44 protein-coding genes (2 of these 44 running past the window's edge) are annotated in these 57671 nt (G+C 72.0%); 26 read left to right on the forward strand and 18 right to left on the reverse strand.

The window, feature by feature from the left end:
* From DQ384_RS13325 to DQ384_RS41210, 9 genes are all read left to right on the forward strand, one after another.
* Nucleotides 1-502: the 3' portion of a helix-turn-helix domain-containing protein gene (locus DQ384_RS13325; RefSeq protein ID WP_114029063.1), read on the forward strand. It extends 347 nt beyond the left edge of the window; 502 of the gene's 849 nt are visible here — the last part of the coding sequence; its start codon lies off the left edge, out of view; its stop codon occupies nucleotides 500-502.
* A 109-nt stretch (nucleotides 503-611) separates the two neighbouring features.
* Nucleotides 612-851: a DUF397 domain-containing protein gene (locus DQ384_RS13330; RefSeq protein WP_114029064.1), complete on the forward strand. Its 240-nt coding sequence runs from the start codon at nucleotides 612-614 to the stop codon at nucleotides 849-851.
* A 418-nt stretch (nucleotides 852-1269) separates the two neighbouring features.
* A complete protein-coding gene (gene mscL / locus DQ384_RS13340) occupies nucleotides 1270-1698 on the forward strand; it encodes a large conductance mechanosensitive channel protein MscL (protein WP_114029066.1) in 429 nt (142 codons plus the stop codon).
* A 256-nt stretch (nucleotides 1699-1954) separates the two neighbouring features.
* Nucleotides 1955-4390: a PQQ-dependent sugar dehydrogenase gene (locus DQ384_RS13345; RefSeq protein ID WP_114029067.1), complete on the forward strand. Its 2436-nt coding sequence runs from the start codon at nucleotides 1955-1957 to the stop codon at nucleotides 4388-4390.
* Between the two features lie 92 nt (nucleotides 4391-4482).
* Nucleotides 4483-5568: an LLM class flavin-dependent oxidoreductase gene (locus tag DQ384_RS13350; RefSeq protein WP_220182914.1), complete on the forward strand. Its 1086-nt coding sequence runs from the start codon at nucleotides 4483-4485 to the stop codon at nucleotides 5566-5568.
* A 312-nt stretch (nucleotides 5569-5880) separates the two neighbouring features.
* Nucleotides 5881-6888 carry a LacI family DNA-binding transcriptional regulator gene (locus DQ384_RS13355; RefSeq protein WP_114029069.1) on the forward strand — a complete coding sequence of 336 codons (1008 nt, stop codon included), beginning with the start codon at nucleotides 5881-5883 and terminating at the stop codon, nucleotides 6886-6888.
* Nucleotides 6875-8428, forward strand: a complete 1554-nt coding sequence (locus tag DQ384_RS13360) for a serine/threonine-protein kinase (protein ID WP_147268761.1) — start codon at nucleotides 6875-6877, stop codon at nucleotides 8426-8428. The genes DQ384_RS13355 and DQ384_RS13360 overlap by 14 nt, the downstream gene beginning before the upstream one ends.
* A gap of 579 nt (nucleotides 8429-9007) precedes the next feature.
* Entirely contained in the window at nucleotides 9008-10600 is a 1593-nt protein-coding gene (locus tag DQ384_RS13365; protein ID WP_114029071.1) for a cellulase family glycosylhydrolase, read from the forward strand.
* Between the two features lie 527 nt (nucleotides 10601-11127).
* Nucleotides 11128-12501, forward strand: a complete 1374-nt coding sequence (locus DQ384_RS41210; protein ID WP_181871183.1) for an ice-binding family protein — start codon at nucleotides 11128-11130, stop codon at nucleotides 12499-12501.
* Between the two features lie 131 nt (nucleotides 12502-12632).
* Here the strand turns inward: DQ384_RS41210 and DQ384_RS13375 are convergent, their stop codons facing one another.
* Nucleotides 12633-12860: a DUF6158 family protein gene (locus tag DQ384_RS13375; protein WP_147268762.1), complete on the reverse strand. Its 228-nt coding sequence runs from the start codon at nucleotides 12858-12860 to the stop codon at nucleotides 12633-12635.
* Nucleotides 12861-13378: 518 nt separating this feature from the next.
* Between DQ384_RS13375 and DQ384_RS13380 the strand changes: the two genes are divergently transcribed.
* From DQ384_RS13380 to DQ384_RS13390, 3 genes are all read left to right on the forward strand, one after another.
* Nucleotides 13379-16255, forward strand: a complete 2877-nt coding sequence (locus DQ384_RS13380) for a glycoside hydrolase family 48 protein (protein WP_425451446.1) — start codon at nucleotides 13379-13381, stop codon at nucleotides 16253-16255.
* Nucleotides 16256-16406: 151 nt separating this feature from the next.
* The gene (locus DQ384_RS13385; RefSeq protein ID WP_114029075.1) at nucleotides 16407-18767 is read left to right on the forward strand and encodes a glycoside hydrolase family 9 protein; all 2361 of its coding nucleotides are present in this window, start codon (nucleotides 16407-16409) and stop codon (nucleotides 18765-18767) included.
* A gap of 346 nt (nucleotides 18768-19113) precedes the next feature.
* Complete coding sequence (locus tag DQ384_RS13390; protein ID WP_114029076.1) at nucleotides 19114-19680, forward strand: C40 family peptidase; 567 nt, start codon at nucleotides 19114-19116, stop codon at nucleotides 19678-19680.
* 128 nt (nucleotides 19681-19808) lie between these two features.
* Here the strand turns inward: DQ384_RS13390 and DQ384_RS13395 are convergent, their stop codons facing one another.
* Nucleotides 19809-24410, reverse strand: a complete 4602-nt coding sequence (locus DQ384_RS13395) for a cation-translocating P-type ATPase (protein ID WP_245966447.1) — start codon at nucleotides 24408-24410, stop codon at nucleotides 19809-19811.
* A 279-nt stretch (nucleotides 24411-24689) separates the two neighbouring features.
* Here DQ384_RS13395 and DQ384_RS13400 point away from each other — a divergent pair, with 279 nt between their 5' ends.
* Both DQ384_RS13400 and DQ384_RS13405 read left to right on the forward strand, forming a co-directional pair.
* Entirely contained in the window at nucleotides 24690-25052 is a 363-nt protein-coding gene (locus tag DQ384_RS13400) for a DUF1304 domain-containing protein (RefSeq protein WP_114029077.1), read from the forward strand.
* A gap of 133 nt (nucleotides 25053-25185) precedes the next feature.
* Nucleotides 25186-26865 (forward strand): RecQ family ATP-dependent DNA helicase, encoded by a 1680-nt coding sequence (locus DQ384_RS13405; protein WP_114029078.1) that lies wholly within the window; start codon nucleotides 25186-25188, stop codon nucleotides 26863-26865.
* A gap of 28 nt (nucleotides 26866-26893) precedes the next feature.
* Here DQ384_RS13405 and DQ384_RS13410 read toward each other — a convergent pair whose 3' ends face one another.
* The 6 genes from DQ384_RS13410 to DQ384_RS13435 form a co-directional block, all read right to left on the reverse strand.
* Nucleotides 26894-27562 carry a response regulator gene (locus DQ384_RS13410; RefSeq protein WP_114029079.1) on the reverse strand — a complete coding sequence of 223 codons (669 nt, stop codon included), beginning with the start codon at nucleotides 27560-27562 and terminating at the stop codon, nucleotides 26894-26896.
* Nucleotides 27559-30126, reverse strand: a complete 2568-nt coding sequence (locus DQ384_RS13415; protein WP_245966448.1) for a sensor histidine kinase — start codon at nucleotides 30124-30126, stop codon at nucleotides 27559-27561. Before DQ384_RS13415 ends, DQ384_RS13410 begins: the two co-directional genes overlap by 4 nt.
* Nucleotides 30127-30176: 50 nt before the next feature.
* Nucleotides 30177-30905, reverse strand: a complete 729-nt coding sequence (locus DQ384_RS13420) for a phosphatase PAP2 family protein (protein WP_114029081.1) — start codon at nucleotides 30903-30905, stop codon at nucleotides 30177-30179.
* Nucleotides 30889-31704, reverse strand: a complete 816-nt coding sequence (locus DQ384_RS13425; protein WP_245966449.1) for a phosphatase PAP2 family protein — start codon at nucleotides 31702-31704, stop codon at nucleotides 30889-30891. The genes DQ384_RS13420 and DQ384_RS13425 overlap by 17 nt, the downstream gene beginning before the upstream one ends.
* Nucleotides 31705-31803: 99 nt before the next feature.
* Nucleotides 31804-32838 carry a YihY/virulence factor BrkB family protein gene (locus tag DQ384_RS13430; protein ID WP_114029083.1) on the reverse strand — a complete coding sequence of 345 codons (1035 nt, stop codon included), beginning with the start codon at nucleotides 32836-32838 and terminating at the stop codon, nucleotides 31804-31806.
* Between the two features lie 245 nt (nucleotides 32839-33083).
* Complete coding sequence (locus DQ384_RS13435; protein WP_114029084.1) at nucleotides 33084-33821, reverse strand: PP2C family protein-serine/threonine phosphatase; 738 nt, start codon at nucleotides 33819-33821, stop codon at nucleotides 33084-33086.
* A 142-nt stretch (nucleotides 33822-33963) separates the two neighbouring features.
* On the opposite strand from DQ384_RS13435, the gene DQ384_RS13440 reads away from it, so the two are divergent.
* Together DQ384_RS13440 and DQ384_RS13445 are read left to right on the forward strand one after the other, a co-directional pair.
* Nucleotides 33964-35937, forward strand: a complete 1974-nt coding sequence (locus tag DQ384_RS13440; RefSeq protein WP_245966450.1) for an N-6 DNA methylase — start codon at nucleotides 33964-33966, stop codon at nucleotides 35935-35937.
* A 39-nt stretch (nucleotides 35938-35976) separates the two neighbouring features.
* Entirely contained in the window at nucleotides 35977-36870 is an 894-nt protein-coding gene (locus DQ384_RS13445; RefSeq protein WP_114029086.1) for a serine/threonine-protein kinase, read from the forward strand.
* A gap of 180 nt (nucleotides 36871-37050) precedes the next feature.
* On the opposite strand, the gene DQ384_RS13450 is transcribed toward DQ384_RS13445, so the two are convergent.
* A complete protein-coding gene (locus DQ384_RS13450; RefSeq protein ID WP_114029087.1) occupies nucleotides 37051-37518 on the reverse strand; it encodes a MarR family winged helix-turn-helix transcriptional regulator in 468 nt (155 codons plus the stop codon).
* Nucleotides 37519-37607: 89 nt separating this feature from the next.
* Nucleotides 37608-38177, reverse strand: coding sequence for an NADPH-dependent FMN reductase (locus DQ384_RS13455; protein ID WP_181871184.1), 570 nt, complete (start codon nucleotides 38175-38177; stop codon nucleotides 37608-37610).
* 317 nt (nucleotides 38178-38494) lie between these two features.
* Here DQ384_RS13455 and DQ384_RS13460 point away from each other — a divergent pair, with 317 nt between their 5' ends.
* A complete protein-coding gene (locus DQ384_RS13460; protein ID WP_245966451.1) occupies nucleotides 38495-39586 on the forward strand; it encodes an FUSC family protein in 1092 nt (363 codons plus the stop codon).
* Nucleotides 39587-39666: 80 nt separating this feature from the next.
* On the opposite strand, the gene DQ384_RS13465 is transcribed toward DQ384_RS13460, so the two are convergent.
* Together DQ384_RS13465 and DQ384_RS13470 are read right to left on the reverse strand one after the other, a co-directional pair.
* On the reverse strand, nucleotides 39667-41310 hold the full coding sequence (locus tag DQ384_RS13465) for an N-acyl-D-amino-acid deacylase family protein (protein ID WP_114029089.1): 1644 nt from the start codon (nucleotides 41308-41310) through the stop codon (nucleotides 39667-39669).
* A 16-nt stretch (nucleotides 41311-41326) separates the two neighbouring features.
* Nucleotides 41327-42661 carry an alanine racemase gene (locus DQ384_RS13470; protein WP_114029090.1) on the reverse strand — a complete coding sequence of 445 codons (1335 nt, stop codon included), beginning with the start codon at nucleotides 42659-42661 and terminating at the stop codon, nucleotides 41327-41329.
* A gap of 107 nt (nucleotides 42662-42768) precedes the next feature.
* On the opposite strand from DQ384_RS13470, the gene DQ384_RS13475 reads away from it, so the two are divergent.
* The 5 genes from DQ384_RS13475 (at nucleotide 42769) to DQ384_RS13495 (ending at nucleotide 47769) form a co-directional block, all read left to right on the forward strand.
* Nucleotides 42769-43170: a RidA family protein gene (locus DQ384_RS13475; RefSeq protein WP_114029091.1), complete on the forward strand. Its 402-nt coding sequence runs from the start codon at nucleotides 42769-42771 to the stop codon at nucleotides 43168-43170.
* Between the two features lie 105 nt (nucleotides 43171-43275).
* Nucleotides 43276-44229 carry an LLM class F420-dependent oxidoreductase gene (locus DQ384_RS13480; RefSeq protein WP_114029092.1) on the forward strand — a complete coding sequence of 318 codons (954 nt, stop codon included), beginning with the start codon at nucleotides 43276-43278 and terminating at the stop codon, nucleotides 44227-44229.
* Nucleotides 44230-44398: 169 nt separating this feature from the next.
* Nucleotides 44399-45760 carry an extracellular solute-binding protein gene (locus DQ384_RS13485; RefSeq protein WP_220182915.1) on the forward strand — a complete coding sequence of 454 codons (1362 nt, stop codon included), beginning with the start codon at nucleotides 44399-44401 and terminating at the stop codon, nucleotides 45758-45760.
* 186 nt (nucleotides 45761-45946) lie between these two features.
* Entirely contained in the window at nucleotides 45947-46867 is a 921-nt protein-coding gene (locus DQ384_RS13490; protein WP_220182916.1) for a carbohydrate ABC transporter permease, read from the forward strand.
* Nucleotides 46864-47769, forward strand: coding sequence for a carbohydrate ABC transporter permease (locus DQ384_RS13495; RefSeq protein WP_114029095.1), 906 nt, complete (start codon nucleotides 46864-46866; stop codon nucleotides 47767-47769). Before DQ384_RS13490 ends, DQ384_RS13495 begins: the two co-directional genes overlap by 4 nt.
* Nucleotides 47770-47789: 20 nt before the next feature.
* Here the strand turns inward: DQ384_RS13495 and DQ384_RS13500 are convergent, their stop codons facing one another.
* From DQ384_RS13500 to DQ384_RS13510, 3 genes are all read right to left on the reverse strand, one after another.
* Nucleotides 47790-48305 (reverse strand): GNAT family N-acetyltransferase, encoded by a 516-nt coding sequence (locus DQ384_RS13500; RefSeq protein ID WP_181871186.1) that lies wholly within the window; start codon nucleotides 48303-48305, stop codon nucleotides 47790-47792.
* Complete coding sequence (locus DQ384_RS41215; protein WP_181871187.1) at nucleotides 48302-48463, reverse strand: hypothetical protein; 162 nt, start codon at nucleotides 48461-48463, stop codon at nucleotides 48302-48304. Before DQ384_RS41215 ends, DQ384_RS13500 begins: the two co-directional genes overlap by 4 nt.
* A 138-nt stretch (nucleotides 48464-48601) precedes the next feature.
* Nucleotides 48602-49735, reverse strand: coding sequence for a hypothetical protein (locus tag DQ384_RS13510; RefSeq protein ID WP_114029098.1), 1134 nt, complete (start codon nucleotides 49733-49735; stop codon nucleotides 48602-48604).
* 315 nt (nucleotides 49736-50050) lie between these two features.
* On the opposite strand from DQ384_RS13510, the gene DQ384_RS13515 reads away from it, so the two are divergent.
* Nucleotides 50051-51616: an AAA family ATPase gene (locus DQ384_RS13515; protein ID WP_114029099.1), complete on the forward strand. Its 1566-nt coding sequence runs from the start codon at nucleotides 50051-50053 to the stop codon at nucleotides 51614-51616.
* Nucleotides 51617-51756: 140 nt separating this feature from the next.
* Here the strand turns inward: DQ384_RS13515 and DQ384_RS13520 are convergent, their stop codons facing one another.
* Nucleotides 51757-52539 carry an alpha/beta fold hydrolase gene (locus DQ384_RS13520; protein WP_245966452.1) on the reverse strand — a complete coding sequence of 261 codons (783 nt, stop codon included), beginning with the start codon at nucleotides 52537-52539 and terminating at the stop codon, nucleotides 51757-51759.
* A gap of 328 nt (nucleotides 52540-52867) precedes the next feature.
* Between DQ384_RS13520 and DQ384_RS13525 the strand changes: the two genes are divergently transcribed.
* From DQ384_RS13525 to DQ384_RS13535, 3 genes are all read left to right on the forward strand, one after another.
* Nucleotides 52868-54109 carry a glycosyltransferase family 87 protein gene (locus DQ384_RS13525; RefSeq protein ID WP_147268763.1) on the forward strand — a complete coding sequence of 414 codons (1242 nt, stop codon included), beginning with the start codon at nucleotides 52868-52870 and terminating at the stop codon, nucleotides 54107-54109.
* Nucleotides 54110-54269: 160 nt separating this feature from the next.
* Nucleotides 54270-55148, forward strand: coding sequence for a decaprenyl-phosphate phosphoribosyltransferase (locus tag DQ384_RS13530; protein ID WP_220182917.1), 879 nt, complete (start codon nucleotides 54270-54272; stop codon nucleotides 55146-55148).
* Nucleotides 55141-56736 carry a DUF2079 domain-containing protein gene (locus tag DQ384_RS13535; protein WP_245966453.1) on the forward strand — a complete coding sequence of 532 codons (1596 nt, stop codon included), beginning with the start codon at nucleotides 55141-55143 and terminating at the stop codon, nucleotides 56734-56736. The genes DQ384_RS13530 and DQ384_RS13535 overlap by 8 nt, the downstream gene beginning before the upstream one ends.
* A gap of 7 nt (nucleotides 56737-56743) precedes the next feature.
* On the opposite strand, the gene DQ384_RS13540 is transcribed toward DQ384_RS13535, so the two are convergent.
* Both DQ384_RS13540 and DQ384_RS13545 read right to left on the reverse strand, forming a co-directional pair.
* On the reverse strand, nucleotides 56744-57613 hold the full coding sequence (locus tag DQ384_RS13540; protein WP_114029103.1) for a class I SAM-dependent methyltransferase: 870 nt from the start codon (nucleotides 57611-57613) through the stop codon (nucleotides 56744-56746).
* 28 nt (nucleotides 57614-57641) lie between these two features.
* On the reverse strand, nucleotides 57642-57671 hold the end of the coding sequence (locus DQ384_RS13545) for a polysaccharide deacetylase family protein (RefSeq protein ID WP_114029104.1). It continues 2340 nt past the right edge of the window; the window shows 30 of its 2370 coding nt (coding positions 2341-2370); the start codon falls outside the window, past its right edge; its stop codon occupies nucleotides 57642-57644.

Genomic DNA, 57671 nt, shown 5'->3' on the forward strand with positions numbered 1-57671 from the left:
GCCGGGAATACTGCAGACCTCCGACTACGCGCGGGCGATAATCCGGGCCGTTCTTCCCGAGATCGAGGAAAGCGTTCTGCTGCATCGCGTCGAGACGCGCATGAAGCGGCAGCAACTGCTACGGCAGCCGGCTCCCCCTCATCACCTGGTGATTCTCGACGAATCGGTCCTGCACCGCCCCGTCGGAGGTCCGGGCGTCATGCACGACCAGTTGACGCACGTCATCAAATGGTCCGAGCTCGCGCACGTGACCATTCGCGTCGTCCCTTTCAGCGTCGGAGCGCACATGGGATTCAACAGCGCATTCACACTGCTGGAAATGGACGATCCCAGCGTGTCGGACGTCGCCTACGTCGAGTCCATCACCAGGGCCGACTACCTGGAGAAGCCGACGGAGTTGGCGGTCTGCCGGGAGGCCATCCGGCAACTGAAGAGCCTGGCATTGGATCCCGAGGCGTCGGCGGCGCGTATCGCCGAAGTAAACCAGAACTACGCTACTTGATCAAGCGGCACGGCGGCGTCCCCGTCGAGGATCTTGGGGTGAGATACTGCGAGGGATGGACCACCGGCCAACGGTGGCCATGTCACGCCCGACACCGCCAGAGGAATCAATGAGGTTTCCGACAGCCGCGTATTTTCCTGCGGTCGAGTGGCGCACAGCCGCTCGTTGCACCACCAAGAATTGCGTCGAGGTCGCGATCACGGACGGGATGATAGCCGTGCGTGACTCGAAGGACCCCGCCAACCCGGCCCTGCTCTACACAGAGAGCGAATGGCAGGTTTTCATCGACGGCGCCAAGAACGGCGAGTTCGATGTCCGGAGTCTCAAAAAGGCGCCCAGCGGGAAGTGAACGACGCCGGGGTGGGTCAGAGCGGCCCACCCTGGCCTCTGCGGAAGCCCTTCCCCACCACGGCCCTCATTCCATAGATCACCCCGCCGGCGCAGAACGCCAAGGTGGGGCCACGCATACGGCGGCGAGAAAAGCCGGCTCCACGCCCGTGTGCCGTCGACTTCTCCGCGTCGTCCCATAGATAGTTCATCATCATCGCGAACAAATGCCGCCTCGTGGCCGTCAGGCCCGCGTGCTCAGGGATTTGTTCTCTCACCGAACGGAGTGGCTTTCGGCCCCGTCCGCCCAGCGGCCACCGGCAGAACCGGGTGGCGCCGCCTCGCGGGCCCGCTCGGGCTCGGAACGGTTTGCGGGTGGGCAGGCGGGTAGCCGGATGCCTTTCACACCCCCTACAAAGCTCTCCCCGGAGGAATCAAGGATGGGCGGATTCAGGAAGTTCCTGATGCGCGGCAATCTCGTCGAGCTGGCCGTGGCCGTGGTGGTCGGAGCCACGTTCAGCGGGCTGGTGCAGGCGCTGGTGGCGGATCTGATCACCCCGCTGATCGCCGCCGTCACGGGCGGCCGCCAGCCGGACTTCTCGCAGTACAAGTTCGTGGTGAACGGCGCCGAGTTCAAGTACGGCGATTTCGTGAACCACCTGCTGACGTTCATGATCATCGCTGCCGTCATCTACTGGCTCGTCGTGATGCCGATGACGCGGTTGATCTCTTTCTTCGACCGCGACAAGAAGGCCGCCGAGCAGCAGTGCCCGGAATGTCGCAGCGACATCCCGATCGACGCCCGCCGCTGCGCGTTCTGCACGGTCGAGCTGCAGACCGTGCCGGCCGACGACCGCCCGCCCGCCTGACGGCAGGAGCCCGGCCCGGAGGCCGGGGGCGTGAGGAAGGTGCCGCCGAGGCGGGCCGGGGTCGATCTCCAGTCCGTTCCCGGCGGCACCTTTCGCTCGCCACCGACCCGATGTATTTTTCGGAAAGGACCTTTACCAACCCGGCGGCCAGCGAGCCCCACCCGGCACCGCGTGACGACGCACCGCGACGAACGCGGATTTGACCCATGTCCCTGACTGGAGAAAAGCTCGAACAGTACAGATCCAGGAGGATCGAATGCGCGGAAGAAGACCCCGGTTACGCGGCCTGAGCTGCGTGGCGGCACTGCTCGGCGGCCTGCTCGTGGCCGCCGCCCCCGAGGCGAGCGCCGCCACCCGGTACGAGGCGGAGACAGCCACGATCTCGCAAGGATTGGTCGAGTCGAACCACGCCGGGTACTCCGGCACCGGGTTCGTCAACGGTGACAACGTCGCCGGCAGTTACACCGAGTGGACGGTCACGGCGGCGAACGCGGGCACCGCCACTCTCGCGATCCGCTACGCCAACGGCACCGCCGCGGACCGCCCCTCCGATGTCAGCGTCAACGGCACGGTGGTCGCCGCCGCCCGCTCCTTCCCCGCCACCGCCACCTGGGACACGTGGGCGACCGTCACGCTCACGGCGCCGGTCACCGCGGGGACCAACAAGATCCGCCTGACCGCCGCGGGCGCCGGCGGCAACCCGAACCTCGACTGGCTCGAAGCGGACGTCGCCACGGCCTCCACCGACTACCAGGCCGAGAGCGCGCAGCTCTCGCAGGCCAACGTCGCCACCAACCACACCGGCTACACCGGCACGGGCTTCGTCGACTACGTCAACACCGTCGGCGGCTACGTGCAGTTCTCCGTCACCGCCGCGGCGGCCGGGCCCGCGAGCCTGACCTTCCGCTACGCCAACGGCACCGCCGCGGACCGCCCGCTGGACGTCACCGTCAACGGCACGCTGGTGGCCTCCGGCCTGTCGTTCCCCGCGACCGCCAACTGGGACACCTGGCAGACCAAGGCGGTCAACGCGACGCTGAACGCGGGCGCCAACACCGTCCGCGCGACCGCGACCACCGCCGACGGCGGCCCCAACCTCGACAAGCTGACCGTCGCGGCGGCGTCCGACACCCAGCTCCCGACCACCCCCGGGCAGCCGTCCTGCTCGAACATCACCGCGACCGGCCTGACGCTGAGCTGGGGAGCTTCCACCGACAACGTCGGCGTCGCCGCGTACGACATCTACCACGACGGCAACAAGCTGGCGGAGGCCCCGGGCAACGTCACCTCGCGGGCGCTGACCGGCCTGTCGCCCGCCACCGAGTACCGGCTGTCGGTGTTCGCCCGCGACGCGGCCGGTAACGTGTCGCCGAGCAGCGCGCAGGCCGTCTGCACCACGCTGTCCAGCTCCGACACCGTGCCCCCGACCGCGCCCTCCGGCCTCGCGTTCTCCTCGGTGACCTCCACCGGGGCGCGGCTGACGTGGACCGCCTCCACCGACAACGTCGGCGTCACCGCCTACGAGGTCAGGAGCGGCTCCAACGTGTACGCGACCGTCACCGGAAACCCGCCCGCGACCGCGGTGACCGTCGGCGGCCTCGCCTGCGACAGCCCGTACACGCTGACCGTGGTGGCCAGGGACGCGGCGCTGAACACCTCCGCCCCGAGCAACGCCGTGTCGTTCCGTACGTCGGCGTGCGCGAGCGACGGCGGCACGCCGTCGAGCATCACGACGATCTCCACCGGCTGGTCCATCCCGTGGGGCACCGCCTGGATGCCGGACGGGCAGACGGCGCTGGTGACCGAGCGCGACACGTTCCGCGTCTACAAGGTCACCCCCGCCGGGGCGCGCACGCAGGTCGGCACCGTGCCCAACACGATGACCACCGACGGCGAGGGCGGCCTGATGGGCGTGGCCGTCGACCCGGCCTGGGCGACCAACCACTACGTCTACTTCATGCACACCGCCTCCGAGGGCAATCGCGTCGCGCGGATGACCTACGACGGCACCGCCCTGTCCGGCTACACGGTGCTGGTGCAGGGCATCAGGAAGAACCGCTACCACAACGGCGGGCGCCTCGCCTTCGGCCCCGACGGCTACCTGTACGCCTCGACCGGTGACGCGCAGACCTCCAGCCTCGCCCAGGACAGGAACTCGCTGAACGGCAAGATCCTGCGGATGACGACCACCGGCGCCCCGGCCCCGGGCAACCCGTTCGGCACGCTCGTCTACTCCATGGGTCACCGTAACCCGCAGGGGCTGGCGTTCGACCGCAACGGCCGGCTGTGGGAGGCGGAGTTCGGCAACAGCTCGCAGGACGAGCTCAACCTGATCAAGCCGGGCGCCAACTACGGCTGGCCGACCTGTGAGGGCACGTGCAGCGTGGCCGGCATGACGAACCCGAAGGCGTCCTGGCCGGTCGCGCAGGCCTCGCCGAGCGGCATCGCGATCGTCAGGAACGTGGTGTACATGGCCGCGCTGCGCGGCGAGCGGCTCTGGCGGATCCCGATCAACGGGGACACCGAGTCGGTCGGCACCCCCACGGCCTACTACGTCGGCGCCTACGGCCGCCTGCGGACGGTCACCAAGGTGCCGAACGCCGACCAGCTCTGGATGTCGACCACCAACGCCGACAACAACGGCGGCGGTGGTGCCGGCTCGGACCAGATCTTCCGGATCACCATCTCCTAGCCCGCGCACCCGCCCGCGCCGGGTACGGCCGCCCGCCGTACCCGGCGCCTTCCCGCCGGAATAGCCCTCGTCCGGCCTGGGTTGTCCGAGGTGTGAGCGATCAGATCCGTGGTGTGGCCCGTGGCGAGTCGAGCGTCCCGCTCTCGATCCTGGACCTGGCCACCGTGGGCGCGGGCGACACGCCCGCCGACGCCCTCCGTACGACGACCGAGCTGGCCCGGCGGGCCGAGGGCTGGGGCTACCACCGGTTCTGGGTGGCCGAGCACCACGGGATGCCGAGCGTCGCCAGCTCGTCCCCGGCCGTGATCCTCGCTCACCTCGGCGCGAACACGCGCACCATCCGGCTCGGCTCGGGCGGCGTGATGCTGCCGAACCACGCGCCGATCATCGTGGCCGAGCAGTTCGGCACCCTCCACGCCCTGCACCCGGGGCGCATCGACCTCGGCCTCGGCCGTGCCCCGGGCACCGACCAGGCGACCGCACGCGCGCTGCGCCGCAGGGCCACCCCGGACGCCGACGACTTCCCCGAGCAGCTCGCCGAGCTGATCGCCTTCCTCGACGACACCTACGGCGCCGGGGACCCGCACATGCGCATCCGGGCGATTCCCGGCGAGGCGAGCGCGCCCGGCTCGGGACGCCCGCCGATCTGGCTGCTCGGCTCCAGCGGGTTCAGCGCGGGGCTCGCGGCGCTGCTCGGCCTGCCGTTCGCGTTCGCCCACCACTTCAGCTCCGCCAACACGATCCCGGCGCTGGAGCTCTACCGCTCGCGGTTCGAGCCGTCCGAGGCGCTGGACAAGCCGTACGCGCTGATCGGCGTGAGCGCGGTGGCGGCGGACACCGGGAAGGAGGCGCTGCGGCGGGCGCGCACCGGCGCGCTCGGCATGCTGCGCCTGCGCCGTGGCATGCCCGCCCCGCTGCCCACGCCCGAGGAGGCGGAGGCGTACCCCTACAGCCCGATCGAGGAGCAGTTCGTCCGGGACTGGCTGGGCAACATGGTGTACGGCGACCCGGCGACGGTCCGCGCGGGCCTGGACGCGCTGCGCGAGCGCACGGGCGCGGACGAGCTGATGATCACCACCGGCGTCCACGGCGGCGAGGCCCGGCTGCGGTCCTTCGAACTGATCGCCGAGGCGTACGGCATGACCGAGGGCGGCGCGGCCGAGGGCGCCGGCGCATAACAGCCTGGTAACGACGCGGGCCCCGCGCGGGCCGTCGCGACATGGGGCGGAGCGCCCGAGGCGGGGGCTGAGCTGCCCGACCGGCCGTCAGGCGATGATCACCGCGGGGGAGGCGCGGCGGGTCCCCTAGGTCCCCCAACCTCCACGATCTCTGACAGGGACCTTTCTTCGCCTGGAATATGTCCGTAACATCGCCTCCAGATCCGCGCGGAACATTTACCCGAAACATCTGTTGACACGGAAGAAACACTGTTATTGTAGTGGGAGCGCTCCCACACCTTCGCGATAAACCCCCTAAGCGGAGGAAGCCGGATGGCTGACCAGCCCACCCTCGCCCAGGTAGCTGCCGAAGCAGGGGTCTCCCCCGCCACGGCATCACGGGTTCTCACCGGCTCGGTCCGGGTGAGCACCTCAACGCGCCGCCAGGTCCACGACGCCATGTCGCGACTCGGTTACGTACGGCATCGAGCGCCTCGGGGCACGTCCGCGCGACGCTCCGACCAGCTCGTCGCCGCGGTGATCTGCGAGCACACCCCCCGTATCTTCTCCGAGCCCTTCTACGCGCGGTTCCTGTCCGCCGCGGACGAGGTGTTCAACGCGTACGGTGTGCCGTTCGTCGTGATGACCGCCACCCCCGCCACCTCGACGATCGCCGCGCCTCCACTCGTGACCGGGTCCTTCGACGGCATCCTGCTCGCCGGAGCCAGGGAACGACATCCTTTGGCGATCACCCTCGCCGCCTCGGGCGTCCCGGTGCGCAGCGCCGGGCGGCCCCCGGACGGCGTCGACCTGCCCTACGCCGACATGGACAACCGCGACGGCGCCCGCCAGGCGGCGGAGCACCTGCTGCTCACCGACCGGCGGAACATCACGGTGATCGCGGGCCCGCCCACACTGCCGGGCGCCCGCGACCGCCTCGACGGCTTCCTGCGGACGCTGCACGCCGCCGGGATGACCGACGTCCCGGTGGCGTACGGCGACTTCAGCCACGCCTCCGGCGCGCACGCCATGCAGTGGCTGCTTCAACGCTCACCCCATCTCGACGCCGTCTTCGCCGCCTCCGACCCGATGGCGGCCGGAGCCCTCCAGGCGCTGCGGCGCGCCGGGCGGCGGGTGCCCGACGACGTGGCGGTCATCGGGTTCGACGACGCCCCGCTCGCCCGGCACACCTCCCCCACCCTGACCACGGTCCGCCAGCCGGTCGAGGAGCTCGCCGTCCTCACCGCCAGGATGCTGCTCATGGCCATCGCCTCCGAGGACGATGTCCCGCGCGGCAACCCGATCCTGCCCACGGAGCTGGTGATCCGTGAATCCACATGACTCGGGGACCATGCGGGAGGGCGACGTGCTCACGCGCCGCTACCGCCTCCTGGAACAGATCGCCTCGGGAGGGATGTCCGCGATCTGGCGGGCGTTCGACCAGTCGCTGCACCGAACGGTCGCGATCAAGGTGCTCGACGGGAGCCTCGGCGGCGACCAGGGCGGGCGCGAGCTGATCCGCAGGGAGGCGCGGGCGACGGCCCGCCTGATCCACCCCGACGCCATCGAGGTGTACGACTACGGCGAGACGGTCACCGCGCGCGGCCGTCTGGCGGCGTACGTCGTGATGCGCCTGCTGGACGGGCGTCCATTGTCCGAGCGGATCTTGGAAGGGCCGCTGCCCTGGCGTGAGGCCGCGACGATCGGCGCGCGGGTGGCCACGGTGCTCGCGGCCGCCCACCAGCGCGGGATCGTCCACCGCGACGTCACCGCCGAGAACGTCCTGCTCACGCCGGAGGGCGCCAAGCTGCTGGACTTCGGGATCGCGGCGTTCGTCGGCGAGCCGGTCGACCAGGCGCTCGCCGACTTCGGCACGCCACCGTACGTCGCGCCCGAGCGGCTGACCGGCGCGAGCGTGCACCCCGCCGTCGACGTGTACGCCCTCGGCGTGCTCCTCCACGAGATGCTCACGGGGCTCCCGCCCTACCCCGAGACCACCTGGGAGGCCGTCGAGGCGGCGGACCGCCGCGGACCCCCACCGGCGCCCACCGGCGTCCCCGACCTGCCCTCCGAGATCGCGGCGCTGTGCGCGGGCTGCCTCGCCGAGGACCCCGCCGACCGGCCCGGCGCGCAACACGTGGCCGACATCCTCACCGCGGCGCTGAACGCCCCGGCGATCCCGGGGCGCGAGACCGCCGTCTGGATCCGGCGGGTGCGCAGGGCCTCGGTCGCGGCGGCGGCCCTGTCGGCGTGGACAGCCGCCCTTCTCTGGATAAATCCGGATCTGTCGCCGCCGGCCGCCGCCGTCGACGCCCGTTCCACCGGCGCCGCCACGCCCGGCGGCCCGTCCGCGCAGGCCCCGCACACCGCGCGGACCTCGCCGCCCGTCCCCACACAGACCACCCATTCCGACCCCTCTGCCGACACCGCCGCCGTCCCGCGAACCACACCGACCCCCACCACACCAGCACAGACCACACCAACACAGACCACCCTTACGGAGGCCGTCCCGACCTCGCGCGCCGTCCTGATCCCGCCGAGCGCCCCCACGACGCCGGGCACGCGCGGCGACGAGACGGGCGCCGAGTGGGCCGGCGAGCCCACGACCGACAAGGTCCCGACCCTGACGCAGGCAGTGGGCCGGTTCAAGGCGGCGGTGTCGGCCGGCGAGGCCGCCGGGGACATCCGCACCGACGTGGCTCTCGACCTGCGCCAGGTCGTGGGCAACCTGCTCAGCGGCCCGGCCGGGGCCGAGGGGCTGATGGGCGTACGCAGAAAGCTGGAGGACCGCAGCCGCGAGGGGGCGCTCTCGCCCGATCGGCGGCGGAAACTGGAGCACGACCTGGACATCATCGACACCGCCCTCAGGCACGCCTCCTAGAGGCCCGTCCGGACGGCCGTTTTACCGACCTGATATTTCATGGCATACGCGGTCAGACCGCGAAAAGCTCTTGACTCCTGCAGTTGACGCAACGCCCGGAAATCACCAATGCGGCGGAAGGGAGCGCTGCGGGTACTGGGAGCTTTTCCAGCATCAAGGAATTCGTTCGCGGCGACAAGGGCGCGCCCGGCCCGGCGTGGACGGGTCACGAGCGCGGTGCCCCTGACCACGCGAAACCCCCCGGGCCGGGCAGGTTTTCGGCATGCCCGCCATGAAACTTTCGCGCCGTCCGGCACTCCGCCGTGCCCGCACGTCCCGCCCCGGCGTCCCTCCGGCCGGGGCATCCTGGCCGCCGGACGTGCCGGACGTGAAAGTTACACCCGTCCCCGCAGGTCAGCACGGCGGCGGCCCGGCCCGCGTTGACGTGCGCGAAACGCGCGCCGAACCATGACCTGCGCGGCCCGCCGTACGCCCCGGCCATGGCCTCCGGCCCCGCCTCGGCACGCGCACGGCCGTGAACGGCCGGCCGCGCCCGGCGCCTCCCCGCGCCGCGCCCCGTCCCCTCATGAAGGGCACCCGATGAGATCTCCCCGGATCGGCGGGAGGTGGCAGGCCGCGATCACCGCGGTCGCGGTCACCGCCGCCACCACCGCGCTCGCGGTCACGCTCGGCTCCCCGCCCGCCCAGGCGGCCGGCGGCACGGGTACCGGCTACCTCCACACCAACGGCAACAAGATCGTCGACAGTACCGGCGCGACGGTCCGGCTGACCGGTATCAACTGGTTCGGGATGGAGACCGACAACAAGACCTTCCACGGGCTCTGGTCGAGCAACCCCTGGCGAAGCCAGCTCGACCTGATGGCGAGCCTCGGCTACAACACCCTCCGCGTGCCCTTCTCCGACGACGCGATCAAGCCCGGCGCGGTGGCGACCAGCGTCAACACCTACACCAACCCCGATCTGGTCGGCCTGTCCCCGACGCAGATCCTGGACAAGGTGGTCGACTACGCCGGGAGCAAGGGGATGCGGATAATCCTCGACCGGCACCGGCCCACCTCGGCCGGCCAGACCGCGCTCTGGTACACGGCGGCCGTGCCGGAGAGCACCTGGATCAACGACTGGAAGGCGCTGGCCCAGCACTACGCGGGCAACACCACCGTCATCGGCGCGGACCTGCACAACGAGCCGCACGCCGACGGCACCGAGCCGAACAGCACGGGCTCGTGCTGGGGCTGCGGCGACACCGCCCGCGACTGGCGCCTCGCCGCCGAGCGCGCGGGCAACGCGATCCTGTCGGTGCAGCCGAACTGGCTCATCTTCGTCGAGGGCGTGAGCTGCCCGAGCGGCGGCAACCCCAACAGCTGGGACGACATCCCCGACGAGCCGTGCGGCTGGTGGGGCGGCAACCTGTCCCGGGCGAAGGACTTCCCGGTGCGGCTCAACGTGGCGAACCGGCTCGTCTACTCGCCGCACGAGTACGCGACCTCGGTCTTCCACCAGACGTGGTTCGACGACCCGACCTACCCGGCGAACATGCCGGCCATCTGGGACAGGTTCTGGGGATACCTCTACAAGCAGAACATCGCGCCCATCATGATCGGCGAGTTCGGCACGACGCTGGCGAGCAACACCGACAAGATCTGGCTCCAGGAGCTCATGAAGTACACCGGGACCGGCGTGAACGGCATGTCCTTCACCTACTGGTCCTGGAACCCCAACTCGGGGGACACCGGCGGCATCCTCAAGGACGACTGGACCACGGTCGACCAGGCCAAGCAGAGCATCCTGCAGCCGTACCTCATCCCGCCGGCCGGAGGAGGCGGAGGCACGCCCGGCCCGACGCCCACCCCCACGCCGACGCCCACCCCGCCCACCACCCGCTGCACCACGACGTACGCGATCACCAACTCCTGGTCCGGCGGGTTCCAGGCCGGGCTGACCGTCAGGAACGACGGCACGGCCACCTGGAACAACTGGACGGTGACCTGGACGATGCCGTCCGGCGTCACGCTGTCGAACGGCTGGAACGCGACGCTCACCCAGAGCGGGACGACCTTCACCGCCAAGGCGCCGACGTACGCCGCCACCCTGGCCCCCGGCCAGTCGGTGACCGTCGGCTTCACGGCCAACGGCCCCTCGACCCCGGGCGCCTCGAACATCACCTGCACGTGATTCCGCCCGGCGCGTGAGCCGCGCCGGAAATGCCGTGGACCGAGGGCGCGTCACCCCCGTGGTGGCGCGCCCTTTTCCTGTGCGCGGAGGTCGCGGCCTCGTGCGCCGGACGCCGCGGAACACCGTTCCCCGGCCTTCTCTACGCGCTCCTCGACGGCGCGCGGTGACCGCTTTGCCATGATGCCACCCGCCGGCACCGCGCCACGGGACGATCCTCGCGAATCATTCCGGCGCCCCTCTGACCTGGCCGTTCCGGCGCGATAAAAGCCGGGACCAATACCGGCGAAAAGCGGTTTTATTGTCCGACAGAACACTACCGGACGGACATTTCTAGCTTGCCCATGTTTGGCGTTTGATTCAAACTTTCCGCATGTCGCATGACGATCGCGGCGGCAACGCTAAGTACCGTGGGATCTCGGGACGCATTATCGGCAATGCGTTTTCACATAGCTATACCAACAGCAAAGGACCGCTTCATGAATCATGCCAGTCGGCCTCGTGTCGGGGCGCGACAAATCGTTCGTTCCTTGCTGGCGGCGGCTCTCACGGCGACCGTCGCGGTGTGGGTCGTCGCCGCGGCCCCCGGAGCCGGCGCGGCGGCACAGCCGGTCCCGGTGCCTCTCGGCGCGGCCGCCAACTTCGCGGTTCTGGGCGGGGTCTCCGTGACCAACACCGGCACCACGCACATCACCGGCGATGTCGGCGTCAGCCCGGGGACGACGGTGACGGGCTTCACGCCGCCGAGCATCGTGAACGGCGTCATCCACCACAACGACGCCACCGCCGTGCTCGCGCTGAGCAACCTGGCCACGGCGTTCGCCAACATCGCCGCGCGGCCGCTCACGAACCCGATCGCCGCGGCGCTCGGCGGCCAGACGCTCACGCCGGGCGTGTACACCACCGCCGCGGGGGCGTTCACGCTCTCGGGCACCCTGACCCTGAACGCCCAGGGGGACCCGAACGCCGTCTTCATCATCCGCGGCAGCGGTCTGTCCGTCGCTGCGGGCGCCACGGTCGCGCTGACCGGCGGCGCGCGGGCGTGCAACGTGTTCTTCGCGTTCACCGGCCCGGTGACGCTCGGCTCGGGGGCGACCCTGCGCGGCAACCTGCTGGTCGTCCCGACGACGGCGGGCACCGTCACGGTCGGCCGGAACGCCACCGTCGAAGGCCGGGTGCTGGTCGGCCCCCTCGGCACGGTGGCCGTCGACTCCTCGACGATCACGCGGCCCACGGGCTGCCTGGCGCCCAGGCCGACCACCACGACGGTGGTCTCGTCCTGCACGAAGTCCGGCAAACAGGGCCCGCTGACGCTGACCGCGACGGTGCGCACGGCCAACGGACCGGTGACCGCCGGTCAGGTCACGTTCACCAGCGACGGGACCGCGGTGGGCACGGCCGACCTCGACGCCTCCGGGCGCGCGACGCTCGCGAACCCGGCCCTGGCCGAGGGCGAGCGCCGGATCGTCGCCAGATTCCCCGGGGCCGCCGAGCTCGACCCGAGCGCCTCTGAGCCGCTGACGATGAAGGTCGGCCCCAACGGGACCTGCCCGGAGGAGTGCGACGAGGAGGACAAGGAAGACAAGGAGTTCGCGGAGCACGTCAAGCAGGATCGGCGGGACAAGAGGCGGTTCACGCGGCACCACGTGCGCCACGACCGCCACCACCACGACGACCATGGCAAGCTCGTGACCTGGCAGACCCTGAACACGCTCACCGAGGGTTTCCACGACGGCGGCCACCACCGGCACCACAGCCACCACGGCGGCTATGGGCGCCACCACCACGGCTACCCGCATCACCACGAGAAGCCGTACAAGAAGCACCACTACAAGAAGCACTTCAAGCCGCACTACCACAAGCACTACCAGGCGCCGCGTCCGCGCGTCGCCGTCACCGGGTGACATGACGCCGGAAACGCACGGGCCCGTCCGATCTCCTCGGACGGGCCCTTCGGCGTACTGGTGTCTTCTTCGCTACAGCTGACTTCCTTCCGGCACGCGCGGCCCCGCGGCCGCGCGGTCCGCCGCGCGGGCTAGGTTCCGGGCGCGTCCCCGGGCGCCGGGGCGTCAGCCGGGGCGGGCGGGGCGTCGTCCCCGCGGCGGCGGTCGAACTCCTCCTCCAGTTCACGGGTGCGGGACGCGAAATCGTCCAGGGCGTCCTCGGAACCGCGCAGCAGCGTCTCCATCCATGACTCCTCGAGCTCACGGAGCTCGTCGCGCAGATCTCGCACGCTCAGGTTTCTCGGATCGACTCTGTTCATGACTCCACCCTGTACCCGGCCTCCCGAATCCGTCACCCCCTCACAAAGCGGGATATCTCACACTGCCCTCGCCGCGCGGTGACGTCCCGGACCGGACTGAACGGCAGGTCGGAGACGGCCCGCACCGGACAGGACGGCAGGTCGCGGACGGTCCGGCGGGCCCGAGCCGGTCGTGGGTGCGCGTCCGCACCGCCGTCGCACGTGGGTGAAAGTTTCAGCTCACCGGTCGGCCCCGGCGGGCGGCGGGATCGCGAACGGGCAGGCAGGGGCGGAGGGACGCGTCAACAACGTGGAATCAGCCGGACATGTCATTGACATATTCGGCATGCTCACCAGAATCCGAAGTGGGAGCGCTCCCATCGTACAGACTCTTCCGCTTGACCCGGTGCGACCCAGGACGTGCCGAACCCCCGTACCTTCCATCGCATTCATCACCTTGGAGTACGTCCAGCATGTCAACATCATCGTTCGGAGCGGGAGCGCTCCCACGGTCACGGACGAAACGGCGCGGCGTGTGGGTGGCGCTCGTCGGCCTCGCGGCCGGTCTCCTCACGGTCGTAGCCCCCTCCCCGGCCTCGGCGGCCGTCGCCTGCTCGGTGGACTACACGACCACCGACTGGAACAACGGCTTCACCGGCGCCGTGAAGATCACGAACAACGGTGACCCCTGGACCAACTGGACGCTGCGCTTCACCTTCCCCGGTGGTCAGCAGGTCACCCAGGGATGGAGCGCCAACTGGTCGCAGTCCGGCGCCAACGTGACCGCCACCAATCTGAGCTGGAACGGCAACCTGGGTACCGGCCAGTCGACGAACATCGGCTTCAACGGGTCCCACACCGGCACCAACCCCAAGCCGACCTCGTTCACGATCAACGGCGTGGTCTGCAACGGCGGCACCCCGACCAACCAGCCGCCCACCGTCGCGCTGACGTCGCCGACCGCGGGCCAGACCTTCACCGCGCCCGCCACGGTCAACCTGGCAGCGAACGCCGCCGACTCCGACGGCACGGTCTCCAAGGTGGACTTCTACAGCGGCACCACGCTGCTCGGCACCGACACCACCGCGCCGTACACCTACAGCTGGACCGGCGTCGCGGCGGGCGACTACTCGCTGACCGCGAAGGCGACCGACAACGCCGGGGCCACGACCACCTCCAGCCCGGTGGGCATCACGGTGTCCGGCACGACCGCCCAGGCCATCGTGGTCAGCCCGACCACGCTGGTCGTCCCCGAGGGCGGCACCGCGACGTACGGCGTCAAGCTGTCCAAGGCCCCCACGGCCAACGTGACGGTGACGACGGCCAAGGCGACGGGCGGCGACGCCGACCTCACCGTGCAGTCCGGCGGCTCGCTGACCTTCACGCCCGCCAACTGGAACACGGCGCAGACGGTGACCATCGCCGCGGCCGAGGACGCCGACACGGCGGCCGGCACGGCGACGTTCACCTCCACCGCGACCGGCTGGACCTCCGCCTCGCTGGTGGCCACCGAGGCCGACAACGACGGCTCCGGCGGCAACAACGAGTACATCCAGCGCTTCACCACGATGTACAACAAGCTGCACGACCCCGCCAACGGCTACTTCTCGCCGCAGGGCGTGCCGTACCACTCGGTCGAGACGCTGATGGTCGAGGCCCCCGACCACGGGCACGAGACGACCTCGGAGGCGTTCAGCTACTACCTGTGGCTGGAGGCGGTGTACGGCCAGGTCACCGGCACGTGGACGCGGTTCAACGACGCGTGGGGGATCATGGAGAGGTACATCATCCCCTCCACGGCCGACCAGCCGACCAACTCCTTCTACAACCCGTCCAAGCCCGCCACCTACGCCGGCGAGTGGGACAACATCAGCCAGTACCCGTCGCGGCTCGACAGCGGCGTCTCGGTCGGCACCGACCCGCTGGCCAACGAGCTGAAGTCCGCCTACGGCACCAGCGACGTCTACGGCATGCACTGGCTGCTGGACGTCGACAACACCTACGGCTTCGGCCGCTGCGGCGACGGCACCACCAAGCCCGCCTACATCAACACCTACCAGCGCGGCCCCGAGGAGTCGGTCTTCGAGACCGTTCCCCAGCCGTCCTGCGACACCTTCAAGCACGGCGGCCCGAACGGCTACCTGGACCTGTTCACCGGTGACAGCTCCTACGCCAAGCAGTGGAAGTACACCAACGCCCCCGACGCCGACGCGCGCGCCGTCCAAGCCGCGTACTGGGCGTACACCTGGGCGAAGGCGCAGGGCAAGGAGTCGCAGATCTCGGCCACGGTCGCCAAGGCCGCGAAGATGGGCGACTACCTGCGCTACTCGATGTACGACAAGTACTTCAAGAAGCAGGGCTGCACCAGCACGTCCTGCCCGGCCGGGACCGGCAAGGACAGCTCGGCGTACCTGCTGTCCTGGTACTACGCCTGGGGCGGCGCCAACGACACTTCGGCCGGATGGGCCTGGCGCATCGGCTCCAGCCACAACCACTCCGGGTACCAGAACCCGCTCGCGGCGTGGGCGCTGTCCAACGTCGACGTGCTCAAGCCCAAGAGCCCGACGGCCGTCACCGACTGGAGCACCAGCCTGACGCGGCAGCTCGAGTTCTACCAGTGGCTGCAGTCGGCCGAAGGCGCCATCGCGGGCGGCGCGACCAACAGCTGGCAGGGGCACTACGCGGCCCCGCCGGCCGGCACGCCGACCTTCTACGGCATGGCCTATGACTGGCAGCCCGTCTACCACGACCCGCCGTCCAACCAGTGGTTCGGCTTCCAGGCGTGGTCGATGGAGCGCGTGGCCGAGTTCTACTACGCCACGGGCAACGCCACCGCCAAGTCCATCCTGGACAAGTGGGTGGCCTGGGCCATGGCCGGCACCACGATCAACGCCAACGGCACCTTCCAGATCCCGTCGACGCTGAGGTGGACCGGGCAGCCGAACACCTGGACCAACCCCCCGACGCCGAACACGGGCCTGCACGTCACGATCGCCGACTACACCAACGACGTCGGCGTCGCCGGCTCGTACGCCAAGGTGCTGATGTACTACGCCGCCAAGGCGAACAACACGGCGGCGAAGAACATGGCCAAGGCCCTGCTCGACGGCATCTGGGCCAACAACCAGGACGCCAAGGGCGTGTCGGTGCCGGAGACCAAGGCCGACTACAACCGCCTCGACGACCCGATCTACATCCCGGCCGGCTGGACCGGCAAGATGCCGAACGGCGACACGATCAACTCCAGCTCGACCTTCATCTCGATCCGGTCGTGGTACCGCAACGACCCGGACTGGCCGAAGGTCCAGGCCTACCTGAACGGCACGGGCCCGGCCCCGACGTTCAACTACCACCGCTTCTGGGCGCAGGTCGACGTCGCGGTCGCCCTCGCCGAGTACGGCCGGCTGTTCCCCTGATCCACCCGGTGCGCGGCGGCGCCTTGTGCGCGCCGCCGCGTCCGGGCCGGGTGCGGGGTGTGGTGGGCCCGACCCCCACCGCACCCCGCACCTTCCACCCCGCCCCCCTCCACTCCCCACCGTTCAGCTCTCCCGGTTCGAGAGGCGATCGATGTCCCTCCTGCGCACCCTCACCGGCCTCGCGGTCCTGCTCGCGTCGGCCGTGGCCGCGCCCGTGCTCACCTCGTCCGCCGCCGCCGCGCCCGCGTTCGCCTACGGCGAGGCGCTGCAGAAATCGCTGTTCTTCTACGAGGCCCAGCGCTCGGGTCGCCTCCCCGCCGGCAACCGCGTCACCTGGCGCGCCGACTCCGGCCTCGACGACGGCAAGGACGCCGGCCTGGACCTGACCGGCGGCTGGTACGACGCCGGCGACCACGTGAAGTTCGGCCTTCCGATGGCGGCGAGCGCGACCATGCTCGCCTGGGGAGGCGTGGAGTACCGCGACGCCTACCAGAGCTCGGGCCAGCTTCCGTACCTGCTGGACAACCTCAAGTGGGTCAACGACTACTTCATCAGGGCGCACCCCTCGCCGAACGTGCTGTACGGGCAGGTGGGCAACGGCGGCACCGACCACGCGTGGTGGGGGCCCGCCGAGGTCATGCCGATGAGCCGCCCGGCGTACAAGATCGACGCCTCGTGCGGCGGGTCGGACCTGGCGGGCGAGACGGCGGCGGCGATGGCGGCCTCCTCGATGGTCTTCCGCCCGACCAACCCGTCCTACGCCGACACGCTCGTCTCGCACGCCCGGCAGCTCTACACCTTCGCCGACACGGTGAGGAAGAAGTACAGCGAGTGCATCACCGACGCGGCCGGGTACTACCAGTCGTGGAGCGGCTACAACGACGAGCTGGTCTGGGGCGCGATCTGGCTGTACCGCGCGACCGGGGACGCCGCCTACCTGACCAAGGCCGAGACGTACTACGACAACCTGAGCACCGAGCCGCAGAGCACGACCCGCTCGTACAAGTGGACCATCGCGTGGGACGACAAGTCGTACGGCGCCTACGTGCTGCTGGCCCGGCTCACCGGCAAGCAGAGGTACGTCGACGACGCCGACCGCTGGCTGGACTACTGGACGGTCGGGGTGAACGGCGCGCGGGTGAACTACTCCCCCGGCGGCGAGGCAGTCCTGGACACGTGGGGCTCGCTGCGGTACGCGGCGAACACCGCCTTCGTCGCGCTCGTCTACAGCGACTGGCGCACGGACGCCACCCGTAAGACGAGATATCACGACTTCGCGGTCAGGCAGATCAACTACGCGCTCGGCGACAACCCGCGCAGGTCCTCGTACATGATCGGGTTCGGCGCCAACCCTCCCCGCAACCCCCACCACCGCACGGCGCACGGCTCCTGGACGAACAACCTGCAGGACCCGCCGAACAGCCGGCACATCCTGTACGGAGCCCTCGTCGGCGGCCCGAAGTCCAACGACGACGCCTACACCGACAGCCGCGCCGACTACGTGATGAACGAGGTCGCGACCGACTACAACGCGGGCTTCACCGGCGCGCTGGCCCGGCTGTACAAGGAGTACGGCGGCGCCCCGCTGGCCGACTTCCCCACGGCCGAGACGCCCGACGGGCCGGAGATCTACGTGCAGGCCTCGGTCAACTCCGCCGGGACCACGTACACCGAGATCAAGGCGATCGTCCAGAACCATTCGGCGTGGCCGGCCCGCGCGCTGACCGACGGCGCGTTCCGCTACTACTTCACCCTGGACGGCGCCACGACGCCGGCCCAGATCACGCTGGCCTCCGCCTACACCCAGTGCAAGCCGCCGACCGGACCGACCCAGTTCTCGGGGAAGGTCTACTACGTCACCATCGACTGCTCGGGCACGTCGATCGCCCCCGCCGGGCAGTCGGAGTCGCGGCGCGAGGCGCAGTTCCGCATCGCCAGCACGTCCGGGTCCTGGGATCCGTCCAACGACTGGTCCTACACCGGGGTGGCGACCACGCCGGGCGCGACGCCGGTGACCGTCAGGAACATACCGCTCTACTCCGGCACGCGGAAGATCTGGGGCGACACGCCGGGCACCGACCCCACGCCGACCCCCACCCCCACGCCGACGCCGACCCCGACCGTGACGCCGACCGTGACGCCGACGCCCACGCCCACCCCCACGCCGACCCCGACCCCGACGCCGACGCCGACGCCGACGGCAGGCAAGGCGTGCGCGGCGGTGTACAAGATCACCAATAGCTGGAGCGGCAACTTCCAGGCCGACGTGACGGTGACCAACAGCGGGAGCGCGGCGATCACCGGCTGGACGGTCGCCTGGACGTTCGCGGGCGGCCAGACCATCACGCAGCTCTGGAACGGCGCCCACACGCAGACGGGCGCCAACGTCTCGGTGAAGAACCTGTCCTGGAACGGCGGCCTCGCGGCCGGCGGGTCGGCGGCGTTCGGCTTCACCGCGAGCGTCAGCGGCGCGAACGCGGTCCCGTCCACGGTGACCTGCACGCCCGCCTGAGCTTCCAGACGTGGTCTCGAAATCGCCCTGGGAGCGCGAGACCACAGCCCGGCCGGGCCTTTCAAGCGGGCCCGGCCGGGCCCCCCAATCCTCAGAAGTCCCCGCCCGAGGACCGCAGGGGTACGGCTCCGCCAGCCGTACCCCTGCCCGGCCGCGAGGCCCCACCGGGACGGTGAGCACCGTCTGCGACAGCAGGATCACGGTGGCCGCCACCAACGGTGATCGCCGCAGCTCACCAGCCTCGCCATACCGCACTATGCGTGACATTTCATTAAATCCGCGCACGTAGCGGTCACCCGATGAGAATTGTGAGGGCGGACATCGACCAGGGAACGGGGGGTTCCACGTGCGGCGATCCGTCAGGCTGGCGGTCGCGGCGGCCGTCCTCACCCTCGCGGCGGGATCGGCGCCCCTGGTCGTCGCCGAGAAGCCGAACCGGGTGGTGGCCATCGCCCGGGCCATCCTCGACGGGCAGAAGCAGAGCCGGTGGGACGGCGGGGCGATCCCGTACGTTTGGGGCGGCGGGCACGGCAGCCTCCCCGGCCCGTCGCTCGGCACCTGCCAGGGCTACCACGGGTCCATCCGGCCCTGCCCGGCCGACACCACGCTCGGCCTTGACTGCTCGGGGCTGACCCGGTGGGTGTACCAGCTCGCCTTCAAGCGGGACGTGCTCGGCGGCGGGAACACCGACGACCACCTCCGCCGCCTGCGCAGGGTCCCGGCCAAGGCGGCCCGTCCGGGCGACCTGGTCTTCTACGGCAAGGTGCGCAAGCGGACCGTCCGGACGCACCACGTCGGCATCTACATCGGCGGCGGGAAGATGATCAACGCGCTGCGCACGGGCACCACGATCCGCACCGACCGCGTCACCGTCCTGCCCGACCTCGCCGGGTACTACCGGTACGAGGATTGACCATCCCGGCTCGGACGCGCCACGCTATAGGGCCCTGTATGGGGCCGGTATGGGGCCGACCACCCGGCTCAGACCTCCAGGCGGAACACCGTTCCCGCTCAGACGTCCGGGCGGACCACCGCCCCCGCTCAGGTCTGCTGGTACGAGGGCGTCCGCCCCGGCTCGGCCTCGTGAGTGGCGGGGACCGGCTCCGGCCGCGCGTCCCCGGGCCGCTCCGGAGCCGCCGGAGCCTGCGCGGCCCGCCGCTGCACGAGCGCGCCGAGGCCGGTCGCGGCGGCGGCACAGCCCAGGCCGATCGCCCAGCCCACCGGCCCGAGCGGACGGCTGCCGAAGAACCGGCTGACCCCCGGCACGGACACTGCCAGCCACAGCATCGCCAGGGACCCCAGCGAGGCGAGCACGACCAGCCGGTCCCGCCCGCCCCCCGCCACGGTCTGGAAGAGCTGCGCCGCGACGAGCGCGACCAGCCCGATCGTGTCCGCCCGCCCCTTGGTGCCGGTCAGCCGCCCGGCGAGCCAGGCCGCGATCGCGGCGCTCGCCGTGACGACCGAGCGCAGGTAGATGTCACGGGTCAGCGACGCGCCGAGCGACGCCTCCGGCCCCTCGGCCAGCAACTTTTCCGGATCGACCGACGCGGGCGGCCGCACGGCGACCGCCAGGGCCGGGGCCATGTCGGTGAGCAGGTTCACCAGCAGGAGCTGGCGGGCGTTGAGCGCGCTGCCGCCCGCGAGCAGCCCGGTCCCGACCGTGAAGATGACCTCGCCGACGTTGCCGCCGAGCAGGATGCTCAGCGAGTCGCGCACAGAGGTCCACATCGCCCGGCCCTCGACGATCGCGTCCACGATCGTCTCGATACGGTCGTCGGTCACCACCAGGTCGGCGGCGGCGCGCGCGGCGGGCGTGGCGCGCGAGCCCAGCGCGATGCCGACGTCCGCCATGCGGATCGCGGGCGCGTCGTTGGCGCCGTCCCCCGTGACCGCCACGACCTCCCCGGCCCGGCGCAGGCAGGTGACGATGCGCGCCTTGTGCGCCGGGGTCGCGCGGGCGAAGACGGCGACGTCGGGCAGCACCTTGGTCAGCGTCTCGTCGTCGAGCTCCTCCAGCTCGGGGCCGGTCATCACGCGGCGGCCGTTCAGCGCGTCCAGCTCGGCGGCGATGGCCTCGGCGGTGCTCGGATGGTCGCCGGTCACCATCACGATGCGCACCCCGGCGCGGACCAGGCGGCGGACGCTCTCGGCGGCGGTCGGGCGCACCGGGTCGGCCAGGCCGAGGAAGCCGAGGAAGCACAGCTCCTCGATGCGGGACTCGTCCAGGTCGCTCCGGTCCGAGGCGGGGCGCTCGGCGACCGCCAGCACCCGGAACCCCTGGTGCGCCAGCCGGTCGACCTCCCGCTCCAGCGCGCGCCGCGCGACGTCGTCCAAGGGGACGGGGGTCCCGTCGGCGAGCACCTTGTCGCAGTGCGTCAGCACGATCTCGGGGGCGCCCTTGACGCTCAGCAACTGCCCGCGCTCGGTCGCGCCGAGGACGGCGTGGTACCCCCGGCCCGGCTCGAACGGCATCTCGTCGACGCGTTCCCAGCTCTCCAAGCCCTCCTGCGGGGTGACGCCGATACGCTCGGCGCCGTCCAGCACCGCGCGGTCGGTGGGGTGGGCGATCACCCGCCCGCCGCCGGACAGCGGGCTCGCCCGGACGGCCGCCGCGAGGATCCGCCTCAGCCGCTCGGTGGCCTCCTCGACGGGCGCGCCCACCTGCCCGTCCGAGACGTAGCGCAGGCTGATGTGCCCCACGGTCAGCGTCCCGGTCTTGTCGAAGCACAGCACGTTGACGCGGCCGAGCGCCTCGATCGTGGAGGGGTTGCGCACCAGCGCCGCCCGCTTCGACAGCCGCCGCGCCGCCGCCAGCTCGGCCAGGGTCGCCACGAACGGCAGCCCTTCGGGGACCGCGGCCACCGTCAGGCTGACGGCCGGGGTGAGCGCCGCGGCGAGGGGACGGCCACGCCACAAGTCCGTGAGCAGCAGCACGACCCCCGCGCCGATCGAGATCGGCAGGATGCGGCGGCTCAGCTCGCGCAGCCGCAGCTCGACCCCGGTCGGCGGGCTCGGTTCCCCGGCCAGCCTGGCGCTGCGGCCCGCCTCGGTCATGTCGCCCGTCGCGACGATCACCGCGCGCCCGCTGCCCGCCGCGACCGTCGTGCCCTGGTAGACCATGGAGCTGCGGTCCGCGACCGCCGCGGCCACCGTCGGCGCGGCCGTCTTCGTGACGAGCTGCGACTCCCCCGTGAGCGTCGACTCGTCGACCTCCAGGCCGACCGCCTTGATGACCCGCGCGTCGGCGGGCACGGCGTCCCCCGCGCGCAACTCCACCACGTCGCCGGGGGCGAGGTCCTCCTTGGTGGCGGCCACGGTGCCGTCCGGGCGGCGCAGCCGCACGCGGACCTCGGTCGCCTCGGTGAGCCGGTGCAGCGCCCGGTCGGCGCGGAACCGCTGCACGCCGCCGAGCAGCGCGTTCGTCACCATCACCACGCTGATCATGATCGCGTCCAGCACCGATCCGACCAGGGCCGACAGGACCGCTCCGGCCGCGAGCGCGGGCGTCAGCGGGTTCGCCAGCTCCTCGCCCATCGTGCGCGCGAGCGACCGCGGCCGCTCGGCCTCCTCCGGCCCGCCCTCGCGCCGGCGGCCCTCGGCTTCCTCACCCGAGATGCCGTGGGACGACGAGCCGAGCCGCGCCAGGACCTCCTTGACCGACATGGCGTGCCATGGGGTCGCGTCGGCGCGCAGCGGGGCGGGCCGGCGGCCGGCTGCGCGTCCCGACCACTCGCCGAGCAGGACGGCGGCCACCGAGGCGGCGGCGTCCAGGAAGTACGCCCGGCGAAGCGCGGTCGCCTCCGGCCCGGCGATCGCGAGCAGGCTGCCGACGACCGCGGCGGCGGCGCCGAGCCGCACCCCGTTCGTGCTCGTGCTCACCGCCCGGGGCAGGCAGCTCAGGAACAGGTGGACGCCGGACTGGTCGGCGACGACGTCGGCGTCCCACGGGACGATCCCCTCCGCGTCCGGCACGCCGACGCCGATGTCCGCCTGGGCCAGCGCCGCGCCGGCGCCCCGCGTCACCACGACCACGCCGTGGCCCCGCGCCTGCAGGCCACAGACGTGGCAGGCCGCGTCGGCGTCCGCCGCCAGCACCTCCTTGATCGAGAAGCGCTGGGCCAGGTCCTGGCCGCCCGCCAGCACCACGGTCCCGGCGGCCTTCGCGGCGGCGACGATGGCCTCGGCCAGCGGGTCCACCTCGCGCGCGAGGCCGGCGACCGCGATCGGCTTCCCGCCGCTGCGCACCTCGAAGGCCCGCAGGCCGCGCTCCCGCCACACGGGGCCCCAGGTGGAGGGCAGGACGTCCAGGTCTTCGATCGGCGTGATCGACCAGTCCTGCCCGGCGTCCCCGCCCTCACCCTCACCGGACCGGCCGTCGGCCGAATCCCCGTTCCCGGACGCCTTCCCGTTCACCGCCCCGGACGCCTTACCGGGCGCCTTCCCGTTCGCTTCCCCGGGCGTCTTACCGGACGTCGTTCCGGAGAATTCCCCGGACGCCGCGTCGCCGGACCGGGTCCCACCCCCCGGATCCGAGAAGTCGATCAAGGAGTACAGCCGCGCGTACAACTCGCCGGTCGTCATGCCCTCCGTGAGCGGCTCGACCCGGTCGATCGTCCACGCCCCGGTGGTCAGCACGTCCGCGTGCAGGATCACCGTGTCCACCCGGTCCATCGCGCGCAGCACGTGCGCGTTCAGGACCACCGACTCCCTGGCCGCCAGCGCGCGGCCGATCGCCCCGGCGAACGCCTCGCGGGTCACATCGGCGATCTTCGGGGTGCCGGCGACCAAGACCGACAACGCGCGCGGGCCGTGCGCGGTGATCAGCCGGGTCGCCGCATAGGCGGCGGCCGACGCGGGGGCGGCGATCTCCGCGTACCGCTCGATGGGGCCGTGCGGCAGATGATCCGGACACGGACCGGCGACCGCCCTGATGTGGCGGTAGCTCCCCGGGATCCCGGCCAGCCGTTCCTCCAGCCGCTTCCAGGCCCCGAACTCCGCCCTGGCCTCCACGTACCGGCAGACCGAGCCCGCCGTCTGCGTGACCAGCCCGAGCGGACGCGAGGCCAGCGTCTGCGTGACCATGAGGACCGTCGTGAACAGCGTGTCGGCCGGGCCACGGCCCACACGGGCGTCGAGCGCCTCGCGCGCGGCCGGACTGGAGTTCAGCAGGTTCGCGATGGCGGGCACGATCGGGTTCAGCGCCCGTACGCGGACGATCTGGCCGGTGATCGCCAGCCCCGCCGAGACCACGCTCGCCGTCAGGCGGATCGCCGCGCGCCTGTACTCGTCCGCCGGGTCGACCGGGGTCTCCCCCGCCGCGTCCCCATTGACGTCGAACTCCTCGACGACCGCCAGCAGCGTGTCCTCGTCGGGACGGGACTCGGCCCGCGTCAAACCTATGAACACGCAGCCGAGACGGCCGTTGACCTCGGCCCGCTCGACGCCGGGCACCGCGCGGAGCCGATCCTCCAGCGCGCGGGCCGCGTCCTCGGTGCCCGCGCCGCCGATCGCCCGCAGCTCGACGCGGACTCCCCCGGCGCAGCGCACGAGCCTGCGCGGGGACCGGACGGCGCCCCGTAGCGGGGCGGGCAACACCGCTCGCACCAGCGACACCGACGACGTCAGCACACGCGTCAGCACCATGCGGCTCTCCAGCGGGCGCACCTCATCATCCCTCCACGCGGGAGTCCGGGGGGCGTCCAGCGGAGCCGTACGAATGACCAGGTCAAGCGTCGCCTCCGACGACCGGGCGGCCGTCCCCGACACTGTTCCTCCCCCCAGGACCCCATAAACCCCGCCCAGGCACAACAGCCGAACCCACCCGTCCTGGATGGCCCAGGATCACCGCCCGCGACGCCACCCCCCTAGGCTGGCCCGGTCGGCCGTCTGGCGGCCGCGTCCCCCCGATCCCGAGGAGCCCCGATGAGAGTGCCGGCCGACGTGGTGGTGGCGGCGATCGCGCTGCTGCACGTCTACATCCTGGTGCTGGAGATGTTCCTCTGGACGACGCCCCGGGCGATGAAGGCCTTCGGCACCGACCCGGACCTCGCGCGGAAGACGAAGACCCTCGCCGCGAACCAGGGCCTCTACAACGGCTTCCTCGCCGCCGGCCTCGTCTGGTCCCTGCTCGCCCCCGACCCCACGGCCTTCCACGCGAAGCTCTTCTTCCTGACCTGCGTGGCCATCGCCGGCCTCTACGGCGCCGCCACCGCCAACCGGAGAATCCTCTTCATCCAGACCGTCCCAGCGGTCATCGCCCTCGTCCTCGTCCTGCTCGCCCACTGACGCCCTGGCATCGCTCACGCCGATTTGTCAGGCGTAATCGGAGGGTTCGGGGGCACGGGGACCTGGCCCCCGAGGCGGTGACCGCGTCCCGCGGCCGCCGTGGACCGGGGAGCCGAGGGGGAGAGCGGGTGTCATGGGACTTCGGGACTGGGCCGGGAGGATCCGCGCGGATCGGCGGCTGAGCGCGGTCGCCCGCAAGGCGTTCGGGTGGCGGGAGCTGCGGCCCGGGCAGCGGGAGGCCATGCAGTACCTGCTCGGCGGGCACGACGTGCTGGTGGTGATGCCGACCGGTAGCGGGAAGTCGGCCGTGTACCAGGTGCCGGCGCTGCTGCTGGACGGCCCGACGGTGGTGGTCTCGCCGCTGATCGCCCTGCAACGCGACCAGGTGGCGGGGCTGGCCGAGACGGGCGCGCCGGGCGCGGTCGCGGTGAACTCCGCGCAGCAGGGCAACGAGGCGTCGCTGGAGCGGGTGCGGGCGGGCGACGCCGAGTTCGTCTTCCTCTCCCCCGAGCAGCTCGCGAAGCCCGAGGTGATCGACCGGCTGCGCGCCGCCCGCCCGTCCCTGATCGCGATCGACGAGGCCCACTGCGTGTCGGCGTGGGGCCACGACTTCCGGCCCGACTACCTGCGGCTGGGCAAGGCGATCGAGCGGCTCGGGCATCCGCCGGTCGCGGCGCTGACGGCCACGGCCGCGCCGCTGGTGCGCGACGACATCGTCCGCGTGCTCGGGCTGTCCGAGGCGAAGGTGGTCGTCCGCGGGTTCGACCGGCCGAACATCAGCCTGGAGGTGCGCAGGTTCGCCGGGCCCACGAGCAAGGAGGACAAGCGCCGCGCCCTCGTCCAGGACGCCGCCGCCCGCACCGGCCTCGGCCTGGTGTACGTCGCGACGCGACGCGCGGCGGAGGAGTACGCGGGCGCGCTGCGTGAGGAGGGGCGGCGGGCCGAGGCGTACCACGCGGGCATGAAGGCGACCGAGCGGCACCGGGTGCACGAGCTGTTCCGCGATGGCGGCCTGGACGTCGTCGTCGCCACCTCGGCGTTCGGCATGGGCATCGACAAGCCGGACGTGCGGTACGTGCTGCACGCGGACCCGCCGGAGTCGCCGGACTCCTACTACCAGGAGATCGGCCGCGCCGGGCGGGACGGGAAGGCCGCCGAGGCCGTCCTGTTCTACCGGCCCGAGGATCTCGGCGTGCGCCGCTTCTTCGCCGGCGGCCGGGCCGACGAGGAGCTGCTGGTGCGCGTGGCGACGCTGGTGCGCGAGCACGGCGGCACCGTCCCGGCGCGGGAGCTGCGCGAGCTGCTGGACATCGGATCCTCGCGACTGACGAGCGTGGTCAACCTCCTGGAGCGGGTGGGCGCGGTGACGGTCACCGAGGGCGGGGACCTGCGCCCGCTGCCGAGCGGCCCCGAGCCGGAGCGCGCGGCGGCCGAGGCGGTGGAGCTGGACGACACGCGGCGGCGGGTCGACGAGTCGCGGATCGACATGATGCGCGGGTACGCCGAGACGACCGGCTGCCGCCGCAGGACGCTGCTGGAGTACTTCGGCGAGCCGTACGAGCGGGCGTGCGGGAACTGCGACACCTGCCGCGCCGCGGGGGCCACGGGGACGGCGGCGGACGGCCGGGAGGAGGGGCCGGCCGCCGACGGGCCCTTCCCGATGCACGCCAAGGTGGTCCACAAGGAGTGGGGTCAGGGGGTGGTGATGAGCCGCGATCCCGACCGGGTCACGGTGATGTTCGAGGAGGTCGGCTACAAGACGCTGTCGCTCCAGGCGGTCGAGCGCGACGGGCTGCTCGTCCTGGCCCCGTGACCTCGGCCTTTCCGCGGCGGAGCACCGCCTACGGCTGGAAGCGGTACCCCATTCCCGGCTCGGTGAGCAGGTGGCGCGGGTGGGCGGGGTCGGTCTCCAGCTTGCGGCGGAGCTGCACCATGTACTGGCGCAGGTAGTGCGTCTCCTTCACGTAGTTCGCGCCCCAGACCTCGGTGAGCAGGCGGCGCTGGCTGATCAGCTTGCCGGGGTTGCGCAGGAGGATCGTCAGCAGGTGCCACTCGGTGGGCGTGAGCCGGACGCCGCCCGAGACGGTCTTGGCCACGAGGTCGACGACGTGGTCCCCCACGGGGATCTCGGCCAGCTCCTCGTCCTGCGTGACCGAGCGCCGGGTGACCGCGCGGATCCTGGCGAGCAGCTCGTCGATGCCGAACGGCTTGGTGACGTAGTCGTCGGCCCCGGCGTCCAGCGCGTCCACCTTGTCCGCGCTGCCGGCCCGGCCGGACAGCACGATGATCGGGACGCTGGTCCACCCGCGCAGCCCGTGGATGACGTCCACGCCGTCGATGTCGGGAAGACCGAGGTCGAGGACGACCAGGTCGGGGTGCCACCCGGCGGCGTGGCGCAGCGCGGTGCCGCCGTCTCTCGCGACCTCCACGTCGTAATGGCGCGCGACGAGGTTGATGCGCAGCGCGCGCAGGAGCTGGGGTTCGTCGTCGACGACGAGGATCTTGGTCATACGCCGCCCGCTCTGGAGGAAATCGGCAGAGTGAGGATCATAGTCAAGCCGCCTCCCGGCGTCTCCTCGGGGAGGAGGGTGCCTCCCATCGCTTCCGTCAGCCCCCGCGCGAGGGCCAGGCCGAGGCCGACCCCGGTGTGGTCGCCGCGGTCGCCGAGGCGCTGGAACGGCAGGAACACCCGGTCGTGCTGGTCGGCGGGGATGCCGGGCCCCCTGTCGACGACCCGGATCTCGGCGTACCGCCCGTAGGAGCTGGCCGTGACCAGCACCTTCTCGCCTCCGGGACTGTACTTGAGGGCGTTGGACACCAGGTTGACCAGGACCCGTTCCAGCAGCGCCGGGTCGGCCACGACCTCGGGAAGCTCGTCGGAGATCTCCTCCAGGACGCGCTCGCGCTCGGGCCCGAGGTCGGCGATCACGCGGGGCATGACCTCTTCGAGGCCGATCGGACGCGTGGCGAGGCCGAGGGCGCCCGCCTGGAGGCGGCTCATGTCCAGCAGGTTGGCGATCAGGCGATCGAGCCGGTCGAGGGACTCGTGGGCGGTGTCAAGGAGCGCGTCGTAGTCGTCCCGGGTCCAGAGGATGTCGCCGCGCAGGCTGTCCACGGCCGCCTTGGCGGAGGCGAGCGGGGTGCGCAGGTCGTGGCTGACGGCGGCGAGCAGGGCCGTGCGCATCTTGTCGGCCTCCTCCAGGGGACGGGCCCGCTCGGCCTCCTCCGTCAGGCGTTGCTGGCGCAGCGCGACGGCCGCCTGGGCGGCGAACGCCTCGACCACCCGCCGGTCGGCGGCGTCGAGAAGCCGTCCGCCGAGCGCGAGGACGAGGTCCTCTCCCACGTCGACGTCGGTGCCGGCCTGGTCCGGGCACGCGACCGCCGTACGGTCGCCCGCGGTGGCGACGACGCTCCATGCGCGGGGGTCGGACCGGTCGCCGGCGACGGGCCGCAGCCCGGGAACGCGCTCCAGCAGCGTGACGGCGGTCAGGCCGAAGGTCTCCCGCAGCCGTTCCAGCAGGGTGGGCAGGGCGGCGTCGCCGCGCAGGACGTGCCCGGCGAGGGTGGACAGCATCTCGGCGTCGGCCCCCGCCCGCGCCGCCTCGCGGGTGCGGCGGGCGGCGAGGTCGACGACGGCGCTGACCATCACCGCCACGAGCATGTACACCACGAGCGCCAGCGCGTTCTGCGGCCGGGTCACGCCGAGCGTGTAGAGGGGCGGGGTGAAGAAGTAGTTGAGCAGGCCGTACCCCAGCAGGGCCGCCGTGACGGCCGGGAGCATCCCGCCGGTCAGGGCCACCACGACGACCATGAGCAGGAACAGCAGGATCTCGGCGGACAGCGGCAGGGCGCCCCGCGCCGCGTACAGGGCCGCGGTGAGCGCGGGCAGCCCGAGCAGGGCCAGCGCCCACCCGGCGGCACGCCTGCGCAGGGGCAGGGCCGCCCGTCCGGCTCGGGGCAGGCCCTTCCCGGCCTCGTGGTGCGTGATCACGTGGACGTCGATCGGGCCGGACAGCGCGATCGTGGTCACCCCGACCCCCGGGAAGAGCACCTGGGCCGGCCGGCCGCGCCGGGACGCGCCGAGCACGAGCTGGGTCGCGTTCACCCCCTGGGCGAAGTCGATCAGCGCGCGGGCGACGTCGTCCCCGACGACCTGGTGGTAGGTGCCTCCCATGCTCTCGACCAGGTCCCGCTGCCGGGTCAGGGCCGCGGGGTCGGCGCCCGCCAGCCCGTCGGAGCGGGTGACGTGGACGGCGAGCAGGTCGGCGGCGCGGCTGCGTCCGGCGATCCTGGCGGCCCGGCGGATCAGCGTCCCGCCCTCGGGGCCGCCGGTGAGCGCGACGACGACGCGCTCCCGGGTCTCCCACGGCCCGGCGATGCCGTGCTCGGCGCGGTAGCGGTCGAGCTGGTCGTCCACCTTGCCCGCGACCCACAGCAGCGCCAGCTCGCGCAGCGCGGTGAGGTTGCCGACGCGGAAGTAGTTCGCGAGGGCCGCGTCGATCTTCTCCGGGCCGTAGACGTTGCCGTGGGCCATGCGGCGGCGCAGCGCCTCCGGGGCCATGTCGACCAGCTCGACCTGGTCGGCGCGGCGGACGACCTCGTCGGGGATCGTCTCGCGCTGGGGCGCTCCGGTGATCTGCTGGACGACGTCGTGCAGGGACTCCAGGTGCTGGATGTTCACCGTGGAGATCACGTCGATCCCCGCCTCCAGCACCTCCTCGACGTCCTGCCAGCGCTTGACGTTGCGCGAGCCGGGGACGTTGGTGTGGGCCAGCTCGTCGATGCACGCCACACGCGGGTGGCGCCTGATCAGCGCCTCGGCGTCGAACTCGGTGAAGGTCGCCCCCCGGTGGACCAGCGTCCTGCGGGGGACGACCTCCAGCCCGTCGAGCAGCTCGGCGGTGCGGACCCGGCCGTGCGTCTCGACCAGGCCGACCACGACGTCGGTACCCCGGGAGGCGCGGCGGCGCGCCTCCGCGAGCATCGCGAAGGTCTTGCCCACACCCGGCGCCGCCCCGAGGTAGACGCGCAGCCGGCCCTTGGCCACCGCGCCTTCCGGGCGTTCAGCCCCCATAGCGCCAATCGTGCCCGACGCGGGAGCGGCCACCTTACGTGGCCCCTCGGTTACCGCGTGGCCACGTCACGTCCTCGCCCGCCGGGGAACAGCGGGGTGCCGAGGATCGCGTAGCCCACCACGGCCAGGCAGGCGAACCCGAGCAGCAGGCCCCAGGTGACGTCCGTCAGGTGGTGCATGCCCCGGTACAGGCGGGAGACGCCGACGATCAGCGGGACGGCGAGGCCGATCACCCACCACAGCGCCTTGAGCGCGGTGTGGCGGTGGGTGTGCAGGGCGAGGACGAGCGCCATGCCGCAGTAGAAGCCGACGGCGGCGCTGGTGTGCCCGGAGGGGAAGCTGGAGGTGGGGGGCGCGGGGTCGAGGTGGTGGACGCCGGGCCTCGGACGGTCGATGAACACCGTGGCCTGCAGGAACGCCAGCGACTGCGACCAGACGGCGAGGATGATGAAGATCGACTCGCGCCACCGGTGGAAGACGAGCCGGAAGGCGATCGCCGCGAGGGCGGTGAGGACGACGATGACCGGCGTGTCGGACAGCATGGACCCCCAGTGCGTGAGGGTGTCGAACAGCGGCGTGCGGTCCTGCGCGAGGCCCTCGTTGACCGCCACCTCGCCCGCCACCTCGCTGTGGAAGGGCCTGGTGATCAGCCATCCGACGCCGTCGGTGACGGCCGCGATCAGCACGACCGGGAGTAACAGTAGGCGCAGAACCCACGCGATGACCGCGGACCACCGCGAGCCGTCCGCCGTCCTGGCCTGGCTAGCCTCCGTGACCATCTTGGTGTCCCTTCGGGAATATCTCTTGTTTGGCCTCCGGCTCGACACCCTCGCGGAGCGGCTCGGAGGGACGGCGCCCGATGTCCCGGCGCCACGTCTCGAATGCGGCCGTGGTGGCCGCGATCACCGCCACACCCAGCACGACGCCCGCCACCACGTCGCTGACCCAGTGCACGCCGAGCGCCACCCGTGTGTAGGCGACGCCCAGGGCGATCACGGCGGCGACCGCCCACGCGACCGTCCGCCACCGCCCCTTCAGCAGGGGCAGCAGCAACAGGACCAGCACGCCCGCGCCCAGCGTCGCGTTGAGCGCGTGCCCGGACGGGAACGACGAGCCCGGAGCGAGCGCCACGGGGTCGGGCAGGTGGGGGCGGGCGCGGGCCGTGAGGCCCTTGAGCGCCAGTCCGAGCAGGCCGCCGACCGTGATCGTCGTGGCCGCCCACAGTGCGAGCCTCGGCGCGCGCCGCAGCAGCAGCCAGACCACGGCCAGCCCGACCAGCACGCGCCAGACGCCCGGGGAGAAGACGTCCGTCCAGGCCTGGAGGAACGTCACCCAGCCGGGATGCGCCATCGCGTAGGTGTGCAGGTCGCGGGCGACGCCCTCGTCCAGGTCGTTCAGCGGCCCGAACGAGGTGTGGACCAGCACCGCGAGCAGCGTGAAGGGCACCAGGAACAGGAACACCGCGCCGGTCGCGAGCGTGAGCCGCAGGCCGAGGTTTCTGTCGCGGTCGACCCGCCGTCCGAACCAGCCGCCCGCCCCGGCCTTCCGTCCGGTCGCGGCGTTCCGGGCGTCGCCCACGTCACCGTTCGCATCGCGCGCCCGGTCCGATGCGCCGGCCGGTTTCGGCCGCCTGTGCTCACCATGGGAACCGAGGTGGTCACCGTAAGTGCTCATCGTTCACCGTACCTCCGCCGCAGTGTTCACGACCTCATCCCGCGTGGGGCCCCGTACCCTCCTCGCGCCCCCCGTACGGCCGCCCGCCGGGCCGGGGTCCCGCGTGGCCGGGTCTCCAACCCCACCGTGGCACGCCTCCAGTTGCGCGGCGAAGGCGAGCCCGAGGAACAGCGCCACCGAGCTGAGCAGGGACCACAGCAGCAGGGCCACGATTGCGGTCAGCGGTCCGTACGTCTCGCCGAACGAGCCCGATCTCTCCACGTAGATCGCGAGCCCCCAGCTGAACATCGTCCAAAGCGCCAGCGCGACGATCGCGCCGCCGGCCAGCCAGGTGTGCCCGGGTTGTCGGCGCCGGGGCGCGGTCCGGAACAGCACCGACGCCGACAGCACGGCCAGCAGGAAGCCGGCCGGCCAGCGCAGCAGCGTCCACACGGCCACCGTCGTGTCGCTCCACTCGTACACCTGCGCGAACGCCCGGCCGATCCCCTTGCCGCCGACCAGGATGACGAACCCCACGGTCATCAGCGACCCGGCGGTCACGGCCATGAGCAGGGCCTTGGTGTACTTGTGGCGGAACGGGGTGTCCCGCTCGACGCCGTAGATACGGTTGGCGCCCCGCTCGATCTGCGCCATGGCCGTGGTCAGTCCGATCACCGCCGTCAGCAGGCCGAGCCACAGGGCGATGGCGCCTCCGTCGACGGCGTGGCGGCGGCTGGTGTCCAGGGCGTCCCTGACGATCTCGCCGCCGGAGCCGGGCGCGAACTGGTGGATCGTGAGCTCCAGGACCCGTCCGAGCCGCTCCTGGTTGAGGACCGAACTGAGCCCCACGACGGCGATCACGCCGGGGATCACCGACAGGCAGATCTGGAAGGCCAGCGCCCGGGAGTGGCTGAAGCCGTCGCCGTACCGGAAGCGGACGAACGAGTCGCGGACGAGGGGCCAGCCGCCGTAGCGGCGCAGCGTCGCCCAGGCGTCGTCGGCGTCGAGCTCGTCGCCGTCCATGGACCGCGTCTCGGGCACCGTGGTCGCGGTTCCCATGGTCAGCCTCCCGCCCTACGGGAGGCGGCGCGGTGTGCCGCACCTGGGCGGGCCGGCTCGGGGAATCCGGGGGCGATCACGGTGGCTCGGGGCATGACAGTGCGCGCTACCCGAAATGTCGCGATTAGAACGGAGGTTTACGATACTCGTCTGATCTGGCCCCAGCGGGGCGCCGGCCGCGGATCCCCGTCCAGGCCGGAGCTCGGAAGGCGGGCGGCCGGATCCCTCCGTCCCGCCCAGCCGGCTCAGGTGGCGGGCAGGACCTCGGCGACGACGCACGTGATGTTGTCGGGCCCTCCGCCCTCTTTGGCGAGGTCGACCAGTCGCTGCGCCACCTCGCCCAGGTCGTCGCCCGAGCTCAGGGTCTCGTGCAGCGCCTGCGCGGACACCACGCCGCTCAGGCCGTCCGAGCAGATCAGGTAGCGGTCCCCCGCGTACGCGTCGCGCATCGACAGGTCGGGCTCGACCGAGCCGCTGCCGCCCAGCGCCCGCATCAGCAGCGACCGGCGCGGGTGCGCGGCCGCCTGCTCGGCGGTCATCTGCCCGTCGTCCACCAGGGACTGGACGAGGGTGTGGTCGCGGGTGATCTGGTACAGGTAGCCGTCGCGCAGCATGTAGCCCCGAGAGTCGCCGATGTGGGCGAGCGCGAAGCGCCTGCCGTCCCACAGCATCGCCGTGAGGGTGGTGCCCATGCCGGTCAGCTTGGGATCGCGGGCGGCCATGTCCTTCAGCCGCAGGCCGGCCTCGGTGATCGTGGTCTCCAGCGTTCCCAGCACGTCGGCGCCCGGCGGGTCGCTGTCGAGGACGGATAGGGCGGCGATGACGGTCGCGCTCGCCACTTCGCCGTGGCTGTGCCCGCCCATGCCGTCGGCGACGGCGAGCAGCCGTGGGCCGGCGTACACCGCGTCCTCGTTGCGCGGACGGCGAAGGCCGACGTCGGTGCGAGCCGCGTAACGCAGCGTGAGCGTCGCGTTGTTCGACATGGCCTCAGTAAATCATTGGTTGAAACACTTCACAAGCATCTAATTTGTGGATCGCAGCGGCATGGTGGACTAATCTGACCCTGGGGAGCCGGGGCAAACCACGGGCGAGCAGGGAGAAGCGAGGGAAATGGGACACGACGCCATGTTGAACGCAGGCGACATCGCCCGGCTCGCCGACGTCGGCCGCGCGGCCGTGAGCAACTGGCGGCGCCGCTACGACGACTTCCCGCAGCCCGTGGGCGGCACGGCGGCGAGCCCGCTGTTCTCCCTTCCCGAGGTCGAGGACTGGCTCCGTCGTAACGGCAAATCGTACGAGATGTCGCTGGGTGACCGCGTCTGGCAGCGGCTACGCGCCTCGGGCGACGACCTGCGCCTCGGCGAACGCGTCGGCTGCGCGGGCGCCTTCCTCCTCTACCTGCGCCGCGACCCCGGCGACTGGAAGAACCTCGCGCGCACCCCCGAGCTCGCCGAACTGCTGCCCGAGGCCGCCGCCGGCGCCACCGCCGACCTTCCCGTGCCGGTCGCCTGGGACCTCATCGACGCCCGCCTGTACCACCTGCTCGCCGACCTCGCCGCCGAGCAGGGCCCCGCGGAGGCGTTCGAGCTGCTCTGCGAGCGCTACGTCGAGGCCCATTCCCGTCAGCTCTCGGTGACCCGCCCCGAGATCGCCGGCCTGCTGACCCGCCTGGCCCTGCACGACCTGCGGACCACCCCCGGCGGCGACGCGGGGACGGCGGCGACCGTCCTGGACCCGGCCTGCGGCATCGGCGCGCTGTTGCTGCCCTTCGGCGGCGCGCGGGTGCTGGGGCAGGAGAGCGGCGACACGACCGCGCTGCTCACCGCCGTACGCCTGCTGCTGCGCGGCACGCACGCCGAGGTCGTCGCCGGGGACTCCCTGCGGCTGGACGGGTTCCCGCGCCTGCGCGCCGACGTCGTGGTCTGCGACCCGCCGTTCAACGAGCGGGCGTGGGGCTACGAGGAGCTGACCGGCGACCCGCGCTGGGAGTACGGCCTGCCGCCGCGCGGCGAGCCCGAGCTGGCCTGGGTGCAGCACTGTCTGGCCCACGTGCGCCCGGGCGGGCTGGTCGCCATCCTCATGCCCCCGGCCGCCGCGAGCCGCCGTCCCGGCAAGCGCATCCGGGGCAACCTGCTGCGCGCGGGCGCGCTGCGGGCGGTGATCACCTTGCAGGCGGGCGGCCCCGACCTGTGGCTCCTCCGCCGCCCCGGCCCCGGCGAACGCCCGCCGTCGCTCGTCCTGCTGATGGACGCCGCCTCCGGCCCGGCCTCGGCGGAGGCCGCCCAGCCGTCGTCCCTCGTGGAGGCCGCATGGCGGGCCTTCACCACCGACCCGGAGGCGCAGCCGCCCGGTCCGTGCCGCGCGGTCCGCATCATCGACCTGCTGGACGACGAGGTCGACCTCGGCCCCGCACGCCACCTCCCGCTGCGCGCGGACGAGGACCCCGCCGCCGGGTTCGTCGCGATCTCGGAACGCTTCCGCGCCTCCGCCGCCGAGCTGCCCGGCGCCCCGCCCTCGCTGGGCGTCCTCGCCGAGCCGCGCGACCTGCCGAGCACCACCGTCGGCGAGCTGGTGCGCGCCGGGCTGCTCACCATCCACCAGGGACCGCCGAAGACGACGACCGGCCCCGGCGACGTGCCCGTGCTCACCGCCGCCGACCTCGCCGCGGGCGGCCCCCCGTCCGGGCGCACCTCCCCCGACCCGGGCCACGTCACGCTCGAACCGGGGGACGTGGTCGCGGCGGGCGCGACCGGCGAGGGCGCCGCCCGCACCGTCACCGAGGGCGGCGCGGTGCTCGGCCCGCAGCTGTACCTCTACCGGGTGGACCCCGAGCGCATGGACCCCGACTTCCTGGCCGGCTTCCTCCGGTACGCGGGCGCGTGGGGCTCGGCCCGCTCACATCCGGGGGCGAGCCGCGTGGACGCGCGCCGGGTGCGGATCCCCCGGCTCTCCCTGCCCGAGCAGCAGGTCTACGGCAAGGCGTTCCGCGAGCTGCTGGACCTCGAGGACCGGCTGCGCGAGACGGCCGCCCTGGGCGAGGCGCTGATCCGGTTAGGCTTTGACGGACTGGTCGGCGGCCATCTGCGGCCCAGCGGCTGAGGGTGTATTTTTCCCCCGATAGATCATCAGGAGGGGCGAATGGTCATCGGCGACCGCTATGTCCTTGACGACCTTCCCCTCGGCCAAGGCGGCATGGGCGCGGTCTACGCCGGCCACGACAAGCACCTCGACCGCCGGGTGGCGGTGAAGTTCCTCCGCTTCCCCGGCGGGCACGACGCCGAGCTGGAACAGCGCTTCATGCGCGAGGCGCGCATCCTGGCCCGGCTGGAGCACGCCGGCGCGCCCGTCCTGTACGACTTCGGCACCTTCGACCAGCGCCTGTTCCAGGTCCTGCAGTTCATCGAGGGCGTCACGGTCGCCGACCTGGTCAGCGAGCACGGCCCCCTGCCCGTCCCCTGGGCCGCCGCCATCGCCGCCCAGGCGTGCGCCGTGCTGTCCGCCGCCCACTCCCTGTCGATCTGCCACCGCGACCTCAAGCCGACCAACCTGATGCTCTGCCCCGACGGCAGCGTCAAGGTGCTCGACTTCGGCCTCGCCATGGTCCGGGAGGCGGACGTCGCCCAGTTCACCCGGATCGGGCAGATCCTCGGCACCCCGGCGTACATGTCGCCCGAGCAGATCCAGCGCGGCGCCGCGGGGCCGCGCAGCGACCTCTACGCGCTCGGCTGCGTCCTGCACGAGATGCTGACCGGCCGGCAGCTCTTCGTCGGGCCGACCGAGTACGCCGTCTTCGAGAAACAGGTCAACGAACGCCCGCCCGGCGTCCCCGGCGTCCCGGACCCGCTGAACCGCCTGATCGCGGGCCTCCTGGAGAAGGACCCCGACGCCCGCCCCGCCGACGCCGACACCCTGTACGAACAGCTGACCCCCTTCGCCGTGGACCTCCCCATGCTCCCCGGCTTCCTCACCCCACCGTCGATCCCCAGCCCCGGCCGCATGTACGCCCGAATCCTCGGCCGCGTCCTCCCCTGACCACCTCTCAGCTCCGACCAGGTCCAGACATGTAGGCCGCGGTCCCGTCTCGCGACGATCATGGATCCTGTGGGCGGCGGCGTTCCTCGTCGCAGTGGGTCCCGACCTTCACCGCTGGATCGGATCGCTGCTGTCCTGGCCGGATGACTCGCGGGCTCGGCCACCGGTCGCCTACCTCACTCAGTCTCCGTTTCCGGAGGTCAGGCCCGCCAGCACGCTCTCGAAGATTGCCTGAAGCTGCCGTACCTGCTCGGGGCTGAGGTGGTCGAACAGCACCCGCCGGACCTCCTCGACGTGCCCCGGCGCGGCCTCGACCAGCACCGCGTACCCTTCGTCGGTCAGCCGGGCGAGGTTGGTACGCGCGTCGCCCGGGCGCTTGCACCGGCTCACCCAGCCCTGCGCCTCAAGCTTGGCCACCGCGTGCGACAGCCGGCTCGGCGACGACTGGACCAGCCGGGCGAGCTCGCTCATCGTCAGCGACCGGTCGGGAGCCTCGGAGAGCATGGCCAGGATGACGTAGTAGGTGTGCGGCATCCGGGCGTCCCGCTGCAACTGCCGATCGAGCGACTCATGCAACAGCCGCGACGCCCAGAGAAACGTCCGCCACATCCTCTGCTCATCGTCATCCAGCCACCGAACCTCACCCATACGCCCAGTGTACCGACTTAGTTGAGCGTTCAATCTTCCCCCGCTGACCGGGCTTCGCGCCGCGGCGAAGTCCGTGCTCGTCGTGTTCGTCAGTGGGCCGAGGTCATGGTTCGCTGGGTGGGGATGGTGATGGTGGCCGTGAGGGTGGGCGGGCGCAGGTGGGTGAGGGCCTTGCGGAGGTGGTGGCGGGCCTTCGGGTCGGCCAGCCTGCCGTCGGGGTCGAAGCGGGTCGGGGTCGGCTTGGTGGGCAGGTCGGCGCTGTGGACGAGGGCGCCGGCGGCGCTTAGGGAGCGGCGCAGCAGGGTCTGGGTCCACATCGACTCGTAGGGGTGGACGCAGGACGTCAGGACGATGACCGGCTTGCCGAGGAGAGCCCAGTTGCCGTGCGAGGACGACATCCAGTCCAGGGCGTGCACGAGCTGCGCGGGCAGGACGCTGTGCGCGGGGGCGGCGATGATCACGCCGTCGGCCGCGGACAGTGCCTGGCAGAGGTCTTCCACCGGCCGCGGCAGCGTGTCGCCGGAGACGGGCGGGATGCGGTCCAGGCCGTCCCAGATCCGGAAGTCCGCCGACGTCGGCAGCTCCTTGCCCGCCGCGTCCAGCAGCCTGCGAACGTAGGCCTGGGAGAGCAGGCTTCCCGCGATACCGACCACCTTCATGGTCACCCCCGAATCCGGCGCGATGGCGCGCCCACCACGATGGAACCGATCACAGGAGTGCCGCTGCCCGGGAAACCGGCGAGCGAACATGATCGCGGAAGGAGATCCGATCTGTTTTCCGGCGCCACCCGTCGCGTCCCCTGCCCCGCAGGGGCGCGTTCACCTGTCGAACGCGGAGGACGAATGATGATTTGTCCGAAGTAAGATGCGCGGGTACCGACGACGCCCGGGCTCAGCCCATGGCTCGGCGGCGGTGACCAGGGACGCGCCGGTTCGACCTCCGCGCGCTGACACGAATCGCAGCAGTGGAGGGGAACGTGCGGCGCCGACTTCGGAGGCTGGCGTCCAGGGTGCCGTCCATCCTCCAGTGCGCGGCGGCCGCGGCCATCGCCTGGGTCGTGGCCAAGGAGGTGCTCGGACATCCCAGCCCCTTCTTCGCGCCGATCGCCGTCGTCATCTGCATCGGCGTGGCCCTTGGACGACGAGTGCGCCGCATGCTGGAGATGGTCGTCGGGGTCGGGCTCGGCGTCGGCGTCGGCGACGTGCTCATCGCGCGGATCGGCTCGGGGCCCTGGCAGATCGCCCTGGTGGTCGCGCTGGCCATGGCCGTCGCCGTACTGCTGGACGAGGGGCCGGTGATCGCCCTGCAGGCGGGCTCGTCCGCCGTGCTGGTCGCGACCTTACTGCCGCCCAGCGGCAGCGGCGGCACCGCGCGCATGCTCGACGCCTTCGTCGGCGGTTTCGTCGCCATCGCCACCGTGGCGCTTCTCCCCTCCGACCCGGTCGCGCTGGTCCACCGGCACGGGCGCGTGGTCCTGGACGAGCTGGCCGAGGCGCTCGAAGGCGCCGCCGAGGCGATCGCCGGACGTGACATCCCGCTCGCCGCCGACTCGCTGGACAAGGCGCGCGGCTCGCAGGCGGCCGTCGAGCGGCTGCGCGACGCGCTCCAGACCGGACGCGAGACCGCGTTCCTGAGCCCGCTACGCTGGCGCACCCGCGGCAGGCTGGCCCGCTACCAGGCCGCGAGCACCCACATCGACCACGCGCTGCGCAACACCCGGGTGCTCCTGCGCCGCACCCTGGCGGCCCTGCGCGACGGCGAGCCGATGCACCCCGACTTCACCGGCGTCCTGTACGGCCTGGCCGAGGTCGCACGCCTGCTCCGCGACGAACTCGCCTCCGGCGTCGAGCCGGAACAGGCCCGCCGCGTCGCCCTCTCCCTCGCCCGCGCCGGCCACACCGCACTGGTCGGCGACACGGGCTTCTCCTCCGGCGTCGTGGCCGCACAGGTGCGCTCCATCACCGTGGACCTCCTGGTGGCCACGGGAATGGACCGCGACGCCGCGATGGCATCCCTCCCACCCGCCGCACCGGGCGAGAGAGAACAAGAGGAAGCGCGCCCTGACTGACAGCGCCCCCCGACCCAGGTGGTGAGCGGCCACGCCGGCACTTAGGCACCCGCCGGTACTCGTGCGGTGTTCGTGGTTCGTCAGAGGGCGCGAGTGCCCGCGGGGGTGCGGCGCAAGGCTTTGCCGGGGAGAGCGCCCGTGGGCTGGGCGTCGGTGATCACGGCTACGCCGTTGACGTAGACGTACGGGATTCCGGAGGGCCGGCGGCGGGGGTCCTCGTAGGTGGCGGTGTCGGTGACCGTCTCCGGGTCGAAGAGGACCAGGTCGGCGTGGTGGCCTACGCGGACGAAGCCGCGGTCGAGCAGCTTCAGGCGGCGGGCGGGGCGGCCGGACAGGTGGGCCACGCACTCTTCCAGGGTGAGTACGCGCTCGTCGCGGACGTAGTGACCCAGGTAGCGGGGGAACGTCCCCCAGGCGCGGGGATGGGGGCGGGCGCCGGTCAGGAGGCCGTCGCTGCCCCCGGTGTGCGCGGGGTGGCGCATGACGGCGCGGACGTTCTCCTCGTTGCCCACGTGTTGCAGGATCGTGGTGCCGAGGTCGTCATCCAGGAGTTGTGAGCGGAAGACCTCGAACGGGGCGCGGCCGGAATCGCTGGCCAGGTCGGCGATCGTCTGGCCCACGCGGTCGATGAGGAAGGGCGAGCGGGTGCCGGAGATCTGGATGGTCGCCCAGTCGACGGGGACGCCGTGGCAGCCGTCCGAGCCGACCTCCTCCATGTCGTGCCGGACGCGCTCGACCGTGACGGGGTCCCGGAGGCGGGCGAGCGTGTCGCCGGGGCCTCCCTCGGAGGCCCAGCTCGGCAGGAGCGCGGCGAGGGTCGTCGAGCCGGGCAGGTAGGGATAGGTGTCGAGGGTGAGGTCGCAGCCGCCGGCGATGGCCGTGTCGAGCAGGTCCAGCAGGTCCCCGGCCCGGCCGGCGTTGACGGCGAAGTTCATGGTGGCGTGGGCGAGGTGCAGCGGGCAGCCGGACGCGCGTGACACCTCGATCATCTCGGCGTACGCCTCCAGCGCGCCCGCGCCGTACGAGCGGTGGTGCGGCGAGTAGTAGCCGCCGAGCCGGGCGACGACCCGGCACAGTTCGACCAGCTCGTCCGTGCTCGCGTACATGCCCGGGGTGTAGGTGAGCCCGCTGGACATGCCGACCGCGCCCTCGGCCATCGCGGTGGCGACCAGTTCCTTCTGCCGCAGCAGCTCACGCTCGGTGGCCGGGCGCGCGTCCCAGCTCATGGCGAGCGCGCGGACGGTGCCCTGGGGCACCAGGTAACAGGCGTTGACGGCGATGCCCCGGTCGAGCCGGGCGAGGTACTCGCCGACCGTCCGCCAGTCCCAGTCGAACCCCTCGGGGTCGCCGTTCCATCCGGCGATCTGCCGTCTGAGCTGCGCGAGCGTGGCGTCGTCCACGGGCGCGTACGACAGGCCGTCCTGTCCCAGCACCTCGCAGGTGACGCCCTGGCCGACCTTGGCGAGGTGGGCGGGCTCGGTCAGCAGGGCCAGGTCGGAGTGTGCGTGCATGTCGACGAACCCGGGCGCGAGGACGAGGCCCGTGGCGTCCAGAACCCGCCGCCCGCCGGCCACTGCGGACCCGGGCGGGGTGATGTCGGTGATACGGCCGCCGGTGACCGTGACGTCCGCGAGGTACGCGGGGTCGCCGGTGCCGTCCACGACCGTGGCCCCGCGGACGACCAGCCCGGTCGTGCCGGGCCACCCGCCGGCCGTGCCGCTCATCCGTCCTCCCGAAGCTCTAGAAGAAGGTTCTCACGAGGTCCACGACCTCCGGATCGTCGGCCTCGATGTCGTCGATCACCGGGATCAGCGTCCACTTGTCCAAGGCCGTGCACGGGTGGGAGAGCCCGAGGCGGACGACGTCGCCGCAGTCGAGCGCGGATCCGGGCTCCACCGACAGGAAGGTGAGCTGGTCGTTGAGCGCCGTGACCCGCGCGCCGCGCAGCACGTCGGCGGGCCTGCCGCATGCGGCCTGCGGCTCGGGCAGCCCCTCGTCGAACGGCAGGTCGCGCTTGCCCGCGTCGAGCAGGGCGAGCCCGGGTTCGGGGCGCGAGACCACGCGGGCCCAGCCGTGCATCGCGGGCCGTAGCGGTCCCGGGCCGGCTACGCGTGAGGACGGGGAGTCGGCCGCGCCCGAGGACCGTGAGCCGTCGCCGCGCGAGAACGGGGAGATGGCGCGGTAGAAGCCGTCGTCGTGGATGATGTAGGCGCCCGAGCGCAGGACCAGCCGTCCGTGCAGGCCGCCGAGGACGTCCACCACCTGGTCGAAGTACGCGCTGCCGCCCGCGGTGCCGACCGGCTCGTCCACCTCGTAGGGCAGGTCGCCGTGCAGGGCCGCCATGCGCTTGAGGAAGGCGTCCACCGCGCCGAGGCTGGAGGGGGACGCGTCGTGACCGAGCGCGCCCTCGTACCCGGCGATCCCGGCCAGGCGCAGGGTGGGCGCGGCGCGGATCGCCTCGGCGACGGCCCGCGCCTCGGCCTCGTCCCTGGCGCCGGTACGGCCGCCGGGCGCGCCGAGCTCCACGCAGACGTCCACGGGCCGCGCCGCGGAGCGCAAGGCCGTGCGGTGCGGTGCCGCACGCAGGGCGGCGTCCATGATCTCCACCGTGCGCGGGGAGTCGGCCCAGCACAGGAACGTGAACGCCGGGTCGGCGTCGAGCTGGGCGGCGATCCAGGCGAGCCCGGCGGGGTCGGTGAGCGCGCTCGCGAGCATGAGACGGCTCACGCCGAAGGCGCGGGCGACGCGGAGCTGCGGCAGGTTGGCCAGCGTGATCCCCCACGCCCCGGCGTCGAGCTGGCGCCGCCACAGCGCGGGGGCCATCGTGCTCTTGCCGTGCGGGGCCAGCGACACCCCGGCAGCGGCGGTCCAGGACGCCATCGCGGCGAGGTTGTGCTCGATGGCCCGGCGTTCGAGCGTGAGCAGCGGCGTGCCGAAGTCCGCCGCCCTGGGACGCCCGGCGAGGTACTCGCCCACGGTCACCGGGGCGCCGGAGACGCCCGGGGGCAGGGACTTGAAGCGCCAGTCGAACGGCTCGTCGCGCAGGGCGGCGACGGCGGCGGCGTCGATGAGCACGGCGGCCTCCTGGTGGACGGGGCGCGGTTTCGTGGTCCGCTCGGTGATCTGCGCTATTTTCTACCCGCCACGCACGACGCGTGGAAGCCGATCTTGGGGAGACCGCCATGAGTGACAAGACCGCCATCCGCACCGACGACGCGCCGGCGCCCGCGTGGGTGTTCTCCCAGGGGGTCCGCAAGGGCCCGTTGCTGCAGGTCTCCGGCCAGGGCCCGCAGGACCCGGCGACCGGCGAGTTCGTGCACCCCGGCGACGTGCGGGCGCAGACGCGCAGGACGCTGGAGAACGTCAAGGCGATCCTGGAGGCCGGGGGCGCGAGCGTCGAGGACGTGCTGATGTTCCGGGTGTACCTGACCAAGCGCGAGGACTTCCCGTTGATGAACGAGGCGTACGGCGCGTTCGTCGAGGAGAACTGCCCGAGCGGCGTGCTGCCGTGCCGCACCACGGTGTTCGTCGGGCTGCCCCACGAGTCGATGCTGGTGGAGATCGACGCCCTGGCCTCGGTGTGAGCGGAATCGACGCCCCGGCCGCGCCGTAAGCCCGGCGGGGCGGCCTGTTTGCCCTGGGTCTCGGGGGTATGGGCCTCCTGTACCCGAGAAACCCAGGAGGCGACGATGACCACCTTCGGATACTTCCTGTCCTGCGAGGAGCACGGCCCGCGCGAGCTCGTCCGGCAGGCGAAGCTCGCCGAACAGGCCGGGTTCGAAAGCCTGTGGATCTCCGACCACTACCATCCGTGGCTGGACGAGCAGGGGCAGAGCCCGTTCGTCTGGTCGGTGATCGGCGCCGTCGCCGAGGCCACCTCGCTGCCGATCACCACCGCCGTGACGTGCCCGCTCGTCCGCGTGCACCCGGCGGTGATCGCCCAGGCGGCGGCGACCAGCGCGGTGCTCTCCGAGGGCCGGTTCCGGCTCGGCGTCGGCACCGGCGAGGCGCTCAACGAGCACATCATCGACACGCGCTGGCCTCCGGCGAGCGAGCGGCTGGAGATGCTGGAAGAGGCCGTCGGGCTGATGCGCGAACTGTGGACGGGACGCCTGGTCACGCACCGGGGCGAGCACTACAAGGTCGACACCGCCCGCATCTACACGCTGCCGGACACCCCGCCGCCGGTGTACATCTCCGGCTTCGGCCCGAAGGCCGTCGAGCTGGCCGGGCGGATCGGCGACGGCTACATCTGCACGGGCCCGAGCGCCGAGCTGGTCGAGAAGTTCCACTCATCCGGCGGGCAGGGCAAGCCCGTCCAGGGGGGCCTCAAGGTCTGCTACGACGAGGACGTGGACCGGGCGCGCAAGACGGTCCACCGGCTGTGGCCGACCCAGGGCATCAAGGGGGAGGCGTCCCAGATCCTGCCCCTGCCCCGGCACTTCGAGCAGCTCGCCGAGATGGTCTCGGTGGAGGACGCGACGGCGGGCAGCCCGTGCGGCCCGGACCCGGAGGAGCACGTCAGGGCCATCAGGCAGTACGTGGACGCGGGCTTCGACGAGCTCCACATCAACCAGATCGGCCCCAACCAGGAGGCGTTCTTCGAGTTCTACGCCCGCGAGGTCCTGCCGCGCCTGCGCTAGGACGCCGCGGGTCCGGCCCCGTACGCGGGCGGTGAGGCGACGACACGCGCCGCCTCACCCGTCCTGCCCCTGCTTGTGAGGCGATCGCGTTTAAGCCTTTTCGGGCGGGAAGACGCCCCTTACCCGATCAGGGGTCATGACCTGAGGGGCTGACAGGGAGCACGGGGATGTGAACATTCGAACGATGGCCCACGCCGGGACCGCGGTCCTTGTGGCGGGTGCCCTGGCGGCGTGCGGGGGAGTGGGGGCCGGCGGCGGCGCGAGCGGGGCGAGTGCGAGCGGGGGCGGCAAGAGCCTGACGACGATGGGGTTCGGGCTGCCCGACGAGATCGCCTCGGTCCGCGTCGAGGAGTTCAAGAAGGCGTACCCGGACGTCAAGCTGACGATCAACCAGGGGCAGTTCGACGAGCAGGCGTTCCTGTCGGCCGTCGCCGCGGGCAACCCGCCCGACGTCGTCTACATGTCCCGCGACCGCATCGGCGGGTACGCGGCCCGCGGCGCTGTCCAGCCGCTGGACTCCTGCGTCGCCAAGGAGGGCATCGCGACCGGTGATTTCTACCCGGCCGCCCAGCAGCAGGTGCGGTATGCAGGCAAATGGTATGGCATGCCCGAGTTCTACAACTCGATCGTCCTGCTCGTGAACAACAAGGCGGCCAAGGACGCGGGCGTCGACCCCAAGGCGATCGACACCTCCGACTGGGACGGCCTGGCGAAGCTCGCCACGAAGATGGCCAGGTCCGACGGCGGGAAGATCCAGCGGTTCGGCTTCTACCCGAAGCTCCCGGAGTTCCTGCCGCTGTGGGCGAAGGCCAACGGCGCGGACATCCTCTCCGCGGACGGGCGCACCGCGCGCCTGGACGACCCGAAGGTCGTCGAGGCACTGGACTACGCGAACGGGCTGGTCAAGGCCCAGGGCGGCTGGACAAGACTCAAGGCGTTCGCCGACACCTTCGACTACTTCGGCGCGGAGAACCCGTTCACCAAGGACCAGATCGGGGCGATGCTCACCGAGCAGTTCCTCGTCAGCGCCATGGCCGGCGCCTCCCCGGACGCCGACATCACCGTCCTGCCGTTCAAGGACCGCCAGGGCCGCCCCGTCAACAACGTGGGCGGCAACGCCTGGGTGATCCCCAAGGGCGCGAAGAACCCCGGCGCGGCCTGCGCGTGGATGAAGACCATGACCTCGGCGGACACGTGGATCGCGGCCGCCAGGGCGCGGGCGGACAAGCGCGCCAAGGAGGGCAAGGTCAACATCGGCACCTTCACCGGCAACATGAAGGCCGACGACGTGATCTTCTCCCAGATCGTGAAGCCGAGCGGGCGTCCGGCCTTCGACGACGCGGTCAAGACCATCCGGTCGGTGCAGCGGGCGGGGTTCGTCGTCCCGCAGTCCGGCGCCGCGGCGGAGTTCCAGAAGACGTGGCAGGACGCCGCCAACCGCGTCCTGCAGGGAAGCCAGGGAGCCGCCGAGGCCCTGCGCCAGGCGCAGGCGGAGGCGCAGCGGGCCCTGAACGGTGTGGGGCACCAGTGACCGTCCCGGAAGGAGAGAGCCGCGTGGCCATGCCACCGAGAGAAGGAACCGAAGGGAGGCAGACCTCATGACTTACCCGGAGACGAAGACCGAAGAGCGCGACGACGAGCAGGCGGATTCGATGAACCCCCTGTGGTCCCGGATCGGATGGGAGTGACGGCGGGCCGGGAGGCATCCCGGCGAGCATTGCCCGGGCCGCGCGGGCTCCGCCCGGAGACGCGGTGGGCGTACCTCTTCCTGCTGCCGTGGCTGGTCGGCCTGCTGGTCTTCCAGCTCGGGCCCATGGTGGCGAGCCTGGTGCTGTCGTTCACGGACTACGACCTGATCGACAGCCCGAGGTTCGCGGGCCTCGGCAACTACGCCGCGATGCTGGAGGACCCCAAGGTCGCCCGCGCGGTCGGCAACACCGTTATCTACACCGCGCTCCACGTCCCGCTTGCCATCGCGATCGCGCTGGCGCTGGCGTTGATCCTGAACCGGGTCACCGGCCGCGCGGCCGGGGTGTTCCGGACGGTCTTCTACCTGCCGTCCATGACGCCGTACGTCGCGACCGGCGTGCTGTTCCTGTTCCTGCTCAACGGCCAGGCAGGGGTGGTCAACCAGTTCCTCGGCCTGTTCGGGATCGACGGGCCGCAGTGGACGACCGACCCGAACTGGATCCTGCCCGGCATCGTGCTCATGTCCCTGTGGAACCTCGGGACCACGACGATCATCCTGGTCGCCGCGCTGCGGAACGTTCCGCGCGAGCTCAGCGAGGCCGCCATGATCGACGGTGCGGGCTCGTGGCAGCGCTTCCGCGCGGTGACCCTGCCGATGATCAGCTCGGCGCTGTTCTTCGTCGTCATCATCAACACGATCACGTCACTGCAGATGTTCGACCAGGTCTACACGATGTTCTTCGGCAACCAGTCCGCCCAGCAGAGCTACGGCGACTCGGCCCTCTTCTACGTCGTATACCTGTTCCAGCAGGCCTTCCAGTTCCTCCACATGGGGTACGCCTCGGCGCTGGCCTGGCTGCTGTTCCTCGTGATCGGCGTGATCACGCTGATCCAGGTCAAGGTGGGCAACCGCTTGGTGTACTACGAGGCCGAAGAGCAGGGCGCGTGACCACGATCGACCGCGTCCAGCGGCCGGCGGCGGCGCCCGCCGCGACCGGAGCCGCAACGGACTCGGCCGGGCGGGGGACGCGCAAGGTGTTCTTCCTGGTCGTCCTGGCCGCCGCCTCGGCGATCTTCCTGTACCCGTTCGTCTGGCTCGTGGTCGCCTCGCTCAAGCCGCGCGACCGCACGTTCGCCGACCCGTTCCTGCCGTGGCCCCGCCCGTTCGCCCCGGCCAACTATGCCGCCGTATGGGACGCCGCGCCCGTCCTCGGCTGGCTGGTCAACTCGGTCGTCGTCGGGGTCGCCGCCGCGCTGACGGTCACCCTGTCCAGCGCGTTCGTGGCGTTCGGCTTCGCGTACTTCCACTTTCCCGGCCGCGGCCTGCTGTTCGGCAGCGTGCTGGCGACGATGATGCTGCCGGCGGCGGTGACGCTCGTGCCGACGTACCTGATCTGGAACGCGGCCGGGCTGACGGGGACGCAGGTGCCGCTGTGGGCGGGGAACCTGTTCGGCTCGGCGTTCTACATCTTCCTGCTGCGCCAGTTCCTGCTCGGCGTGCCGAGATACGTGTTCGAGGCGGCCCGGGTGGACGGGGCCTCGTACTTCGACCTGTTCTGGCGGATCGCGCTGCCGCTGTCACGGCCCGCGCTGATCATCGCGTTCATCTTCGAGCTCAAGGCGAGCTGGTTCGACCTGATGAAGCCGCTGATCTACCTGCAGGACCCGGCGCTGTTCACGCTGCCGCGCGGCCTCAAGGCGATCGTCGACCAGTTCTACCAGGGCGGCGACCCGAAGTGGGAGATCGTCCTGGCCGCCGCCGTCGTCACCACGCTGCCCCTGATCGTGATCTTCTTCCTCGGGCAGCGCTACTTCGTCCAGGGCATCGCCACCACGGGCCGGCGTGGTTAGCGGCGACCGGTTCGGTGTGGTCAGGAGAGCCGGGGCCTCCACTCGTGGGCGAGGATGCTCATGTTCATGGAGGACCACCACTCGCCGCCGACCAGGGTGACCTCGCGGTGGACGCCCTCCCGCACGAAGCCGAGCCGCTCGTACAGGCGGATCGCGGCCGCGTTGTGCAGGTAGACGCCCAGGTCCACGCGGTGCACGCCGAGCTTCTCGAACGCCAGCCGCAGCGCGGCCTCCATGATCGCGGCGCCGTGCCCCCGGCCGCGGGACGCGGGCGAGACCAGGACCATGCCCACGCGGGCCGACCAGTTGTGGGCGTCCGGCCGCAGGATCAGATGCGCGACCGGGGAGCCGCCGGTGTCGACGCCGACGAGGACGTGCCGGGCGGGGTCGGCGGCGTGGCCGGCGACCAGCTCGTCCGGGACGAACGGCCAGGAGAACCCGTTGTTGCCCGACCAGGCGAACAGCGCCTCGGGCCCGTCAAGCCATGAGGCGATGGCCACGGCGTCGCCGGGCTGGAAGTCGCGAACGGTGATCATGCCGGCACCTCCGGAGGGACATCGGTGCCGCGCACCCATGGCGCGCGCTCGCCGTGGTTCTCGGTCACCTGGGACGGCGCGTCCCGCGGGCCGGCGTGCCGCGTCACCACGTGGCCGATGGCAGTGAGCTCGACGCTGCCGAGGATCTCGGGGCTCATGGCGGCCGAGCGTACACGCCGGGCCCCGCCCGCGCGCGGGAAGATCACCTTCAGATACGCGGCCAGGGGCCGGGGCGGGGCAGCGGCGCGTCGTCGAGACGGTCGCCGACCTGGACGGGGCCTGAGGTCCCCGGCCCGTCACTTCAGCGTGGACCGGACGACCTTCGGCCTGCCCGCGCCGAGGAAGAAGATGCCCGGGTAGCCCTTGGTCTCGAATCCGGCGCTGCGGTTTCGGCGCAGCGCCGAGTTCTCGATGAGGAGGGTGCCGGTGCGGTCGTTGCTGACGAAGAAGACCGCTCCGCCGCCCTCCTTAGCGGAATTGTTCTCGATGATCGATCCGGCGACGCGCACGCTGAAGAGGTTGCCGTCGGTGTAGATCGCGCCGCCGCTGCCACCGCCCGGGGTGCCGCCGCGCGCCGGGTTGGCCCCGCGCCCGATCGCCGCGTTGTGCGTCATGACGCTGTTGAGGATCACCCAGGACACGCCGATGCTGCTCACCGCGCCGCCGTTCGCGCACACGCCGCCCTGGCCCGCGGCTCCGCCGAAGGTGCTGTTCACGACGTAGACCGGCCGGTCGCGGGACTGGTCGAGCACGCGGACGGCCGCGCCGCCGACGTCCGGGCCCGTGGGGTCGCAGCGGTTGCGGACGAACCGCGAGTTGACGACCTTGACGCGCCCGCCCCTGACGAAGATCGCGCCGCCGCCTCCCCCGTCGGCCCCCTGACCGGTCGCGTCGCCGTCGGCGAAGGTCAGGTTCTGGACGGTGAGCTGGGGCGTCTCCTGGTCGTCGCAGTGCGAGGTCGTCCACCCCTGCGCCTGGTCGCAGGTGTTCATGTAGAGGATGCGGCGCTTGCCGCCGCCGCTGAGCGTCACCTTGCCGCCGCCGTCCAGCACGATCTTCGGCCGGGCGTTGCGGACCTTGGCGGTGGCGGTCATCTTGATCGTCACCGGGCGGGGACCGCAGTCGAAGGTGATGACCCCGCCTGCCGCCACGGCCGCGACCACGGCCTGCGACGTGCAGCTCGCGGGCGTGCCGTTCCCGACGACGCGGCTGGGGCGCGAGGTGTCGACGGCCCTGGCCTCGGGCGGCACGAAGGCGCGGCCGCTCGGATTGCCCGGAGCGGACGCGGACACGACCCCGGACGCGGATCCGGACCCGGTCGCCCCGGACGCGGCGACGGACGCGGCGGCGCCTGGCATGCCGGCCAGGCCGCTCATGGACGCGGTGACCGCGGTAACGGAAGCGACGACGACTGCCCATCTGACTCGCACGCCGCCGATGCTACTGCGACACATGTGGCTGGGTTTCCGGAATCACCGGATTCCTCGATGGGCGGCCCGGAGGGCACGCGGGCACGCGGAGCACGGGGTGGGCACGCGGTGGGCACGCGATAAATGCGCTGACCGTGCGGCGGGTGTCCATATAGGTGCCAGTAGCAATAAATCCCATATACGGCCATTTGTGGAACTAAGTGCTGGTCAGAGCATCTTCTCCGGAAATATGCCTCTTTCGGGCGCGGTTTCCGTCGCCCCCGGAAGGGCGCACAATTCTCGGCAAGTCCGTGTGAATTCTGCCAATGTGAGCCTATGCATCTCAACGACGCCAGGGGGCTGGCGCAGAGTCTCAGCGAACTCCTGAAGGATGCTCATCAGACGCTCGAAGGGGCCCGCGAGACGCCCGAGCTCGTCGCGTGGGTCACCGGCCATCTCGGCTGCGAGCTGAACGCCGTCGTCAACGTGGTCAGCAGGTTCCCCGGGTGGGAGCACGTCAACCTGCAGCGCGGCGTGGACGCCTACCTCGCCGCGCACACCCCGGACGCCGAGTGGTTCGGCATCGCCGGGCAGGGCCGCGAGCACGAGGACTTCATCAACATGCTCGCGAGCGCCGCCAAAGGATGGAGCAGCTTCGAGCCGGGCGCGGTCGACTACGCGACGGCCGCGATCGGGCCCGACGAGACCACCGAGGTCGTCTCGTTCGGCCTGGTCCTGACCGTCTCCCCCGACGGCGGCCCCGTGGTGCTGGGGCTGCGCGGCGCCCAGGAGCACCAGGCCCCGCAGTGCCAGATCGTCGTCCTCGCCCCGGACCGGTCGAGCGCCACGCGCACCCGTGACGAGATCGAGCGGCTGACGCGCGAGCTCGACCTGTACCGGGGGCAGATCCTGTCCTTCACCTGGAGCGAGCACCGCGGCAACGACCTGGTGACCTTCCTCCCCCGGCCCGGCCTCACCGCCGACCAGGTGATCCTCCCGGACGGCGTGCTGGCCACCATCGAGCGGCACATCATCGGCATCGCCGAGCACGCCGTCCGGCTGCGCGAGCACGGCCAGCACCTCAAGCGCGGCCTGCTGCTGCACGGCCCGCCCGGCACCGGCAAGACCCACACCGTCCGCTACCTCATGGGACGCATGAGCGACTGCACGGTGATCGTCGTCACCGGCACCGCGATCCGGTTCGTCTCCCAGGCGGCGGGCCTGGCGCGGCGGCTCCAGCCCGCGATCGTCGTCCTGGAGGACGTGGACCTGATCGCGCAGGACCGCTCCTTCACCGACGACGGCAACCCGCTGCTGTTCTCGCTGCTCGACGCGATGGACGGGGTCGGGGCGGACGCCGACGTCACGTTCGTGCTCACCACCAACCGCGCCGACGTCCTGGAGCGGGCGCTCGCCGACCGCCCCGGCCGGGTGGACCTCGCCGTGGAGATCCCCAAGCCGGACGAGGCCGGGCGCGCGGCCCTGCTGCGGCTCTACGCCCGCGACCTGCGGCTCGAAGCCGACCTCGGCCCGGTGGTGGCCAAGACCGAGGGCGCCACGGCGTCGTTCTTCAAGGAACTGCTGCGCCGGGCCGTCCTCGACGCGCTGCGCGCCGGGGAGGGAGAGCCCGTCCTCACCGACGAGCACCTCGGCCGGGCGCTGGAGGAGATGCTCACCCAGCGCGAGGCCCTGACCAGGTCACTGCTGGGCTCGGGACGGCCGGTCATGAGCGAGGACGAGCAGTACGCCGGGGGGCCGCCGTACGACGAGGACCCGGACGACGACGGCGAACCGGGGCAGGGGTCGTACGGCGGGCAGTTCGGCGTCCCCTTCCCCCAGCCCGCTCCCGGCTTCCCGGGCGGCGCCCCCTCGGGCGGCTTCATCGGCTTCTACGAGCCCTGACCCGAACGGCCGGAACCCGCCGGGGCACGGCACCCGGCGGGTGGCAGGTCCCCGTGCCCCGGTCCTGAGCGAACCGTCCCACGCGGCCCCGCGTCCCCGGCTCCGGGTCGGCGCGCGAGGGCCGAGGCGCGGGCCTTTCCTCAGGCCAGGAACTCCTTCAGCACAGGGGCGAGGACGTCCGAGGAGACATCGTGGCTCTGGCCCTGGAGGGTGTGGGACGTGCCGTGCGGCAGGGCGGCGGCGAGCGCGCGGGCCGACTCCCCCATCCAGTCGCCGGTCTCGGTGCCGTGCACGACGAGCGTCGGAGCCTTCACCAAGGCGACCAGGTCGGCGGGCATCGTGCCGTCGCCCATGACCGCGGCGTCGTAGGCGAGGGTGGGGGCCAGCGCCTCCATGCCCGCCCACATCGGGGCGTGACGCATCCCGGAGATCATCTCCTCGGGTATCCCCACCAGGCCCATGAACAGGGCGACCGCGTCGCCGCGACGGCCCTCGCCGAGCAGCGTGGTGAGCGTGGTGGCGTACGCGTGCTGCCGGCGAGGCCCGTCCGGGTCGGTGGTGAACGGCGGCTCCCACAGGGCGAGCCGGGTGATCGGCAGGCCGCTCGCGGCGGCGTGCAGCGCCAGGACCGCGCCCGAGGAGCTCCCGAACACCGCCGCCGTCCCACCGGCCTCGTTGATCAACGCCTCCAGGTCCTCGATCTCTCTGTCGACCGCGTAGGGCAGCGTGTCGCCGCTCTCGCCGCGGCCCCGCCGGTCGTAGTTCAGCACCGTGAACTCCGTCGCGAGAAGCCGGGCCAGCGGCTCGTGCACGTTGCGGTCACAGGACGCGCCGGTCACCAGGACGACCGGCGCGCCCTCGCCCAGCCGCTCGTACGCGAGGTCGGTGCCGTCGGCCGAACGGACCATATGTGTGTTTCCCATGACTTCTCTCTCTTCCTCGAAACCGAGCTCTCACCCCACCGCACCTAGGCCGGGGGCGTTCCCGCAGTTCAACGCCGCCGTCCGACTCTAGACGCGGGCACCGACAGAACCGGAGGTCCGCCGCCGTGGAGGCGCCCGGGCCGGACGGGCGCGCGGGGCGTGAACACCGTCCGGCCATCACACCCGCCGTCGATGTCATCGTTATTCGCCATCCCGGCCTGCTCAGGTGGGTAACATCGCGACCGTGCGGCCGCTTTCGGCACTCCCGGCGAGGCCGGTTCGCCGTCCATGCACGTGATGTTCATCCGAGGTGAGTAGGTTCCGGCGCGTGCGAGACGAGGCCCCGCTGCGGCGGACGACGACAGGCGCGGCACTGGGCATGACGTACATCTGGCTCGCCACCAGAGTGCTGCTCCTGCTCATGGTGCTCGACGTCGTGCCGCTGTTCCGCAGCGTGAGCTGGGACGTCGTCGGGGTCTACCACGGCTGGCACGAGACCATGCTCGCGGGCGGCTTCCCGGTCGAGGACGTCACCTGGCAGTACCCCCCGGCCGCCGCGCTGATCATCCTCGCCCCGTCGATGCTGCCCTTCAGCTATCTCGGCGGCTTCCTGGTCATCACGGTCGCCTTCGACGCGCTGACGATGGCGTCGCTGGTCCGCGCGGCAGCCGCGGGCGAGGGGCGCGGCCGGGCGGGGGCGTGGGTGTGGCTGCTCGGCGTGCCGCTGCTCGGGCCGGTGGTCTACGCGCGGTTCGACCTGCTGGTGGCGGCGCTGGCCGTGTCCGGCCTGTTGCAGCTGAACGCGTCCGCGTGGCGCGGGGGGCTGTCGTTCGGCGTCGCGGCCGGTCTCAAGTTGTGGCCCGCGCTGGCGCTGATCGGCGTCCCGCGCGGCAGGGCGACGCGCATGGCGCTCGTCGGGGCCGTCGCGGGCGCCGCCGTCTCGACGCTGCTGATGCTGCTCGCCCTGGACGGGGGCCTGGACTTCGTCACCGCGCAGCAGGACCGCGGGGTGGAGGTCGAGTCGGTGTGGGCGCTGGGCTTCCACGTGGCCCGCTGGTTCGGCTGGCCGGGCGTGGTGAGCTACAACTACGGCTCGATGGAGATGCTCGGCCCGTACGTCGACACGGTCGGCCGGGTCTCGCTGGCGGCCACGCTGCTCTGCCTGTGCTGGCTGCTCTACTGGCGTTACCGTGCCCGGACGTGGAGCGACGCCACGCCGTACGACGCCGCGTGCGCCGCCGTGCTCCTGTTCGTGGTCACCAGCCGGGTGATCAGCCCGCAGTACCTGGTGTGGCTGGTGGGCCTGACCGCCGCCTGCCTGACCGTGCGCGCGTCCACCCAGCGTCCGGTGGCGGTGCTGGTGCTCGCGGCGACGGCGGTCACCATGATCGAGTTCCCCGAGCTGTTCGACGACGTCCAGAAGAGCACCGCGCTCGGGGTGACGGTGCTGCTCGTACGCAACGGCCTGCTGGTGGCGGCGGCCGTCCTGTCCTGCCTGCGGTTGTGGCGGGCGACCGTCCCGCGGCCGCTGGCGGCAGGCCAGTACGACCCCGGCCTCTCACCGGCCTGACCAGGAGGAATCCCCTCGCATGACGTATCCAGACCAGTCGATATAACAGCTCAATTGAATGTTAATCTTGACGTTCCTCCCTGGTCGCGGGGCACTGACTAGCGTCGCTGGACGGCCCACGTGGGAGCCGACGACCTCAGGGAGACCGACATCCGTGGGCGTGACCCAGATCGGACCGAACGCCGCGGGAACCTCCCTCGCGGCCGGTCTGCTGCGCACGGCCCGTCCGAAGCAGTGGTCCAAGAACCTCCTGGTCGCGGCGGCCCCCGTCGCGGCCGGGACGTACGACGCCGGGACGCTGCGCGGCACCGGCGCGGCCTTCGTGACCTTCAGTGTGGCGGCGTCGGCGGTGTACTTCCTCAACGACGTCATCGACGTGCGCAAGGACCGCCTCCATCCGGTACGGCGGCTGCGGCCGATCGCCGCCGGGACCGTTCCCGAACGGCTCGCGCTCGTCTGCGCCGCCGTCCTCGCCCTCGCCGCGCTCGGCCTCGCCGCCGCGTGGCGCCCGCAGGCCGCCGGGGTGATCGGCATATACCTGCTGGTCAACACCCTGTACTGCCTGAAGCTCAAGCACGTCGTGATCGTCGAGTTGGCCACCGTGGCGAGCGGATTCCTGCTGCGGGCGGTGTTCGGCGGGGTGATGGCCGGCCTGCCGCTGTCGCAGTGGTTCCTCATCGTGGTCGGGGCGGCCGCTCTATTCATGGTGGCGGGCAAGCGGTTCTCCGAGCTGGCGCTGCTCGGCCCGAAGGCCACCGCCACCCGGCCGGGGCTCGAACACTACTCGGCCGACTACCTGCGGTTCGTCTGGCAGGCGTCCGGGACGGTGGCGATGACGACCTACTGCCTGTGGGCGTTCGAGTTACCCGGCCGTCAGCTCACCGTCGTCCCCCTCGCCCTGGCGTTCCTGCGGTACGGCTGGCACGTGGACCGGGGTGAGGCGGGCGAGCCGGAGGCCGTCGTGCTGCGCGACCCGTGGCTGCTCGGGCTCGCCGCCGTGTGGATCGTTCTCTTCGTGGCCGGGACCGCCCGTGGCTGAGCGTACGACGCCCGGCCCGTCCACGGCCGGCCGGACGACGCCGGAACCGCCGGCGGCCAGGCCGCGCCTTCTCGCGGGACGGACCGCCGCCAGGCGCCTGCTGCTCCGGGCCCGCACGCTGGTCGGCGCCGTCCCCCGCCCCTCGGCGCGTGCCCGGCACGTGACCGCGCTGACGGCGCTCGTCCTGGCCGCCACGTGGGCGTACGCGCGGCTCGGCCTGGTCAGGTACGACCTGTACCGGGCGACGAGCCTGGACCTGACGCTCTTCGACCAGATGGTCCGGGGGTTCGCCCACTTCAGTGCGCCGACGAGCCCCCTGCGGGGGTTCACCCTCGACAAGGGCATGGACTTCAACCAGCTCGGCGAGCACTTCTCCCCGATCCTGGCGTTGCTGGCCCCCCTGTACTGGATCCACGACGGCCCCGAGACGCTGATCGTGGCCCAGGCGGCGCTGTTCGCGCTGGCGGTCCCGCCCCTGTGGGTGTTCGCCCGCCGCGCGCTCGGCACGACGGCGGGCGCCTACTTCGTGGTCGTCGCCTACGCCGTCTCCTGGCCCGTGGCGCGGGCGATGAACTTCGACTTCCACGAGGTGGCCTTCGTCCCGCTCATCACCGCCGTCATGATCGAGCGGTTCAGCGCGGGCCGACACGGCCACGTCCTCACGGCGGCGGCGGCACTCCTGCTGGTCAAGGAGGACATGGGGCTCATGGTCGCCGGTTTCGGCGCCTTCGCCCTGGTGCGGGGACGCCGCTTCGACGGCATCGCGTACATCCTGGGCGGGCTGGGCTACACCCTGTACGCCCGGAGCCTCATGATCCCGGGCGTCGGCGGCGATCCGGAGATGTACTGGGCCTACGGGCAGTTCGGCCCGGACATCCCGCACGCGGCGGTCAAGGCCGTCTCCGATCCGCTGACCGTGATCGGCACGCTGTTCAGCCCGCAGGTGAAGATCGACACGTGGGGTTTCCTGCTGTGGCCGTCGCTGATGCTGTGCCTGTTCTCCCCGCTCTTCCTGATGGCGCTGCCGCAGTTGCTGGAACGGATGCTGTCGGACCGGCTGCACTGGTGGATCACCGACTTCCACCACAGCGCCTTCACCGTCGTGATCCTGCTGTGCGCGGGCACCGACGGGGCCGTCCGGCTGGGCCGCCGGCTGCGGCGGCACCATGACGGCCTGGAGGAGCGGCACACCGCGCTGGTCTGGGCGGCGGGCGTGTGCGTGGTCGCGCTCACGCTCGTCCCGCGCTTCCCGTTCGACCAGCTCATCCGGCCCGAGTTCTACGACAGACACCCGGACGTGGTCGCGGCCGACGAGGCGGTCAAGGCCGTGCCGTCCGGAGTGGTGGTGGAGGCCGTCAACCACGTCGGCCCGCACCTGTCCGCCCGGACGACGGTCCTGCTCTGGGAGGACAAGCCGCCCGTGGCGCCGTGGATCGTCGCAGACACGGCGCGCGTCTCCCATCCTTGGGGGTCCCCCGACCGGCAGCGGCAGCGGGTGGACGAGCTGAAACTGCTCGGCTACCAGGTCGTCTTCGACCGCGAGGGTTATGTGGTACTGCACCGCCCCGGCGCCGCGCCCCCCTCCTGACGCGGCGTCACGCCGTCCGGGTGGCGACCAGGGTGAAGGTGAGCAGCGCGAGGTCCTCGGCGTCGCGGTACGGGCGGGAGAGCCCGGAGCGGGCCCAGTCGACGTACGCGGGCGGGGCCACCAGCACGGGCACCAGCCGGGCGTCCCACCCGGTCGCGACGGCCGCGGCGAGGTAGTCCGCGGCGCGCAGCCGGTTGGGGATGCCGGGGAAGCTCATCAGCCGGTACAGCCATCCCGGGTACCGCAGCATGTTGAGCGGGTCGCGGGGACGGATGCCGCGCATGTGCACCATCCCGTCGATGTGATGGCACATGACCCCTCCGGGCGCGACGAGTTCGGCGAGGCGGGCGAACGTGCCGGGGACGTCGTCGAAGTGTTCCAGGGCCGCGTTGCTGAGCACCAGGTCGAATGGCCCCTCGACGCCGGGCATCGCCGGATATTTCGTGACGTGGTAGCCGATCCGGCCGGTGTCCACCGGCTCGCCGAGCCGGCGGCCGAGCTCCTCGTAGAACGCCGGGTTCGTCCCCGTCGCGAGGGGGAACAGGTCCGCCGCCGTGTACGACGCGGCCCCCCGCGACAGCAGGACCGCGCCCGTGCCGAGGTCGGGGCCCGGCCCGAGCTCCAGCACCCTGCGCCCGCCGACGTCGAGGTCGCCGTCCTTGACCCACTGGTCGACCACGCCGAGGACGTAGTCGACGCTGCGGCCGACCTCGTCGGTCGTGAACGGGCGGGGCGTGCGGTACCCGCGCAGCCGGTGCCGCACCGCGTTCGCCAGGCCCATCGCGAGCCCGGCGGCCCACCACGCGGCCCGCGACCCGCCGACGACCATGCCCGGAGCTCCCGGGCCCGGCCCGCGCTCGGGTGCGTCTGAGGTCATGGAAGTCCCCCGTATTCTGTCGCGGCGGTCACGGGGCGGTGGGGCGGGTGCGGCCCCA

It is taken from the genome of Sphaerisporangium album, from assembly GCF_003323745.1.
Lineage (GTDB): Bacteria > Actinomycetota > Actinomycetes > Streptosporangiales > Streptosporangiaceae > Sphaerisporangium > Sphaerisporangium album.

Bases quoted from the DNA above. Each gene is read 5' to 3' on its own strand.
- DQ384_RS13375 (WP_147268762.1), bottom strand. From the start codon at position 12,860: ATGAACAGAGTCGATCCGAGAAACCTGAGCGTGCGAGATCTGCGCGAC.
- DQ384_RS13430 (WP_114029083.1), bottom strand. From the start codon at position 32,838: ATGGGAACCGCGACCACGGTGCCCGAGACGCGGTCCATGGACGGCGAC.
- DQ384_RS13355 (WP_114029069.1), top strand. From the start codon at position 5,881: ATGGCTGACCAGCCCACCCTCGCCCAGGTAGCTGCCGAAGCAGGGGTC.
- DQ384_RS13540 (WP_114029103.1), bottom strand. From the start codon at position 57,613: ATGACCTCAGACGCACCCGAGCGCGGGCCGGGCCCGGGAGCTCCGGGC.
- DQ384_RS13410 (WP_114029079.1), bottom strand. From the start codon at position 27,562: ATGACCAAGATCCTCGTCGTCGACGACGAACCCCAGCTCCTGCGCGCG.
- DQ384_RS13400 (WP_114029077.1), top strand. From the start codon at position 24,690: ATGAGAGTGCCGGCCGACGTGGTGGTGGCGGCGATCGCGCTGCTGCAC.
- DQ384_RS13395 (WP_245966447.1), bottom strand. From the start codon at position 24,410: ATGGTGCTGACGCGTGTGCTGACGTCGTCGGTGTCGCTGGTGCGAGCG.
- DQ384_RS13450 (WP_114029087.1), bottom strand. From the start codon at position 37,518: ATGGGTGAGGTTCGGTGGCTGGATGACGATGAGCAGAGGATGTGGCGG.
- DQ384_RS13385 (WP_114029075.1), top strand. From the start codon at position 16,407: ATGTCCCTCCTGCGCACCCTCACCGGCCTCGCGGTCCTGCTCGCGTCG.
- DQ384_RS13480 (WP_114029092.1), top strand. From the start codon at position 43,276: ATGACCACCTTCGGATACTTCCTGTCCTGCGAGGAGCACGGCCCGCGC.
- DQ384_RS13520 (WP_245966452.1), bottom strand. From the start codon at position 52,539: ATGGGAAACACACATATGGTCCGTTCGGCCGACGGCACCGACCTCGCG.
- DQ384_RS13500 (WP_181871186.1), bottom strand. From the start codon at position 48,305: ATGATCACCGTTCGCGACTTCCAGCCCGGCGACGCCGTGGCCATCGCC.
- DQ384_RS13445 (WP_114029086.1), top strand. From the start codon at position 35,977: ATGGTCATCGGCGACCGCTATGTCCTTGACGACCTTCCCCTCGGCCAA.
- DQ384_RS13435 (WP_114029084.1), bottom strand. From the start codon at position 33,821: ATGTCGAACAACGCGACGCTCACGCTGCGTTACGCGGCTCGCACCGAC.
- DQ384_RS13465 (WP_114029089.1), bottom strand. From the start codon at position 41,310: ATGAGCGGCACGGCCGGCGGGTGGCCCGGCACGACCGGGCTGGTCGTC.
- DQ384_RS13365 (WP_114029071.1), top strand. From the start codon at position 9,008: ATGAGATCTCCCCGGATCGGCGGGAGGTGGCAGGCCGCGATCACCGCG.
- DQ384_RS13475 (WP_114029091.1), top strand. From the start codon at position 42,769: ATGAGTGACAAGACCGCCATCCGCACCGACGACGCGCCGGCGCCCGCG.
- DQ384_RS13455 (WP_181871184.1), bottom strand. From the start codon at position 38,177: ATGAAGGTGGTCGGTATCGCGGGAAGCCTGCTCTCCCAGGCCTACGTT.
- mscL (WP_114029066.1), top strand. From the start codon at position 1,270: ATGGGCGGATTCAGGAAGTTCCTGATGCGCGGCAATCTCGTCGAGCTG.
- DQ384_RS13330 (WP_114029064.1), top strand. From the start codon at position 612: ATGAGGTTTCCGACAGCCGCGTATTTTCCTGCGGTCGAGTGGCGCACA.
- DQ384_RS13415 (WP_245966448.1), bottom strand. From the start codon at position 30,126: ATGGGGGCTGAACGCCCGGAAGGCGCGGTGGCCAAGGGCCGGCTGCGC.
- DQ384_RS13420 (WP_114029081.1), bottom strand. From the start codon at position 30,905: ATGGTCACGGAGGCTAGCCAGGCCAGGACGGCGGACGGCTCGCGGTGG.
- DQ384_RS41215 (WP_181871187.1), bottom strand. From the start codon at position 48,463: ATGAGCCCCGAGATCCTCGGCAGCGTCGAGCTCACTGCCATCGGCCAC.
- DQ384_RS13405 (WP_114029078.1), top strand. From the start codon at position 25,186: ATGGGACTTCGGGACTGGGCCGGGAGGATCCGCGCGGATCGGCGGCTG.
- DQ384_RS13440 (WP_245966450.1), top strand. From the start codon at position 33,964: ATGTTGAACGCAGGCGACATCGCCCGGCTCGCCGACGTCGGCCGCGCG.
- DQ384_RS13345 (WP_114029067.1), top strand. From the start codon at position 1,955: ATGCGCGGAAGAAGACCCCGGTTACGCGGCCTGAGCTGCGTGGCGGCA.
- DQ384_RS13515 (WP_114029099.1), top strand. From the start codon at position 50,051: ATGCATCTCAACGACGCCAGGGGGCTGGCGCAGAGTCTCAGCGAACTC.